The following is a 56,308-nucleotide window of genomic DNA, read 5'->3' on the forward strand; positions in this document are numbered from 1 at the left end:
TTCCCAGCGCAGGATGTTGGCGATCGAAGCCTTCGGCCGCACCACGCGCAGCATCGGCACGATCACGGTCGGCCCGGTGACCAGGGTCAGGCTGCCGAACAGGATGGCGAGCAGCCAGTCGAAGCCCAGCAGCCAGTGGGTCGCGACTGCAATCACAACCCAGGTCGAGAGTGCGCCGACTGTGACCAGCCGATGCACAACGCTGCCGATCTCGCGCCATTCCGACAGGTGCAGGGTCAGGCTGCCTTCAAACAGAATCAGTGCCACCGCCAGCGACACCAATGGCATCAACAGCGGGCCGAACATTTCCTGCGGATCGAGCCAGCCCAGCACAGGGCCGGCCAGAATGCCGGTCAGCAGCAGAAACAGAATCGCCGGCAGCTTCAGGCGCCAGGCGAGCCATTGGCAGCCCAGCGCAGCAGCGCCGATACCGCCGAAAGCCAACAGAATTTGCTGCTCGTTCATTGAGGCTCCCTGTTCCTTGAAATAGCGGGCTATGAAAGACTAGCGGCCTTTTCAACCGTTCACTCTTTATTTGCGCGCAGTGCCAAACCTGCGTGTCTTGAGCGCCCATGCCTGCCATCGACCACCCACTGATCGACCAGTTTCTCGACGCCCTCTGGCTGGAAAAAGGTCTCTCCGACAACACTCGCAACGCCTACCGCAGTGATCTCGCGCTGTTCAACGGCTGGTTGCAGGAGCAAGGTCTCGAACTGATCAATGCCGGTCGCGAACTGATCCTCGATCACCTGGCCTGGCGTCTGGAACAGAACTACAAACCGCGCTCTACCGCGCGATTTCTCTCCGGCGTACGTGGCTTTTATCGCTACCTGCTGCGGGAAAAACTGATTTCGGTTGATCCGACTTTGCGTGTTGATATGCCCCAGCTCGGTCGGCCGTTGCCCAAATCCCTGTCGGAAGCCGACGTTGAAGCGCTGCTCAAGGCGCCGGATCTGAGCGAAGCCATCGGCCAGCGCGACCGCGCCATGCTCGAAGTGCTTTATGCCTGTGGTCTTCGCGTCACCGAGCTGATCAGCCTGACCCTGGAACAGGTCAACCTGCGTCAGGGCGTATTGCGGGTGATGGGCAAGGGCAGCAAGGAGCGGCTGGTACCGATGGGGGAGGAAGCGATTGTCTGGGTCGAGCGCTACCTGCGCGACGGTCGCAGCGAGTTGCTGGGCGGGCGTCCCAGCGATGTGTTGTTCCCCAGCCAGCGCGGCGAGCAGATGACTCGCCAGACCTTCTGGCACCGTATCAAACATCAGGCCAAGGTCGCCGGGATCGGCAAGTCGCTGTCGCCGCACACCTTGCGTCACGCGTTTGCCACACACCTGCTCAACCATGGCGCCGACTTGCGGGTAGTGCAGATGCTGTTGGGCCACAGCGACCTGTCGACCACGCAGATCTACACTCACGTCGCCCGGGCGCGTTTGCAGGATCTGCATGCCAAGCATCACCCGCGCGGCTGAGCGCATTCTGTCTTGCGACAGGCGCATTCGGCCACGCCAGCCTTATGTGGTAGGCTTTGCCGGTTTGCACGATGGGCGGTTATGACCCGGTGTTCCGGCACGGGCGTTCTGATCGTTCCATTTGTCCGCCTTCAGGAGTTCTCATGCGTCTGACCCAGATTTTCGCCGCCGCAGCCATTGCGTTGGTCAGCACCTTTGCCGTCGCCGATGACGCGGCCGACAAAGCGATTCGCCAAAGCCTGGAAAACCTCCAGCTCGATGTGCCGGTGGACACCATCACCGCCAGCCCGCTGCCGGGCCTGTACGAAGTCAAGCTCAAGGGCAGCCGCGTGCTCTACGCCAGCGCCGACGGCCAGTACATCGTTCAGGGCTACATGTTCCAGCTCAAGGATGGCAAACCGGTCAACCTGACCGAGAAGACCGAGCGCCTGGGTATTTCCAAACTGATCAATGCGATCCCGGTGGCCGAGACCGTGGTTTACCCGGCCGTGGGCGAAACCAAGTCGCACATCACCGTGTTCACCGACACCACTTGCCCGTACTGCCACAAGCTGCACGCCGAAGTGCCCGAGCTGAACAAGCGCGGCATCGAAGTGCGCTACGTGGCGTTCCCGCGCCAAGGCCTCGGCTCGCCGGGTGACGAACAGCTGCAAGCCGTGTGGTGCTCGAAAGACAAGAAAGCCGCCATGGACAAAATGGTCGATGGCAAGGAAATCAAGGCCGCCAAGTGCGATAACCCGGTTTCCAAACAGTTCGCCCTCGGTCAGTCGATCGGCGTGAACGGCACACCGGCCATCGTTTTGGCCGATGGACAAGTCATTCCGGGCTACCAGCCTGCGCCACAAGTCGCCAAACTGGCGCTGGGCGCGAAGTAATTCGCATCGTCACGTTCAGGCGTTGACGAGCGTGGTCCGGCGGCTGGATTGCCGGGCCATCAACAGAGAGCCGCGAACCTGCGGTTGTTTTCACGGCCGGCCTCGTGTCGGCCGTTTTATGGGGAGTTCACAGTGAAACCGGTCAAAGTAGGCATCTGTGGGTTAGGGACCGTCGGTGGCGGAACCTTCAACGTACTTCAGCGCAACGCCGAGGAAATTGCTCGTCGTGCCGGGCGTGGAATCGAAGTGGCACAAATTGCCATGCGCACGCCAAAGCCTCAGTTCCAGACGACCGGTATTGCGATTACCAACGATGTCTTCGAAGTGGCCACGAACCCTGAGATCGACATCGTCATAGAGCTGATGGGCGGCTACACCGTTGCCCGCGAGCTGGTACTCAAGGCCATCGAGAATGGCAAGCATGTGGTCACCGCGAACAAGGCTCTGATTGCCGTTCACGGTAATGAAATCTTCGCCAAGGCACGCGAGAAAGGCGTGATCGTGGCATTCGAAGCGGCGGTAGCCGGCGGCATTCCGGTGATCAAGGCGATCCGTGAAGGCCTGTCCGCCAACCGTATCAACTGGGTCGCCGGGATCATCAACGGCACCGGCAACTTCATCCTCACCGAAATGCGCGAGAAGGGTCGCACCTTCGAAGACGTGCTGGCCGAGGCCCAAGCACTGGGCTATGCCGAAGCCGATCCGACCTTCGACGTCGAAGGCATCGATGCCGCGCACAAGCTGACCATCCTGGCATCGATCGCATTCGGTATTCCGCTGCAGTTCGACAAGGCTTACACCGAAGGCATCACCCAGCTGACCACCGCCGACGTGAACTACGCCGAAGCGCTGGGCTACCGCATCAAGCACCTGGGCGTGGCACGCAGCACCGCCGCCGGTATCGAGCTGCGCGTACATCCGACGCTGATCCCGGCCGATCGTCTGATCGCCAACGTCAACGGCGTGATGAACGCGGTGATGGTCAACGGCGACGCGGCTGGTTCGACTCTGTTCTACGGTGCCGGCGCCGGCATGGAGCCAACCGCTTCGTCGGTCATCGCGGATCTGGTGGATGTGGTTCGCGCCATGACCTCCGATCCGGAAAATCGCGTGCCGCACCTGGCCTTCCAGCCGGACTCGCTGTCGGCCCACCCGATCCTGCCGATCGAAGCCTGCGAAAGCGCCTACTACCTGCGCATTCAGGCCAAGGATCATCCGGGCGTACTCGCTCAGGTGGCGAGCATCCTCTCGGAGCGCGGCATCAACATCGAGTCGATCATGCAGAAGGAAGTCGAGGAGCACGACGGCCTGGTGCCGATGATCCTGCTGACCCACCGTGTGCTGGAACAGCACATCAACGATGCGATCGCCGCCCTTGAAGCGCTGGCGGGCGTGGTCGGTCCGGTTGTGCGGATCCGCGTCGAGCACTTGAACTAAGCCGATCTCCTTCACCGGTCCCGCCAGTGGGGCCGGTGTCGTGAACACTGTCCATTGGAGTCAGTCATGCGTTACATCAGTACCCGCGGCCAGGCACCGGCCCTGAATTTCGAAGACGTCCTGCTGGCCGGTCTCGCGACCGACGGCGGTCTGTATGTCCCGGAAAACCTGCCACGCTTCACCCAGGAAGAGATCGCTTCCTGGGCCGGCCTGCCGTATCACGAGCTGGCCTTCCGCGTCATGCGCCCGTTCGTCACCGGCAGCATTCCGGATGCCGATTTCAAAAAGATTCTTGAAGAAACCTACGGTGTGTTCGCCCACAACGCCGTTGCGCCGCTGCGTCAGCTGAACGGCAACGAATGGGTGCTGGAGCTGTTTCACGGCCCGACCCTGGCGTTCAAGGACTTCGCCCTGCAACTGCTCGGCCGTTTGCTCGACTACGTGCTGGAAAAGCGCGGCGAGCGCGTGGTGATCGTCGGCGCCACCTCCGGTGACACCGGTTCGGCGGCCATCGAAGGCTGCAAGCACTGTGAAAACGTCGACATCTTCATCCTGCACCCGCACAACCGTGTGTCAGAGGTTCAGCGTCGGCAGATGACCACCATCCTCGGTGAGAACATCCACAACATCGCCATCGAAGGCAACTTCGATGACTGCCAGGAAATGGTCAAGGCCAGCTTCGCCGACCAGAGTTTCCTCAAGGGCACCCGTCTGGTTGCAGTGAACTCGATCAACTGGGCGCGGATCATGGCCCAGATCGTTTACTACTTCCACGCGGCCCTGCAATTGGGTGGTCCGGCGCGTTCAGTGTCGTTCTCGGTGCCGACCGGCAACTTCGGCGACATCTTCGCCGGCTACCTGGCGCGCAACATGGGCCTGCCGATCAACCAGTTGATCGTCGCCACCAACCGCAACGACATCCTGCACCGCTTCATGAGCGGCAACCAGTACGTCAAGGAAACCCTGCACGCCACGCTGTCGCCGTCGATGGACATCATGGTGTCTTCGAACTTCGAACGCCTGCTGTTCGACCTGCACGGTCGCAATGGCGCGGCAATTGCCGGGCTGATGGACTCGTTCAAACAGGGCGGCGGCTTCAGCGTCGAACAGGAACGCTGGACCGAAGCGCGCAAACTGTTCGACTCGCTGGCCGTGGACGATGCGCAAACCTGCGAAACCATCGCCGAGGTCTTTGAACAGACCGGTGAAGTGCTGGATCCGCACACCGCCATCGGCGTCAAAGCTGCACGCGAATGCCGTCGCAGCCTGGATATCCCGATGGTGATTCTCGGTACGGCGCATCCGGTCAAGTTCCCGGACGCGGTGGAGAAAGCCGGCGTAGGAAAAGCTCTCGAACTACCTGCACATCTTTCTGATTTGTTTGAGAGAGAAGAGCGCTGCACCGTTCTGCCAAACGAGCTGAAAGCCGTGCAGGCCTTTGTCAGTCAGCATGGCAACCGCGGCAAGCCTCTTTAAGCCCGCAAAGCTGTCACATTTTGAAGCCCGTCTCCTGACGGGCTTTCTTGTTTTTGCATGCCACACTGCGCGCGTTTCGCCCACGAAGGACGGGCGAGTCGATGACGAAGGATGTGGCAATGCGGTTTTTTTCAGGATTGAGAGCAGCTCTGTGCTGGTTGTTTTTATTGGGGGGCTTCGAAGTGTCGCCGTTGACCGAAGCCGCCCATCTGGCGAAGCATTCCGAAGAGGGGAGGAGCGTTCAGCCCATCGAGCTGGATGAAAATGAGCGTCAGTGGATTCGGGACAATCCCCGGGTGACGGTCGCATCGGTGCAATACCCGTTGTATCTGTTTCAGGACGAACATGGTCAGTGGAGCGGCTTGAACAACGATGTGCTCACGCACATCAGCGCCATGACCGGCTTGCAGTTCGTCCATCAGGAGTCGTTTTCCACCGATCACATGCTGGAGCGGCTCCAGAGTGGCGTGGCCGACATCAGCACGACGTTGGCAATGAATGACGAGCGCAAGGCATTCCTGGACTTCAGTCACGCGTTCGGCGGTGCCGGCTGGGTATTCGTCGGGCATTCGGGCGAGCCGGCGATACAGTCGCTCGAAACGCTGGCCAGCCGGGTGTTGGTTCTGCCGGCCAGGCATGCGCTGGAGGACAGTATTCGACGCGACTACCCCTCGATCCAGATCCGCTCGGTCAAGACCTATGCCGAGGCTCGGGCGCTGGTCGAAAGTGGGGAGGCCTACGCCACTATCGAAAACGAGATCGGCGCTCAGCTGTTTCCCTCCGGCCTGCTCAAGGTCGGTGGTCTCGTGGAGGGCAAGTGGGAGGCCGATCATCTGGCGGTACGCAAAGGCCTGCCCGAGCTTGTGAGCATCCTCAACAAGGCGCTGGGCGCTTTCTCGGCGGCCGAACTGCGTGCCATGCGCCTGAAATGGCTGGATGGCATTTCTCCTGCTCCGGAACCCTCGATCAGCTCGCTCCTGATCAAGTGGGGGTGCTGGGCGATGGGCGGGCTCGGCGTGTTCGGGCTATTGCCCTTGCTGTGGAACCGTCGATTGGCGGCCGAAGTCAAACAGCGGCGTGCGGCCGAAAAGGATCTGGGTGATCAACTGGCCTTTCAACATGCTCTGATCGATGCGATGCCCGACCCCGTATTCGTTCGCGATCTGCAGGGGCGGTTGATCATGTGCAACCGCAGTTATGAAGATGCACTGTCGGTTCGGCTGGAGCAGGTCCAGGGCCGGATGCTGTTCGAGATCGATGCGCTTCCACAGGCCACGGCATTGATGCTGCATGAGGAATTCATGGCGCAGCTGGGCACTCGTAAAACACGTTTCAGCAAACGGCAGTTGGTGTTCAAGAGCGGTCCCCGTCAGATCTATCAGTGGACAGTGCCGTTTTACAGTGCCGATGGAAAACTGCGTGGCCTGCTTGGAGGGTGGACGGACATCACCGAGCGGCGGAAGGAGAGTGGGTGTCAATGTCTGCATTGAAGATGGGAAAAGTCCTATAAACCGCGATTCCTTTTCTGATGGGAGGCTTAGGACGACTGCCCTAGAGTGACAGACCACTGCGGCGTGAATCCGCGATTGTCGCTCCAGAGGTCGTCCCATGCGCTCGCTCAAGATTCTGATTCTAGAACCCAATCCGTTCCAGCTGATGGCGTTGCACCAGATGCTCAACGCCATCGGTATCTACGATGTTCTGACCGCACCGTCGCTGGGCTCGGCAAAGCGCTCACTGGAACGTCGCGGAGCCGTCGACATTACCCTGTGCAATCCACAATTGCAGAACGGTGACGGGTTGGCGCTGATCCGGCATCTGGCCGACCGACAGCAAGCGCGGGCGATGATTCTGTTGGGGGCCGTGGCACCCAGCCTGCTGGACGATCTGGAAACCTTGCTGGGCGCTCACCGGATCACCTTGCTGGGCCGGCTGCACACGCCGGTCTCGGCGGTGTTGATGAGGGCGCTGCTGGATGCCTACATGGCCCTCCCCAGGCATTCCGTCGACGCCTGAGCCGCCACGGTTGTTTTTCTGTCATCTTCCCCATGCATGCTCCGATAGCCGGTGACGCTCCGGGAGAGGCCGGCGACAAGCAGAACTTTCCTCTCGGGCCGGTGGTCATTTACTGTGAACACGCCCCAGACACTGTGTTTTCGGACTATTGAGTGGAGATCGAGATGGAAAGTATCAGTCTATTGCTCGGTGAGGCTCTGAGCCCGTATCAGGTGACGTTGACCCCTCGTGGTCGCCACGGCGAATGCCTAGTGACCTTGAAGAACGGCAGCGGCGCGATCGTGGTGGAGCGCGAATTCAATCAGGCGCAATTGAGCGACAAGCGCCAGCTGACGGATGTGGTTGACGGCCTGCACCGTGACATCCTGATTGCCGAAGGCCGGCTGGAACCCTGTGTGATCGCCGCGTTGCGAAACGCAGCGCTCGATAAGCACCCGGCCCTTTGAAACTGATTTTTCATTTGTGGGAACCTTCCTGCACCTGGATCAGTCAGACCCCGTAACAGCAGGATCAAGCATTGTGCTCCGGTGCTTGTCGCTTGCTGCTACGGGTCTTTGATACAGACCACGTTTAACCCTGAGTCGTCTCCCCACTTCTCGGGGTTTCTTTTTGCCCGGATTTCACTGCGTGGCTTGTTGCTGAAAGAAAATTCGCGCCTGTTCCAGATAATCCGGACGCCTCTCGGGGTCGAGCCAGTCGGCATAGAGCTGGTTCAGATGGTCGTGGGGCAGGGTGCGCAACAGCTGATTGATCTCAGTGATCGCCTGTCGACCCGCCGTGGTATCGGTGCAGCCGACATGGCCCGACAGGTACCTGCCCGTGCCGCGAATCGGGAAGAACAGCAACTCCTCCTCGGCGATCTCGGCCTGCTGCGCCTGATAACGGATTTCCGGCCAGTAACCCAGCACCACCTGTAAACGCCCCAGGCGCTGCATCGACAGCAGGCTGCTGAGCGCATCGTTGCCGTAATGCGGCGTCAGCGCGCCGCTCGGTGCCTGATGCAGCAATGTATCGATGTACTCGCCGTAACTGCGTTCTGCGACCACGCCGACTTTTCGCTCGCCGTTGGCCAGATAGGCCGACAGGTCGACTTCGCCCTCGATCAGAAACGGCTCCAGCACCTCGCGATCTCTCCGACGTACCACCAGACCATTGCTGACCGCACGAAACGCGGGGATGGAGAACGCGATCCATTGCGCCCGTTCCTTGTTCCGGATCAGCGACGGATCGCAGGCGAAGGGATGTTCATGCAACATTTGATTGCCGCGGGCGCGATTGACCCGCATCAGGGTGTGTTCGTATTGCGGCATGCCGGCAATCAGCATCGGCATCAATTGATCGATTACGCCCTGGCCCTTTTTCGGGCCTTCGAAGATCGTCAGCGGCGGCAGGTCGCGCAGCAGCCAGATCAACGTCGGTTTGGCCTGTACCCACGCTGGCACTACCAGCAGGAATAACAGGCCAAACAACCGCCAGGTCCACCAATGGTGGGCGCGGTTCGAGGCCGAGGGCGGCAGGCGCTTCAGCTCAGATGGCTCCGTCTTCGCGCAACCGGGCGATCTGCTTCTCGTCGTAGCCAAGATCGTGGAGTACCTGCGCATTGTGTTCACCGAGCTGCGGTCCGACCCATTCGGACGTGCCGGGTGTCTCAGAGAGTTTCGGCACAATGCCCGGCATCTTGAAGGGCTTGCCGTCCGGCAGCTTGGCGTGGAGGAACATTTCCCGGGCCAGATACTGCGGATCGTTGAACATGTCTTCGGCGCTGAAGATCCGGCTGGCCGGCACTTCGGCCTGATTCAGCAGATCCAGCACGGTTTGCAGCGGCAGCGAATTGACCCAGCGGTCGATCACGCCGTACAGCTCGTCGCGGCGGCTGTCGCGCCCGTCATTGCTGGCCAGTGTCGGATCGTTCGCCAGATCTTCGCGGCCGATGATCAGCATGAAGCGCTTGAAGATCGCATCGCCATTGGCGCCGATCTGCACATGTTTGCCGTCGGCGCTGGTATGGATCGACGACGGTGTGATGCCCGGCATGATGTTGCCGGTGCGCTCACGAATGAAGCCGAACACATCGAACTCCGGCACCATGCTTTCCATCATGGCGAAGATCGCTTCGTAGAGCGCCACATCAACCACTTGACCGACGCCACCGTTGACCTCGCGATGACGCAGGGCCATCAATGCGCCAATCACGCCCCACAGGGCGGCAATCGAATCGCCGATGGAAATTCCGGTGCGCACCGGCGGGCGGTCTTCGAAACCGGTGATATAGCGCAGGCCGCCCATGGATTCGCCGACCGCACCGAAACCTGGTTGATCCTTCATCGGCCCGGTCTGGCCGAAGCCGGACAGGCGCACCATTACCAGTTTCGGGTTCAGTGCGTGCAGGGTTTCCCAGCTCAGGCCGAGTTTTTCCAGGACGCCGGGGCGAAAGTTCTCGATCAGGATGTCGGCTTCACCCAGCAGTTTTTTCAGGATCGCCAGGCCATCGGGGTGTTTCAGGTTCAGCGTCAGGGACTTTTTGTTGCGTGCCTGGACGAACCACCACAGTGATGTGCCTTCGTACAACTTGCGCCATTTGCGCAACGGATCACCGCCGTCCGGCGACTCGATCTTGATCACTTCGGCGCCGAACTCGCCGCAAATGCGCGAGGCAAACGGCCCGGCAATCAAAGTACCCAATTCAATGACTTTCAGACCGCTGAGCGGTTTGTTGGCGAACGGCATGCGAGATCCTGTAGGACAAGGCTGAGCAGATACAGCGTTTTAACATAGCCGGCTGTCAGTCGCGCAAGGTTGATCGCCATCAATTCGTGGATTGCCTACAGCATCGGTTAGACTTGCCGACTTTCCTCGTATCAAGAAGCCCGTTCATGGCCCAGCCGTCCACTACCTACAAATTCGAACTGAACCTCACCGACCTCGACCGCAGCGTCTACGAGAACGTGAAGCAGACCATCGCCCGCCACCCTTCGGAAACCGAAGAACGCATGACCGTGCGTCTGCTGGCCTACGCGCTCTGGTACAACGAGCAACTGTCGTTCGGTCGTGGTCTGTCGGACGTGGATGAACCTGCTTTGTGGGAAAAGAGCCTGGATGATCGTGTCCTGCACTGGATTGAAGTCGGCCAGCCGGACGCCGATCGCCTGACCTGGTGCTCGCGCCGCACCGAACGCACCAGCCTGCTGGCCTACGGCAGCCTGCGCGTCTGGGAAGGCAAAGTGATTCCGGCGATCAAAAACCTGAAGAACGTCAACATTGCCGCTGTCCCGCAGGAAGTGCTGGAAACCCTGGCCAAGGACATGCCTCGCGTTATCAAGTGGGACGTGATGATCAGCGAAGGCACGATCTTCGTCACCGACGACCGTGGCCAGCACGAAGTCCAGCTCAGCTGGCTGCAAGGCGAGCGCGGTTAAGTCCGCGTTACTCCCGAAAAATCCCACGTATTCAAGAGAAGCTCCTGTCACCCCATGCGTATCGATCCTCGCCCGTTGCCCGCCACTCTGCCGTTTCTCGGTGACCTGCCACCCCTGCTGACCCGCCTGTACGCGGCGCGGGGCGTGCAGTCCGAGGCGGAGCTGGACAAGAGCCTGGCGCGGCTGATTCCGTTCCAGCAGCTCAAAGGGATCGATGCGGCGGTTGACCTGCTGGTGACAGCGCTGGAGCAGCGTCAGCGGATCCTGATCGTTGGTGACTTCGATGCCGACGGCGCGACGGCCAGCACCGTGGGCGTGCTCGGTTTGCGCCTGCTGGGCGCGGCGCACGTCGATTATCTGGTGCCCAACCGCTTCGAATACGGCTACGGCCTGACCCCGGAGATCGTCGAAGTCGCGATGACCCGCGAGCCGCAACTGTTGATCACCGTCGACAACGGTATTTCCAGCGTTGAAGGCGTTGCGGCCGCGAAGCGTCACGGTTTGAAGGTCTTGATCACCGATCACCACTTGCCCGGCGATGAACTGCCGCAGGCCGATGCGCTGGTCAATCCGAACCAGCCTGGTTGCGCGTTTCCGAGCAAGGCGCTGGCCGGGGTCGGGGTGATCTTCTATGTGTTGATGGCCTTGCGCGCACGCCTGCGCAGCCTCGGCTGGTACGAGAGCAAGCCGCAGCCGAACATCGGCGAACTGCTGGATCTGGTGGCGCTGGGCAGCGTTGCCGACGTAGTGCCGCTGGATGCCAACAACCGGATTCTGGTGCACCAGGGCCTGGAGCGGATTCGCGCCGGGCGCGCGCGGCCGGGGATCAAGGCGATCCTGGAGGTGGCCAAGCGTGAAGCCTCGCGTATTACCTCAACCGACCTCGGTTTCATCGTCGGCCCGCGCCTGAACGCGGCGGGGCGTCTGGATGACATGAGCCTGGGCATCGAGTGCCTGCTGACCCACGACGCTGCGCTGTCCCGGGAAATGGCCGCGCAACTGGACGGCATGAACCAGGATCGCAAATCCATCGAGCAGGGCATGCAGCGTGAGGCGCTGGCCCAGCTCAAGGACTTGCCGGTCGATTCGATGCCGTTCGGTCTTTGCCTGTTCGACCCGGAATGGCACCAGGGTGTCATCGGTATTCTGGCGTCGCGAATGAAGGAGCGTTATTTCCGCCCGACCATCGCCTTCGCCGATGCCGGTGACGGTTTGCTCAAGGGCTCAGGGCGTTCGGTGCAGGGTTTTCATATTCGCGATGCATTGAGCGTGGTGGCAGCGCAGCATCCGGACCTGATCACGAAGTACGGCGGCCACGCGATGGCGGCAGGGCTGACCTTGCCGCAGGAGCATTTTCCGTTGTTCGCCGAGGCCTTCGACGCCGAAGTGCGCAGGCAGCTTCGCGAAGAGGATCTGACCGGGCGCCTGCTGTCGGATGGCACGCTGGCGGTCGAGGAGTTTCATCTGGAACTGGCTCGGGCCCTGCGTCACGCCGGGCCGTGGGGCCAGCATTTCCCCGAGCCGCTGTTTCACGGTGTGTTCCAGTTGGTCGAGCAGCGGGTGGTCGGGGAGCGGCACCTGAAAGTGGTGCTGAAGACTGAATGCGGCTCGGTGAAGCTGGATGGCATTGCCTTCGGCATCGATCGCGATATCTGGCCGAATCCGACGATCAAATGGGTCGAACTGGCGTACAAACTCGACCTCAACGAGTTTCGCGGCAATGAAACCGTGCAACTGATGATCGCCCACATCGAACCGCGTTGACCCCTTCGCGAGCTTGCTCGCGAACGCGGACTCACACACACACACAGAATCACTCTGAACCCTCCCTCATCCCCGGATGTCGACTAGGCTCTAAGCACTGCTTGATTGGCCTTGTGACGTCTTGTCGATTTTTTTGCCCGCGGGGGCGGGTGCTGTACCTTTTTCCTGTCACTCGTCGACTTTTCAAACAGAACCCTGGAGCCTGCCCACTGATTTGAGAGGTGCCCCATGAGTCTGCTGCTGGAACCCTTTACCGTTCGCCAACTGACCCTGCCCAACCGCATCGCCGTGTCGCCCATGTGCCAGTACTCCAGCGTCGATGGCCTGGCCAACGACTGGCATCTGGTGCACCTCGGCAGCCGTGCCGTGGGGGGCGCCGGTCTGGTATTCACTGAAGCCACGGCGATCACGGCCGACGGGCGGATCACCGCCGAAGACCTGGGCCTGTGGAACGACGAACAGATCGCACCGCTGCAACGCATCACCCGTTTCATCAATGCGCAGGGCGCAGTGGCCGGCATTCAACTGGCCCACGCCGGGCGCAAGGCCAGCACCCATCGGCCGTGGATCGGCAAACATGGCAGCGTCAAACCGGAGGACGGTGGCTGGACGCCGGTCGGGCCGTCACCGATTGCCTTTGACCCGCAACACACCCAACCCAAACAACTGGATGAAGGGCAGATCGCCCAGGTCATTCAGGATTTCGTAGCCGCCGCCAAACGTGCGCTGACCGCCGGTTTCAGTGTGGTCGAGGTGCACGCGGCACACGGTTATCTGCTGCACCAGTTTCTTTCGCCGCTGAGCAATCAGCGCCGCGACCAGTACGGTGGTTCGTTCGAAAACCGTATTCGTCTGGTGCTGCAAGTGACCGAGGCGGTACGCGCCGTATGGCCGGAAGAGTTGCCGGTGTTCGTGCGCCTGTCGGCCACCGATTGGGTTGAGGACGGCTGGAACCCGGATGAAACCGTGGAACTGGCGCGCCGCCTGAAAGCCTTGGGGGCTGACCTGATCGATGTGTCCTCGGGCGGCACGGCAGCCAACGCCGAAATCCCCGTGGGGCCGGGTTATCAGACGCGCTTTGCCGAGCGGGTGCGCAAGGAGTCAGGCATCGCCACCGGCACCGTGGGAATGATTACCGAGCCTGCGCAAGCCGAGCACATCCTGCGAACCTGCCAGGCCGACATCATCTTCCTCGCCCGCGAGCTGTTGCGTGATCCGTACTGGCCGCTGCATGCCGACGATGACCTGGGCGGCCGCAAAGCGGTGTGGCCGGCGCAGTATCAACGTGCGACCCATCGGGATCAGCCGATTCACGAGTCTGATCTGCGGGATTGATTCCGACCGGTCGCAACGCCTATAAAACCCGCCGTTGAACTGGCGGGTTTTTTCTTGCCTGTCGTTTGGAATTGCAAAGGAATGGATCGCATGTTGATCGAACGAGAACTGACGGAATCCGACTTGCCGCTGCTGGCGCTGATCGACCGCAGCGAGTTGGTCGAGGAGTGCTATCGCGTGGAAGACGGTGAGTTGATTCTGTATCCGGCGCGTTTCGACATGCGCGGCTGGCCCGAAGGGGAGGCGGAGGAGAATGCGCGGGTATTGGAAAAGTGCTGGCGCAGCGGCGCGTGGCTACACGGGATTTTCGATGGCGAGACACTGGTGGCGGCAGTGGTTGTGGATAACCGGGTTATGCACCATCAGGGCCTGAACATGCGGCAGTTGAAGTTTCTGCACATCAGCCGTGCCTGGCGTGGCCAGGGGCTGGGCGGGCGGTTGTTTGCTTTGGCTAGCAAGCATGGCCGGGAGGTCGGCGCCGAGGCGTTGTACATCTCGGCGACCGAGTCGCGCAATACCGTGGAGTTCTATCAGCGCCAGGGTTGCCGGTTGCTGGAGCAACCGGACCCCGAGCTGTTTGATCTGGAACCCCATGATATTCACCTGTACTGCCCGTTGGCCTGACGGCTCAAGGCATCAAGGATACTTGCGTTTGTCCGGCGCTGGCGGGAAGTACTGGTACAACCAGGTCTCGCTCAGCGTGCGATCGTTGGTGCGGATGAACAGTCGCAGCTCAACTGGCTCGACGCTGTCATTGGTTGGGTACCAGTCGAACAGGATCCGGTAGCCCTTGATGTCATCCAGCACCAGTACGCTGAAGTCCTGCACCTTGCCGTTGGAGCAGGTCACCACCGGTTCGATTCCGGTGCCCTGCGGCAGGCGATCCAGACCGCCACCGGTGAAATCCACAGCGAAACGGCGGGCCCAGACCGGCGGATAGTGCTCACCCGGTGCCCAGCCTTCAACGAATCCACCCATGCCCGAACGGGTCGCGTGCACTCGCGCCAGCGGCGTGCCGACCGGTGGCAGGGCGCTCCAGTAGAGCTTGTAGCCGTAGTTCAGCGAGTCGCCGGCGGCCACGGGTTTTTTCGGTGTCCAGAACGCGACGATGTTATCGAGGGTTTCGCCGGTTGTAGGAATTTCCAGCAGATCGATGGAGCCTTCGCCCCACGCGGTTGTAGGTTCTACCCACAGGCTCGGACGCTTGCTGTACCAGTCGACGGTGTCCTGGTAGTTGGCGAATTCGTGGTCGGTCTGCACCAGACCGAAACCTTTCGGATCGGTGTCGGCGAAGGCGTTGAATTGCAGGGTCGCCGGGTTGTTCAGCGGGCGGCAGATCCACTCGCCGTTGCCGCGCCACATGGCCAGACGATCCGAGTCATGGATTTGCGGGTGAATGGTGTCGCACATCCGGCGCTCGTGAGTACCGCAGCTGAACATGCTGGTCATCGGGGCGATGCCCAGTTGTTCGATGGCGGTACGGGCGTTGATGTGGGCATCGACCTCCATCACCACGCGCTCGGCCTGGCAATCGATGTCGAAGCGATAGGCACCGGTCGCGCTTGGCGAGTCGAGCAGGGCGTAGACCACGAAGCGGGTCGCGTTCTGATCCGGGGTCTCGAACCAGAACTTGGTGAAGTCAGGAAATTCTTCGCGCTTCTTGGCGTAGGTGTCCACGGCCAGGCCACGGGCGGAGAGGCCATATTGGCCAGTGGCATCCACCGCGCGGAAGTAGCTGGCGCCGAGGAACGACACCACGTCATGCCGATCCAGTTCCGGCGCCTTGAACAGCTTGAAGCCGGCAAAACCCAGGTCGCCCTTGAGCTGCTGGGTGTCGACCGAGGTGTTTTCATAGTTGAACAGCTGAGGGCGGAAATGCACCTCGCGGGCCGTGCGAGTCTTGGGATCGACGCTGTACATGCGCACCGGCTGACGGAAACCCATGCCGACGTGGAAAAACTGCACATCGAGCTGACCCTTGTTTTCCTTCCACAACGAATGCTCGCCGTCGTAGCGGATCGCGTTGAAGTTCTGCGGGGTCATGGTCGCCAGGGTCGGCGGCAGCACCTGTTTGGTGTCCTGATAGACGCTGCCGGCCAGTTGTTTGGCCTGACGTTTCAGCGTTTCGAAGTCGAAGGCCTGGGCTTCACCGTCGGCGGCACCGCCAGAGGCGGCCCAGGCGCGTGCGGCGAGCAGGCCGGAGGCGGAAAGGCCGGTATAAGCCGCAATGGCCATGGACGCTTTGAGCAAATTCCTGCGGTGCATAAATACAACCTGTCGTGGACAATCCCGCGCCGTTCCTGGCACGTACTGGATCAGAAATTACGGTTCGGACAAGCCTTCGGCCAAACGCTACGGACGAGTAACAGATGCCCGCTAGCTTAATCGGTTCGCCGATTTTGCAAAATTCATTGATAGCACGGCGACAGCGTCTCAATGAAACAAGACGTTACGGTTACTTATCCCACAGCCTTTTCTGATTTATAGGGCATATCTGCTTTTTTCGACTAATTACTCTAAAAACCACTTTTCAGCACCGATTTAATTTCTATTCTATGGGCATCGCCGGTCACGACCCACTCGACCGGCAGGGCTCAAATCGCTGCTTAAAGGAGCAGGGCGATGCGGTTTTCGAGAAATTTCTGACGTACTGGAAAAGGACATCGTCCATGACAAAAGGACAAGGCATCACCGAAATGTTGGGCATCTTTCCCTGCCTCACCAACGTCCGGCGAAGACGCCGGCTCAGTCCTGATGAGCTGAAGCTGGTGGAGCGTTACCGCGAGTTGTCGGAGAGCGACCGGATTGCGATGCGGTATCTGGTGGATGCGATGAGGAGTGTTTCGCGGTTCTAGTGAGGTGAACAGCCAGCCGTACTTGCTACGGCTGGTTTACCAATTTTCTGGTTGTTCTGCGCGCTGGTGCAGAATTCTCAAGACCTGGATCTGGCCATCCTCCAGGCGATATGGCGCAATGAATGGATAACGGGTCAGCACCAGTTCGCGTGTATCCGGCACGACTGAAGGCCGGCCTGAGCCCGGAAATTGCTTCAATTGATCAAACGCTCCAAGAATGGAGTTCACGACACCAAACGCTGGATCGGCACCCAAGATGCCTTGGTAATACTCAAAAATTGTTTCTAGATCGTTTTCAGCTCGTTCAGTTAGTACTACGTTCGGCACGTTTTGCCCACTTAGCCTTCACGGCATCCAGATCAGTAAGATTTCCAGCATCGGCATCAGCAATCCCCTCGCTGATGGCTTGCAGATGCCAAGACTCCGCTTCCACATATCTAACCAACGCACGCTTGAGATGGTACTGGCGGTCTCGGTCAGTGGCCGCGGCCAATTGATCCAACTGTTGAGCGAGCAATTCTTCGACGCGGAAGGATAAAACGGGCGAGGCCATGGAAGATCTCCTGCGTGTGTATACGCTGTAAACGACGTAGACACCCTAGGCCGCAATAACATCGGCGTCAACCAGTCAGAGTGCGAGGTTGAGGAAAACTCTAGTGGACTTGAACGCGTCTGGAAGACGGGATGTGTTGCGAAATGCTTGGTTGATGCCCCGGCGACCTAATCGCCGCCGGGGCAAACCCACTGACTTTCAGAGTCAGCCGCAAGAACGCGGCGCTGGATACGGCTGCTGTGCCTGCATCAACTCAGGCATGTCCCGCCATTTCACCCAGGCCTGTTGTTGCCAGTGCAGCAGCGGCACGGTGACGCCGGCCCAATGCACCGAGCTCAGACTCGGGCAATTTTCCGCTGTTGTTGAGCCGGTTTCCCGCAGGATGGGAATCACCTCATTGCTCAGCCATTGGCGCAGATTGCGGTTTTCCGGGATGAAATGATGAACCAGCAGCGCATACATTCCGGATTCGCTGACCATCGGTGTCTCGACAACTTTGCCGTACTTGCGCAGCCGGACGGTGCGGCGTTGGTCGGGGTCGAGTTTAAGCGTGACGCGTAGGTTCAAGGGATGGCCCATCATGCGGCCCAGATCCTGAGCGCAGAACCAGGCTTGATGATCGAGCAGGAGGGCGTGGAGGAAGCGGTTGTGGCGGGTGAAAACCGTAGGGATGAAGTACGTCTGGGTTTCAGGTGAATTTGGCGCGTGCATAGTCAATTTCTACTCCATGTTGAAATGAGAGCCGCCACTAATCCTTCGACAGATTTGGGTGGCGAACCGTGCGGCGTTCGAAGTCGGAACATTCTCGATCAACATGGAAGCCGAGAGGCCCGCGCCACACGGTCCGCCATAACGCGAATCCGAAAGGCAAAAAAGCCTCGGTTTCTATGGAGGACGCAGTTGCGCCATGTTGATGATGTACCGGCTTCGACCCCGGGCCGCTGATGGGGCAGCGACGGGATAAAGCCTATCGGTCAGGCGCTAGCGGCGCCCAGTCTACGCTGTGGACGCGTAGCGTAGGAAATGTGGCTTCTTCTTGAAGTCTGTATCTGTAGGAAATGCCTGTTTTTGTATGGCCGTCAGCCAGACTACACCTGAAGCGTGATTTTTCCTTTATGAATCTCCGGCATCCCCCAGGGTGGGCGGCAGCTCAAAGGATTCTTCCGAAGGTGGGGAAGATCTACGTAGCGGCGCTAACCTGGAAGTGAACTCAATGACGACTGTATTTATTGCTGGCTCTATCAATATCAAGAACCTTGATCCGAAGGTTAAGGAGCGTATCAGTAATATCGTTGCGTCTGAATTTGAGGTGGTCGTTGGTGATGCGGGTGGCGCCGATACCTCCATTCAGGAATATCTGCTGAGTCTTGAACGATCCAGAACCACTGTGTTCTGTAGCGGTCCAGCGCCGCGGAACAACCTCGGACAGTGGCCCGCCAGAACAGTGGACTCCAAACACTCCAAAGGATCGAGGGCCTTCTTCACCGAGAAAGACGTGGTGATGGCCGAAGCCGCTGACTACGGCTTGATGATATGGGATGCGAAGAGCACCGGAACGCTCAGCAACGTCATAGAACTGCTGTCGAGAAAGAAGAAGTCCCTTGTCTTCGTCAACAAGGAGAAGGAATTCAAAGTGGTGGGAGACGTCAATCAGCTCGAAGAGTTGATTGCATTCATGTCTGACCACGCCAAGCAAAAAGCCAACGAAAAAATCAAATTGTTCGATCGTATTTCCTCGCTGAAATACGATCAGTCCGAGCTTTTCTTTTGATGTTTTGCGTCGGCTTTCTTGAACCCCGGCACTCTATCGGTGCCGGGGCCAAACGCTTTTAGCGACCCACCTTCCAAGCATCCCCAGCCGGCGCCTTCCCATGGTCATACGGCTTGCCAATCCACATGTAAATCAACCCCAGCCCAATCACGATCGCCGTGCTCAGCACCATCGCGTAGTTGATGTACCACGCTGCATCCGGCGTACGTGGCCAGGCCATGTTGATGATTGCGCCGACGCCGTACACCAGCGCGCCGATGTTCACCGGCCAGCCCCAGGCGCCGAGGGTGAATTTGCCGCTCGGTTTCCAGCCTTTGCTGCGGGCGTACAGGGCGGCGAGGACGATCATCTGGAACGCTAGGTAAATGCCGATGGCGGCGAAGCTGACGATGGTGGCCACGGCGTCTTGCAGGAAGAAGCCGAGGGCGATGATCAGGCCGGGCAGGACGCCGGACACGAACAGTGCAGCAACCGGCACCTGGGTCGTGGGAGAAATCTTTTTCAGCAGTCGGCTGCCGATGACCATTTCATCGCGAGCGTAGGAGTACAGCAGACGACTCGCCGCCGCTTGCAGGCTGATGACGCAGGAGATGAAGGAAATCATCACCACGCCCATCACCACTTTCGAACCGACCGGGCCGAAGGCGTTGTTGAGGATGGTGGTGACCGGGTCCTTATCGGTGCCGTTGATCACCGCTTGCATGTCCGGCACGGCGAGGATCAGCGCCAGGCAAGCGAACATCGCCGCGATGCCGCCGATGTAGATGGTCATGCGCATGGCCACCGGGATTTTTGCGCTCGGGTTCGGGGTTTCTTCGGCCACGTCGCCGCAGGCTTCGAAGCCGTAGTAGAGGAACATCCCCGCCAACGACGCGGTGAGGAACGCCGGCAGGTAAGAGCCGTCGACGCTGATATCGAAGGTGTTGAACAGCACGCTGATCGGCTGGTGACGCTCGAAGATCAGCAGGTACACGCCGACGATCACCGCGCCCACCAGTTCGCAGAGGAAGCCGAACATGGCGATCCGCGCCAGCACTTGGGTGCCGCTGAGATTCACCAGGGTGGCGAACAGCGTCAGCACCAGGGCAATGACGATGTTGGTGTTGTTGCTCGGCTCAAAACCGAGCATGGCCGCGAGGTACGGGCCCGCGCCGACCGCCACGGCAGCGATGGTCACGCACAGGGCGATGGAATAGATCCAGCCGACCATCCACGCCCATTTCTTGCCGACCAACCGCCGCGCCCACGGATAAACACCCCCGGAAATCGGGAACTGCGACACCACTTCGCCGAAAATCAGGCACACCAGCAATTGCCCGCAACCGACCAGCAAATAGGCCCAGAACATCGGTGGTCCGCCGGCGGCCAGGCACAGGCCGAACAGGGTATAAACCCCTACGACCGGTGACAGATAAGTGAAGCCCAATGCGAAGTTTTCCCACAGGCTCATGCTGCGGTTGAAGTTGGAGGTGTAGCCCAGTTGGCGCAGTTGTTCGGCATCGCTGTCGGCAACGGCGGCTGAGAGATCGGGTGATGCACTCATGTGTGTTTGCTCCGTGAAATCGGCAGATTTCGGATGGCCGAAGCCGTGGCGGTGCCGTGAAGGCGCCGCCCGGATCGGTAGTTATTGTTTTGAATGCCTGGTGGTGCGTAATGCCGGTTTCCTTCCTGAAACCGAGGTGACGCCATCGCCAGCCTGCTGGCGATGCTTTTAGTGCTTGAACATCACATGCCGAACCGTGGTGTAGTCCTCCAGCCCGTACATGGACATGTCCTTGCCGTAACCGGACAGTTTCTGACCGCCGTGGGGCATTTCGCTGACAAGCATGAAGTGCGTGTTCACCCAGGTGCAGCCGTACTGCAAACGGGCGGACAGGCGATGGGCGCGCCCGACATCCGTCGTCCACACCGAGGACGCCAGGCCGTAGTCCGAATCGTTGGCCCACTCCAGCGCCTGAGCCTCATCGGTGAATTTGGTCACCGACACCACCGGCCCGAACACTTCGCGACGGACGATTTCGTCATCCTGCTGCGCGTCGGCCAGCACCGTCGGTTCGAAGAAGAAACCATTGCCTTCGACAGCTTTACCGCCAGTGATCAAGCGAATGTGCGGTTGCGCCACGGCGCGTTCGACAAACCCGGCCACGCGGTCGCGATGCTGGGCGGTGATCAGCGGCCCGAGTTCGGTCGACGGATCATCCTGCAAGCCGTACTTGATGCTGCTGACCGCTGCGCCGAGCTTCTCGACGAACTGGTCGTAGATGCCTTGCTGGGCATAGATCCGGCACGCGGCGGTGCAGTCCTGACCGGCGTTGTAGAAGCCGAAGGTGCGAATGCCTTCGACCGCCGCGTCGATGTCGGCGTCGTCGAAGATGATCACCGGAGCCTTGCCGCCCAGTTCCATGTGCATGCGTTTGACGCTGTCAGCGGTGCTGGAAATGATGTTCGAACCGGTGGCGATAGAGCCGGTCAGCGAGACCATGCGCACTTTCGGATGGGTCACCAGCGGACTGCCCACGCTCGGCCCACGCCCGAACACCAGATTGAGTACACCGGCCGGGAAAATATCCGACGCCAGTTCGGCCAGACGCAACGCGGTCAGCGGGGTTTGTTCCGACGGCTTGAGCACCACGGTATTACCGGCGGCGAGGGCCGGGGCGATTTTCCAGGCGACCATCATCAGCGGGTAGTTCCACGGCGCAATGGAGGCGATCACGCCCACCGGGTCGCGGCGGATCATCGAGGTGTGGCCGGGCAGGTATTCGCCGCCGGCCGAACCGCTCATGCAACGGCTGGCGCCAGCGAAGAAACGGAACACGTCGGCGATCGCCGGAATCTCGTCGTTCAGCGCGGCGCTGTAGGGTTTGCCGCAGTTGTCCGATTCCAGTTTCGCCAGCTCTTCGCCGTGGGCTTCGATGGCGTCGGCGAGTTTGAGCAGCAACAGCGAACGATCCTTCGGCGTGGTCTGCGACCATTCGGCGAAGGCACTGTCGGCGGCGCGCACGGCGGCATCGACCTGGGCCTCGGTGGCTTCGTTGATTTCCACCAGCACTTCGCCCCGCGCCGGGTTGAGCACCGGTTGCGCCGGGCCTTCGCCGTTGACCAGTTGGCCGTTGATCAAGAGTTTGGTTTGCATGTTGTTGTCCTCTTTCTACTGCAAATTCAGGGTGGGAAAGATCAGGGAAATCATTTGCCGCCGCTGCCCGCGACGCTCTCGCCACCCCGGGTCAGGTAGTAGGCGCCAAGGATCGGCAGCATGGTCACGAACATCACCAGCATCGCCACGACGTTGGTCACTGGCACATCCCGTGGGCGGCTCAGTTGATTGAGCAACCACAGCGGCAAGGTGCGCTCATGGCCGGCGGTGAAAGTGGTGACGATGATTTCGTCGAACGACAGCGCAAACGCGAGCATGCCGCCGGCAAGCAAAGCCGAGCCAAGGTTGGGCAGGATGATGTAGCGGAAGGTCTGCCAGCCGTCGGCGCCGAGATCCATCGACGCCTCGATCAGGCTGTGCGAGGTACGGCGCAGACGGGCGATGACGTTGTTGTAGACGATCACCACACAGAAGGTCGCGTGGCCGACGATGATGGTGAACATTCCCGGCTCGATCCCCAGCGTCTTGAAGGTCGCCAGCAGCGCGATCCCGGTGATGATCCCCGGCAGTGCAATGGGCAGGATCAGCATCAGCGAAATGCCCTGTTTGCCGAAGAAGTCCCGACGGTACAGCGCCGCCGAAGCGAGGGTGCCGAGCACCATGGCAATCAGCGTGGCGATGGCCGCGATCTGCAACGACAGCTTGATCGCTTCCAGCACGTCCGGCCGCGAAAACGCCACGCTGAACCAGTGCAGCGTGAAGCCTTTCGGTGGAAAGCTGAACGCCGCGTCTTCGGTGTTGAAGGCGTAAAGGAAGATGATCAGGATCGGGAAGTGCAGAAACACCAACCCGCCCCAGGCTGCGATTTTCAGCCCTATGGATGCTTTGTCAGAGTGCATCGAAAGCCCCCAGTCGTTTGACGATGGACAGGTAGATGGCGATCAGCACGATCGGCACCAGCGTGAACGCCGCGGCCATTGGCATGTTGCCGATTGCGCCTTGCTGCGCGTAGACCATGCTGCCGACGAAGTAGCCCGGCGGGCCCACCAGTTGCGGCACGATGAAGTCGCCCAGGGTCAGCGAGAACGTGAAAATGGAACCGGCGGCAATCCCCGGCACCGACAGCGGCAGAATGACCTGCATGAAAGTCTGGCGCGGCTTGGCCCCGAGGTCGGCGGAGGCTTGCAGCAACGATGGCGGCAGGCGTTCCAGTGAGGCCTGGATCGGCAGGATCATGAACGGCAGCCAGATGTAGACGAACACCATGAACCGGCCCAGGTGCGAGGTCGACAAGGTGCTGCCGCCGACCCCGGGAATCCCCAGAATGAACTGCAGAACCGGCTCCAGCCCCAGGTGCTGAACGAACCACTGCGCCACGCCGCCCTTGGCCAGCAGCAGCGTCCAGGCGTAGGCCTTGACGATGTAGCTGGCCCACATCGGCATCATCACCGCGATGTAGAAAAACGCCTTGGTCTTGCCGGTGGTGTAGCGCGCCATGTAGTAGGCAATCGGGAACGCGACGATGGCGCTGGCAATCGACACCACGACGGCCATGCTCAGGGTGCGCAGAATGATGTCGAAGTTCGACGGCTGAAACAGCGCGGCGAAGTTGGCCAGGGTCAGGTCGGGCGTGACGGCCATGGTGAAGTCGTCGAAGGTGTAGAAACCTTGCCACAACAACATCAGCAGCGAGCCCAGATAGATCGCGCCAAACCACAAAAGCGGCGGCACCAGCAGCATCGACAGGTACAGGTTCGGCTTGCGATAGAGCAGGTTGGAAAACCTGCGCAACGGCGCCGAATGCGGGAGGGCGAGGGCGGTCATGTCACACCTCGCTCGCAACGGTGTCGTGCAACGCAATCATCGCTTCCCGCGCCCAGCGTGCGCTGATGCGCTGGCCGGTCTGGTGCTGTGCGCTGCTGTCGATCCACTGATTGTTGGCCTGGCTGATGCTCAGGGTCTGGCCGTTTTCCAGGGTCAGTTCATAGCGCGTGGCGCTGCCCTGATACTGGATGTCGTGGAGCAGGCCGCTGACTTCGATTTCATGGCTGGCCAGCGGGCCTTCGGCGAAACGCACGTGTTCCGGACGGATTGAAAACGGCTGCGGATGGCCGCTGAGCTGACGCGCCAGATCGCCACGAATCACGTTCGAGGTGCCGACGAATTCGGCGACGAAGGTGGTTGTCGGTTTCATGTACAGGTTGCGCGGCGTGTCGACCTGTTCGATGCGGCCCTTGTTGAACACGGCTACGCGGTCGGACATCGACAGCGCTTCAGTCTGGTCGTGGGTGACGAAGATGAAGGTGATGCCGAGCTGGCGTTGCAGCTTCTTCAGTTCGCTCTGCATCTGTTCGCGCAGCTTCAGGTCAAGGGCGCCCAAAGGCTCATCGAGCAACAGCACGCGCGGACGATTGACCAGCGCGCGGGCGAGGGCGACACGTTGGCGCTGACCGCCGGACAATTGCACCGGTTTGCGCGTGCCGTAGCCACCGAGTGCGACCATGTCCAAGGCTTCTTCGGCGCGCTTGTGGCGTTCGGTTTTGCTCACACCTTTGACTTTCAAACCGTAGGCGACGTTGTCCAGCACGTTCATGTGCGGGAACAGCGCGTAATCCTGAAACACCGTGTTGACGTCACGTTGATAGGGCGGCAGGCCGGCGGCTTCGGCGCCGTGAATGCGGATCGAGCCCGCACTCGGTTGTTCGAACCCGGCGATCAGGCGCAGGCACGTGGTCTTGCCGGAACCTGAGGGGCCGAGCATGGAAAAGAACTCGCCGTCCTGGATATCGATGGAAACCCGGTCAACGGCCTTCACCTCGCCGAACTGCCGGGAAACGTTGGTGAACTGGACTGCAAGGGTCATGGTGCGGTGCTCCAAAAAGGCGAAGGCCGTCGCAGCGGCCCTGCCTGGACTTCTGAAAAACTGGATCGTTTGGCGGTGTGTTGATCGTTCCCACGCTCTGCGTGGGCATGCATCACCGGACGCTCCGCGTCCATTGGCATGAGATGACGCAGAGCGTCACGGGCTACATTCCCACGCAGAGCGGGGGAACGATCGGTGTGTGGGGATTACCTACCGCCCATAATCGCTATGTAATCCTGCGTCCAGCGGCTATACGGCACAAACTTCCCGCCCTCAGCCTGCGGTGTTTTCCAGAAGGCGATCTTGTCGAACTGATCGAACCCGTTGGTCTTGCAACCTTCAGCGCCGAGCAACTCACTGCCCTGGCAAGCCGCCGGAACCGCCGGCAACGAACCGAACCAGGCCGCCACATCACCCTGCACTTTCGGCTGCAGCGACCAGTCCATCCACTTGTAGGCGCAGTTCGGGTGCTTGGCCTCGGTGTGCAGCATGGTGGTGTCCGCCCAACCGGTGGCGCCTTCTTTCGGCACGGTCGAGGCAATGGGCTGTTTCTCGTTGATCAGGCCGTTGACCTGATACGGCCAGGCGCTGGACGCAACCACGCCTTCGTTCTTGAAGTCGCTCATCTGCACGGTGGTGTCGTGCCAGTAGCGGTGGATCAGCTTCTGCTGGGCGCGCAACAGTTCCAGCACGGCCTTGTACTGATCTTCAGTGAGTTGGTACGGATCCTTGATCCCCAGCTCAGGCTTGGTGGATTTCAGGTACAGCGCCGCGTCGGCGATGTAGATCGGGCCGTCGTAGGCCTGCACGCGACCCTTGTTCGGCTTGCCGTCGGGCAGGTTCTGTTCGGTGAACACCACGTTCCAGCTGGTTGGCGCGGTCTTGAACACGTTGGTGTTGTACATCAGCACGTTCGGCCCCCACTGGTACGGGGTGCCATAGGTCTGGTTGTTGACCACGTACCACGGCGCGTCTTTCAGGCGCGGGTCGAGGGATTTCCAGTTCGGGATCAACGCGGTGTTGATCGGTTGCACACGCTTGCCGACGATTAACCGCAGCGAGGCATCGCCCGACGCCGTCACCAGGTCGTAACCGCCCTTGGCCATCAGGCTGACCATTTCGTCAGAGGTGGCGGCGGTTTTCACATTGACCTTGCAGCCGGTCTCCTTCTCGAAACCGGTCACCCAGTCGTAGGCCTTGTCGCTTTCACCGCGTTCGATGTAGCCGGGCCAGGCGACGATATCCAGCTGGCCCTCGCCAGCGCCGACGGCTTTGAGCGGCTCGGCGGCCTGCAGGCTGGCGCTGGCCAGCAGGGCCGTGGTGATTGCACTGAGCAGTGCGGTCTTGTGCACGAACATGGTGAACCCTCTTCTTTAAATTATGGTCGGGGCAGTTGTGAACGCGGTGAAGCATGCCGTCAGCGGCTTGTTATTAGCGTAGTCAGAGATGCTGGCCGTGGCGGGCCATGATGTGCCGCACCACGCTGTAGTCCTGTAGCGAATCGCTGGATAAGTCTTTGCCGTAACCGGAGCGTTTCAGCCCGCCGTGAGGCATTTCGCTGACCAGCATGAAATGGCTGTTGATCCAGGTGCAGCCGTATTGCAGGCGTGCGGCGACCTGCATTGCTTTATCGAGATTCTGGGTCCAGACCGACGAAGCCAGGCCATATTCCGAGTCGTTGGCCCAGTCCACCGCTTGCGCCAGCTCATCGAAACGGGTCACGGTCACCACCGGGCCGAACACTTCGCGCTGGACGATTTCATCGCTCTGCTTGCAACCGGCCAGCAACGTTGGCTGATAGAAGAACCCGGCGCCGGAATGCACCGCCGCGCCGGTCACCCGCTCGATGTGCGGCTGACCGAGGGCGCGTTCGACGAAACTGGCTACACGGTCGCGCTGGCGGGTGCTGATCAGCGGGCCGATCTCGTTGTCGGCGTCACGCTTACCGGCGAAGCGCAGGCTGCTGACCGCCGCACCGAGTTCAGCCACCAATTTGTCGTGAATCCCGGCCTGGGCGTAGATCCGGCAAGCCGCCGTGCAATCCTGCCCGGCGTTGTAATAGCCATAAGTGCGCACGCCTTCGACCACGGCTTTGAGATCCGCATCGTTGCAGACGATCACCGGGGCCTTGCCGCCGAGCTCGAGGTGGGTGCGCTTCAGGGTTTTGGCGGCGGCCTGGAGGATTTTCTGGCCGGTGACGATATCGCCGGTCAGCGACACCATGCGCACTTTCGGATGGCCAACCAGGTGGCTGCCGACGCCTTCGCCGCCACCGCAGACAATGTTGATCACCCCGCGCGGCAGGATTTCGGCCAACGCCGGAGCCAGTGCCAGAATCGACAGCGGCGTGTGCTCGGACGGCTTGAACACCAGCGTATTGCCGGCGGCGAGGGCCGGGGCGATTTTCCACGCGGCCATCATGATCGGGTAGTTCCATGGCGCAATCGAGGCGACGACACCAATCGGATCGCGGCGCACCATGCTGGTGTAGCCCGGCACGTATTCGCCGCTGAGCTGGCCGGTCTGGCAGCGTACGGCACCGGCGAAGAAGCGAAACACATCGACGGTCGCGGTCAAGTCGTCCTGCCGCGCCAGATGCAGCGGCTTGCCGCAGTTCAGGGCTTCGAGGCGAGCGAGGTGGTCGGCGTGCTTTTCGACGGCGCTGGCGATTTCCAGCAACAGGTTCGAGCGTTGTTGCGGGGTGGTGCGCGACCACTCGGCAAAGGCGCGGTGGGCGGCGAGGATCGCGGCTTCGACTTGTTCGGTGCTGGCTTCGGCGATCTGGGTCAGGACTTCGCCGGTGGCCGGGTTGAGGATCGGCTCGACAAAACCCAGGCCGGCGACCAGTTCGCCGTCGATCAGCAACGCGGTGTGCATGGGGGTCTGCGCGCCAGCCATTTTCCGGGGTCTCTTTTCTTGTGTGGTCATATGGCTCCCTGTTCCGGGCGCCGACCGTCTTATTGATGCAGCAAGACTAGTGCGCGGCTCCGGGGTCGACAAATTCTAAATACTGAAGGTGGCATTCGATTAAATAGATGGCTTGCGTCCGCCGTGTGGCTGTTCGCGGGCCACGGTCAGGAACGGATCGACCAGCGCGGGGCGCGCAGTGCCACGGCGCCAGGCCAGACCGACGTCGAGGGTCTGGTTGAGGTCGGCAATCGGCCGCGCCTCGATGATGTCGCCTTCCAGCGACCATGGGCGGTAGGTCATGTCCGGCTGGATCGACACGCCCAATCCCGCCGCCACCAGACTTCGTACTGCTTCGGTGGAGGCGGTTCTGAGGGTGATCTTCGGTTGCAGTCCGGCACCACGCCAAAGACGTTGGGCGTTGCGATCCATCTCGTCGACGTTCAACTGAATCAACGGCTCCCGGGCGACATCGGCAAGGTTGATGCTGTCGTGTTCCAGCAGCGGATGCTGGGCCGGCAGCCACAAACGGTGCGGCGAGTGGGTCAGCACTTCGGTTTGCAAGGCGTGGCGGTCTTCGAGGTTGGAGAGGATCAACACCCCGACATCGATCTCGCCGCTGACCAGCAGATGCTCGATGTACGGGCGCTCGTCCTCCATCACCCGGATCTCGACATTGGGGTAGGCGCGCTGGAAACGAGTGAGCAAGTCTGCCAGGTAATAACCGGCTACCAGACTGGTCACGCCGACGATCAATTGTCCGGCGACCTGATCGGTACTCTGTTGCAGGCTGCGCTTGGCGTTGTCCACGGTCGCCAGAATCAGATGCGCCTGGCGCAGGAATTGGTGTCCCTGATGGGTAAGCGTCATGCCCTTGGCGTGGCGGTTGAACAGGCTGACGCCGATTTCTTCCTCCAGTTGCTGGATGGCCAGGGTCAGTGTCGACTGGGAAATGAACGCGGTTTGCGCGGCGGCGGAGATCGAGCCGGTCTCGGCCACGGCGATGAAATGGCGGATCTGACGCAAGGTCATCATGGACGGTTTACCCGGTGGGCGGTTTTTTTAGATTGCCTCGAGTGTATATCTATTTTCGCGAAGGGCTGCTGCGGGCCAGGCAACATCTGGAAGCACACTCGCACCCAAGTGACGGGCACTTTCGAACTAGGCTGAGGGCCTTATTGATCCGGATAACCCCTGTTTGGAGACGGAACATGAACACCCGTGGATTGCTTGATCAACTCCTCAAGTCCGGCCAGGATCTGCTGCAGAACAAGGCGGGCGGGGCGCAGAACAAGTCGGCTGCCGGTGGACTCGGCGGTTTGCTGGGCGGCTCATCCGGCAACGGCGGCCTGGGCAGCCTGCTCTCCGGTGCCGGCGGAGGTGCCTTGGCAGCCGGGGCCATGGGCCTGCTGCTGGGCAGTAAAAAGGCCCGCAAGGTTGGCGGTAAAGTCGCCATTTACGGCGGCCTCGCCGCACTGGGCGTGATCGCCTACAAAGCCTACGGCAACTGGAACGCCCAAAAAGGCACCGCCCCACAGAACGAACCGCAAACCCTTGACCGTCTGCCACCGGCGCAAGTCGAACAACACAGCCAGGCCATCCTCAAGGCCCTGGTCGCCGCCGCCAAGGCCGACGGCCACATCGACGACCGCGAACGCCAACTGATCGAAGGCGAATTCACCAAACTCGACAACGATCAGGAACTCACGCACTGGCTCCACGCCGAACTCAACAAACCCCTCGACCCCACCGACGTCGCCCGCGCGGCAAGCACACCGGAGATGGCCGCCGAAATGTACGTGGCAAGTGTGATGATGGTGGATGAGGAGAACTTCATGGAGAAGAGCTATCTGGATGAACTGGCGCGGCAGTTGAAGCTGGAGCCGGGGTTGAAGGTGGAGCTTGAGAAGCAGGTACGTGTAGCTACCCAGTAAAACCGCTGTCAGCGATTTCAGAACCCGCGATCCCGCACAGGATGGCGGGTTCTTTCGTTGTGGCTGAAAAAAACGCCGGCGAGCGCGCGTTACGGTATCGCCAGATCGTCTGCACCGGGAATGGCCAATCCACCGCCCCTTTTTGCCATTGCGTCACTGGCACGCCACCCTCCGATTCCTTGAAAGTCCCTGTCCAGAGCCCACCCCGTTTACCATCGGCAGGCCTGAGCGCGGCAAACCGTCTTATAAATGAAACACCGCCCTCAGCTATACTCCCCCGCATTTCGACCCGCCCCGAGGACTGACTGTGAAGAACTGGACGTTGCGCCAACGCATTTTGGCGAGCTTTGCGGTGATTATCGCCATCATGCTGCTGATGGTGGTCGTCTCGTATTCGCGGCTGCTGAAGATCGAAGCCAGTGAAAACAGCGTCCGTGACGACGCGATTCCCGGCGTCTATTACAGCTCGATGATTCGTGGTGCGTGGGTCGACAGCTATCTGCAGACCCAGGAACTGCTGGGGCTCAAGGAAGGGCAGGGCATCAGCAGTGAAGATGCGGCCGATTACAAGGCTTTCGAATCCCGACTTCAGGAGCAGATGGCCAATTACCGTGGCACGGTGGTCACGGACGAGGACAAGCTCGAATTCGCGGCGTTCGAGAAGTATCACGACAACTACCTGAAAATTCAGGATGCGGTGCTCGACCTGCACAAGCGCAATCTCGAAGCCGATGCGGTCAAGCTGTTCAACGAACAACTGACACCGGCCTGGTACTCGGGCCGGATGAAACTCAACGACATCATCGGCGAGAACAAGAAAGTCGCCGACAAGGCCATGGCCAACATCGACGAGGCCGTGGCGGCGGCCAAGGTCAGCATGTTCGTCTCGCTGCTGGTGGCGGTGCTGGCCGCCGGTTTCTGCGGTCTGCTGCTGATGCGCGCGATCATGGCGCCGATGAGCCGCATCGTGCAGATCCTCGACATCATGCGTACCGGCGATCTGAGCAGCCGCTTGAACCTCGACCGCAAGGACGAGTTCGGGGCCGTGGAAACCGGCTTCAACGACATGATGACCGAGCTTACTGCTTTGGTGTCCCAGGCCCAGCGTTCGTCGGTGCAGGTCACCACTTCGGTGACCGAGATCGCCGCCACTTCCAAGCAACAGCAGGCTACCGCCACCGAAACCGCCGCGACCACCACTGAAATCGGCGCGACGTCCCGCGAGATTGCGGCGACCTCCCGCGACCTCGTTCGCACCATGACCGAAGTGTCCACCGCCGCCGATCAGGCTTCGGTGCTGGCCGGTTCCGGGCAGCAAGGTTTGGCGCGCATGGAAGACACCATGCACTCGGTGATGGGCGCGGCGGATCTGGTGAATGCCAAACTGGCGATCCTCAACGAGAAGGCCGGCAACATCAATCAGGTGGTGGTGACCATCGTCAAGGTCGCCGACCAGACCAACCTGCTGTCTCTGAACGCCGCGATCGAAGCGGAAAAGGCCGGTGAATACGGTCGCGGTTTCGCCGTGGTCGCCACCGAGGTGCGGCGTCTGGCGGATCAGACCGCCGTCGCCACGTATGACATCGAACAGATGGTCCGCGAGATTCAGTCGGCGGTGTCCGCCGGGGTGATGGGCATGGACAAGTTCTCCGAGGAAGTGCGGCGCGGCATGGCCGAAGTGCAGCAGGTCGGCGAGCAGCTGTCGCAGATCATCCATCAGGTGCAGGCGCTGGCGCCGCGGGTGTTGATGGTCAACGAAGGCATGCAGGCCCAGGCGACCGGTGCCGAGCAGATCAACCACGCGCTGGTGCAGCTGGGTGATGCCAGCAGCCAGACCGTCGAGTCGTTGCGTCAGGCCAGTTTCGCCATCGACGAACTGAGCCAGGTGGCCGTGGGCCTGCGCAGCGGCGTTTCGCGATTCAAAGTCTGATGAGCGAAATCACCGTCAAACGCAGCGCTGCACCGGTGGCGAAGCAGGCGTTGTTCCTGCTGTTTCGCATCGGCAGCGAACGTTACGCCCTGCGTGCCACGGAAGTGGCCGAAGTGCTGCCGCGTCTGCCGTTGAAGCCGATTGCCCGGGCGCCGCACTGGGTGGCGGGGGTGTTTGCCTATCGCGGCACGGTGGTGCCGGTGATCGACCTCAGTGCCCTGACCTTCGGCCATCCTGCCGAGGCGCGCACCAGCACGCGACTGGTGCTGGTGCATTACCGCGCGGATGACTCGCAACCCGCGCAATGGCTGGGCCTGATCCTCGAACAGGCCACCGATACCCTGCGCTGCAACCCGGAAGATTTTCAGCCGTACGGCCTCGACAATCGTCAGGCGCCGTACCTGGGGCCGGTGCGTGAAGACGCCCAGGGGCTGGTGCAATGGGTGCGGGTCAACGACTTGCTGGACGAGTCGGTGCGTACGCTGTTGTTCCCGTCGCCGCCGCTGGACCCGAAGCGGCTTGAGGAGCAGCCATGAGCAGTGACCAGCGCTTCTTCGACTTCCTCAAGGAACGCATCGGTCTCGACGTTGCGTCGGTGGGGCCGGCAATCATTGAACGGGCCGTGCGCCAGCGCATCACCCTGTCGCAAACGGTGAGTGCCAATGAGTACTGGCAGACGCTGCAAGGCTCGCGGGATGAACAGCAGGCGCTGATCGAAGCGGTGATCGTCCCCGAGACCTGGTTTTTTCGTTACCCGGAATCCTTCGCCACCCTGGGCAAGCTGGCGCGCAAACGTCTGGGTGAACTGAACAACATGCGCGCGCTGCGCATCCTCAGCCTGCCGTGTTCCACGGGCGAAGAACCCTATTCGATTGCCATGGCCTTGCTCGATGCCGGCCTCAAGCCCCATCAGTTCAAGGTCGATGGCATGGACGTCAGCCCGTTGTCGGTGGACAAGGCGCGGCGGGCGCTGTACGGCAAGAACTCGTTTCGCGGTCAGGAACTGGATTTTCGCGAGCGGCATTTTTCTGCCGAACACGAGGGTTACCGGGTGAATGAAATCGTCCGCGAGCAAGTGCGCCTGCAGGTCGGCAACGTGCTCGATCCGTCATTGCTGGTCAACGAGCCGCCGTTCGATTTCGTGTTCTGCCGCAACCTGCTGATCTATTTCGATCAACCGACCCAGCAGCAGGTGTTCGCCGTGCTCAAGCGCCTGACCCATGTCGATGGCGTGCTGTTTATCGGCCCGGCCGAGGGCAGTCTGCTTGGGCGGTTGGGCATGCGTTCGATCGGGATTGCGCAGTCCTTTGCCTTCAGTCGTCACAGCGAACCGCAGCCCGAACCGTTGCCGATGCCGACCGCGACTCCTGTGCCGTTGCCTGTGCGCCAACCGCTGCGCAGCACGCCACCGCCGCCGGTGCGCAACCGACCGTTTGCTGGCGTGACGCCGTTGACGGCGACGGCTAAAAGCACCAACACCGACGCCGCGACCTTGCTGGCCAGCATCGCCGCCCTGGCCAACGAAGGCAAAAGCGCCGAGGCCCGCGCGGCGTGCGAGCAGTATTTGCGCTGCCATGAGCCGGTGGCCCAAGTGTTCTACTGGCTCGGCCTGCTCAGCGATGTCGCCGGCAGCGCCCTCCAAGCCCAGGGCTTTTACCGCAAGGCGTTGTACCTCGAACCGCAACACCCCGAAGCCCTGATGCACCTTGCCGCCTTGCTGCAGGCCCAGGGCGACACGGCCGGTGCCAGACGATTGCAGGAGCGCGCCGCCCGCAGCGACCGCACCGCCGACAGTGAGCGTAAACGATGATCCCGTCCGACACTTTGAACGTCACCCACGAAGACGCCCGGGCCATCGATGATTGCTGGAACCGCATCGGCATCCACGGCGACAAGTCCTGTCCGCTGCTGGATGAACACATCCATTGCCGCAATTGCTCGGTGTATTCCGCCGCCGCCACGCGCCTGCTCGACCGCTATGCGTTGCAGCAGGACGAGCGCGATCCGGTGGCGACCCAGGTCGAAACCGAGCTGAAGACCCGTTCGCTGTTGATGTTCCGCCTCGGCGAAGAATGGCTCGGCCTGGCTACGCGCAGTCTGGTGGAGGTCGCGCCGTTGCAGACGATTCACTCGCTGCCGCACCAGCGCTCCCGAGCCTTGCTCGGCGTGGCCAACGTGCGTGGTGCGCTGGTGGCGTGTCTGTCGCTGGTCGAACTGCTCGACCTCGACAGCCATGCGGCCCCGGCGACCGGCGCGCGGATCATGCCGCGCATGCTGATCATCTCGGCCCAGGGCGGGCCGGTGGTGGTGCCGGTGGACGAAGTCGACGGGATTCACGCCATCGACGAGCGAATCCTCGACGCCGCCTCACGCTCCGGCGCACACGCCAGCGCCAAATACACCCGAGGCGTGCTGCCTTTCAAAGGTCGCAGCCTGCGTTGGCTGGATGAAGAACAGCTATTGTCCGCCGTGTCCCGGAGCCTCACATGACCCCCGAGCAAATGCGCGACGCCTCCCTGCTCGAGCTGTTCAGCCTCGAAGCCGAAGCCCAGACCCAGGTGCTCAGCGCCGGGCTGCTGGCGCTGGAGCGCAACCCGACCCAGGCCGATCAGCTCGAATCGTGCATGCGCGCGGCGCACTCGCTGAAAGGCGCGGCGCGGATTGTCGGCATCGACAGCGGCGTCAGCGTCGCCCATGTGATGGAGGATTGTCTGGTCAGCGCCCAGGAAGGGCGGTTGTTCCTGCGCCCGGAACATATCGATGCGCTGTTGCAAGGCACTGATTTGCTGATGCGCATCGCCACCCCGGCCAACGGCCCGCAACCGGCGGACATCGAGGCTTACGTGGCGTTGATGGGCGGATTGCTCGATCCGGCGGCGCCGCCAGTAGTGCTCGCCGCTGCGAGTGCGCCACCGATGGCCGAGTTGCAGCTTCAGCCACCGTCGGTGGTTGAGCCAGCGCCCGCCGAACCATCCGTCGAGATCGCCGAGCCGGAACCCGCACCACGTAAAAGCAAGCGCACCACCGAAGGCGGCGAGCGGGTGCTGCGGGTCACGGCCGAACGCCTGAACAGCCTGCTCGACCTGTCGAGCAAATCCCTGGTGGAAACCCAGCGCCTCAAGCCGCACCTGGCCACCATGCAGCGCCTCAAGCGCATGCAGAACAACGGTCTGCGGGCGCTGGAAAGTCTTAACGTGCATCTCAAGGAACACGCCTTGAGCCTTGAAGCTCAAGAGGCGCTGGAAGACGCGCGCCGTTTGCTCGCCGAATCCCAGCAACTGCTGGCCGAGAAAAACGCCGAACTCGACGAGTTCGCCTGGCAAGCGAGCCAGCGCGCACAAGTGCTCTACGACACCGCGCTGGCCTGCCGCATGCGGCCTTTTGCCGATGTGCTGTCCGGGCAGGTGCGGATGGTGCGCGACCTCGGTCGCAGCCTCGGCAAACAGGTGCGGCTGGAGATCGAGGGCGAGAAGACCCAGGTCGACCGCGATGTTTTGGAAAAACTCGAAGCACCGCTCACGCACCTGCTGCGCAACGCCGTCGATCATGGCATCGAAATGCCGCAGGAACGCCTGCTCAAAGGCAAGCCCGAGGAAGGCCTGATTCGCCTGCGGGCCTCGCATCAGGCCGGTCTGCTGGTGCTGGAACTGAGCGATGACGGTAACGGCGTGGATCTGGAAAAGGTCCGGCGCAGCATCGTCGAACGTCAGTTGTCGCCCGCCGAAACCGCCGCCCAGTTGAGCGAAGAAGAACTGCTGACCTTCCTGTTTCTGCCGGGTTTCAGCCTGCGGGACAAGGTGACCGAGGTCTCCGGTCGCGGCGTAGGCCTCGACGCGGTGCAGCACATGGTCCGCCAGTTGCGCGGTGCGGTGGTGCTGGAGCAGACGGCGGGCGAGGGCAGCCGTTTCCATCTGGAAGTGCCGCTGACCCTTTCCGTGGTGCGCAGTCTGGTGGTGGAAGTCGGCGACGAGGCCTACGCCTTCCCGCTGGCGCACATCGAGCGCATGTGCGACCTGGCGCCGGACGACATCGTGCAGGTCGAAGGGCGCCAGCATTTCTGGCACGAGGGCCGGCATGTCGGGCTGGTGGCGGCCAGTCAGTTGTTGCAGCGACCGGCCAGCCAGAACAGCGGCGAGACCTTGAAAGTCGTGGTGATCCGCGAGCGCGATGCAATCTACGGCGTGGCAGTCGAGCGTTTCATTGGCGAGCGCACGCTGGTGGTGCTGCCGCTGGACGAGCGGCTGGGCAAGGTGCAGGACATTTCTGCCGGGGCCCTGCTCGACGATGGTTCGGTGGTGCTGATTGTCGATGTCGAGGACATGCTGCGTTCAGTGGACAAACTGCTCAACACCGGGCGTCTGGAACGTATCGCGCGTCACGGCAATCAGGCCGCCGAGGCGGCGCGCAAACGGATTCTGGTGGTCGACGACTCGCTGACCGTGCGCGAGCTGCAACGCAAGCTGCTGCTCAATCGCGGCTACGACGTGGCCGTTGCAGTGGACGGCATGGACGGCTGGAACGCCTTGCGTTCGGAGGACTTCGATCTGCTGATCACCGATATCGACATGCCGCGCATGGACGGCATCGAACTGGTTTCGCTGCTGCGCCGCGACAATCGTCTGCAATCGCTGCCGGTGATGGTGGTGTCCTACAAGGATCGCGAGGAAGACCGCCGCCGTGGACTGGACGCCGGCGCCGACTATTATCTGGCCAAGGCCAGTTTTCATGACGACGCCTTGCTCGACGCGGTGGTTGAGCTCATCGGAGGAGCGCGGGCGTGAAGATCGCAATCGTCAACGACATGCCTTTGGCGGTGGAGGCCCTGCGCCGCGCGCTGGCCTTCGAGCCAGCGCATCAGGTGGTGTGGGTTGCCAAAAACGGCGCCGAAGCAGTGCGTCTGTGCGCGGAAAATACCCCGGACCTGATCCTGATGGACCTGATCATGCCGGTGATGGATGGCGTCGAGGCGACCCGCCGGATCATGGCCGAGAGCCCGTGCGCGATCGTCATTGTCACCGTGGACCGCCAGCAGAACGTGCACCGGGTGTTCGAAGCCATGGGCCATGGCGCGCTGGATGTGGTCGACACCCCGGCCATCGGCGCCGGCAATGCCCAGCAAGCAGCGGCGCCGCTGCTGCGCAAAATCCTCAACATCGGCTGGCTGATCGGCGAGAAAACCGCCCGCTCGCGTCCGGCGCCTGCGACACCGCGCAGTACCGCCTCGCGCCAGCGGCTGGTGGCGATCGGCTCTTCGGCCGGAGGGCCGGCGGCGCTGGAAGTCTTGCTAAAGGGGCTGCCGCGCCACTTTTCGGCGGCCATCGTGCTGGTGCAGCATGTTGACCAGGTGTTTGCCGCCGGCATGGCCGAATGGCTGGCCAGCGCCAGCGGCCTGGACGTGCGTCTGGCCCGCGAGGGCGAACCGCCGCAGGCCGGCGCGGTGTTGCTGGCCGGCACCAATCACCATATCCGTTTGCTCAAGAACGGTACGCTGGCCTACACCGCCGAGCCGGTCAACGAGATCTACCGCCCCTCGATCGACGTGTTTTTCGAAAGCGTCGCCAATTACTGGAACGGTGACGCAGTAGGGGTTTTATTGACAGGAATGGGACGCGACGGGGCTCAAGGGCTTAAGCTCATGCGCCAACAGGGTTACCTGACCATCGCGCAGGATCAGCAAAGCAGTGCGGTGTACGGCATGCCCAAGGCTGCCGCAGCCATCGACGCGGCCGTAGAGATCCGTCCACTGGAAAAGATAGCGCCACGATTGCTGGAGATTTTCCCCAAATGAATACGTCCATCCGCAATCCTGGCCCTCGCAGCACTCAGGTGACCGCCCATGAATGACTTACAGATCGATGACATCAAAACCGACGAGAACGCCGCCATGGTGTTGTTGGTGGACGATCAGGCGATGATCGGCGAGGCCGTGCGCCGTGGGCTGTCGAATGAAGAGAACATCGACTTCCACTTCTGCTCCGACCCGCATCAGGCCGTGGCCCACGCGGTGCGGATCAAGCCGACCGTGATCCTGCAGGATCTGGTGATGCCCGGCCTCGACGGCCTGAGCCTGGTGCGCGAGTACCGCAATCACCCGGCGACCAAGGACATTCCGATCATCGTCCTGTCGACCAAGGAGGATCCGCTGATCAAGAGCGCGGCGTTTTCCGCCGGGGCCAACGATTACCTGGTGAAACTGCCGGACAACATCGAGCTGGTGGCACGCATCCGCTATCACTCGCGCTCCTACATGACCTTGCTGCAACGGGACGCGGCCTACCGCGCGTTGCGGGTCAGCCAGCAGCAATTGCTCGACACCAACCTGGTGTTGCAACGGCTGATGAATTCCGACGGCCTGACCGGGCTGTCCAACCGCCGGCATTTCGACGAATACCTGGAACTGGAATGGCGCCGCTCGCTGCGTGACCAGAGCCAGTTGTCGCTGCTGATGATCGACGTCGATTACTTCAAGTCCTACAACGACACCTTCGGCCACGTCGAAGGCGACGAAGCGTTGCGCAAGGTCGCCACGGCAATCCGTGAGGCCAGTGCCCGGCCGTCCGACTTGCCGGCGCGCTATGGCGGCGAAGAGTTCGCGCTGGTGCTGCCCAACACCTCGCCGGGCGGGGCCCGACTGGTGGCGGAAAAGCTGCGCCAGACGGTCGCGGCGCTGAAGATTCCGCACAATACCCCGGCCGAAGGGGCGAGCCTGACCATCAGCATCGGCCTGGCGACCATGGTGCCGGAGTCGGGCAGCGACTGCCGGTTGCTGATCTCGGCGGCGGATCGCGGCCTGTACCTGGCCAAGAACAACGGGCGCAATCAGGTGGGGATCGAATGAACCACCAGTTTCATTCGCCTCAAGAGCCGCCAGACGGGCTGCCGTGACAGCTTGATTACGTTATACTCGCCGGCTTTCAAAAGTTCGCCAACGAGTGCTGCCCGTCATGGAAATCAACCCGATCCTGAACACCATCAAGGACCTGTCCGAGCGCTCCGAAACTATTCGGGGGTATCTTTGACTACGATCAAAAGCATGAGCGTCTGATCGAAGTCAATCGCGAGCTTGAAGATCCTGCTGTCTGGAACAAACCTGAATACGCCCAGGAACTGGGCCGCGAGCGCGCTGCGCTGGCGCAGATCGTCGACACCCTCGACGAACTGAACGGTGGCCTGGCCGATTGCCGCGAGCTGCTGGACATGGCCGTTGAAGAGAACGACGAGGGCGCGGTCAACGACGTCGTCGAAGTCCTTCAAGGTCTCGAAGAGTCCCTGTCCAAGCTCGAATTCCGCCGTATGTTCAGCCACGAGATGGACCCGAACAACGCCTACCTGGACATCCAGGCCGGTTCCGGCGGCACCGAAGCCCAGGACTGGGCCAACATCCTCCTGCGCATGTACCTGCGCTGGGCCGACAAACGCGGTTTCGACGCGACCATCATGGAGCTGTCGGCCGGTGAAGTCGCCGGGATCAAAGGTGCGACCGTGCACATCAAGGGCGAATACGCCTTTGGCTGGCTGCGTACCGAGATCGGCGTGCACCGTCTGGTGCGCAAGAGCCCGTTCGACTCCGGCAACCGTCGCCACACCTCGTTTTCCGCGGTTTTCGTCTCGCCCGAGATCGACGACAAGGTGGAAATCGAAATCAACCCGGCAGACCTGCGGATCGACACCTATCGTTCCTCCGGTGCCGGTGGTCAGCACGTCAACACCACCGACTCGGCCGTACGTATCACCCACGTACCGACCAACACCGTGGTGAGCTGCCAGAACGAACGTTCCCAGCACGCCAACAAGGACACCGCCATGAAAATGCTGCGGGCCAAGTTGTACGAGCAGGAAATGCAGAAGCGCAACGCGGCGTCCCAGGCGCTGGAAGACACCAAGTCGGACATCGGCTGGGGTCACCAGATCCGTTCGTACGTGCTCGATGCGTCGCGGATCAAGGATCTGCGCACCAACATCGAACGCAGTGACTGCGACAAGGTGCTCGACGGCGACATCGACGAATACCTGGAAGCCAGCCTGAAATCGGGCCTGTAAGAAACGCAATACAGGATCGGCTGATTCAACTCGATCCCTGTAGGAGCCAGCCTGCTGGCGATCCCCGGGCCGAAAGGCCCGGGGGCAACGAACCTGTGATGGAAAATTTAAAGACATGAGCGACCTACAACTCGATCCGCAAGCCCTGCAACAGGAAGAAAACTCCCTGATCGCCCTGCGCAAGGAAAAGCTTGCTGCCGAGCGCGCCAAGGGCAATGCCTTCCCGAACGACTTCCGCCGCGACAACTACTGCGATGCGTTGCAGAAACAGTACGCGGACAAGACCAAGGAAGAGCTGGCAGAGGCGGCGATCCCGGTCAAGGTTGCAGGTCGCATCATGCTCAACCGTGGCTCGTTCATGGTGATCCAGGACATGACCGGTCGCATCCAGGTCTATGTCAACCGCAAGACCCTGTCCGAAGAAACCCTGGCCGCGGTGAAAACCTGGGACATGGGCGACATCATCGCCGCCGAAGGCACCCTGGCCCGCTCCGGCAAGGGCGACCTGTACGTCGAGATGACCAGCGTGCGCCTGCTGACCAAGTCCCTGCGCCCACTGCCGGACAAGCACCACGGCCTGACCGACACCGAGCAGCGCTACCGTCAGCGCTACGTTGACCTGATCGTCAACGAAGACGTGCGCCAGACTTTCCGCGTCCGTTCGCAAGTGATCGCGCACATCCGCAGCTTCCTGATGAAGCGCGACTTCCTCGAAGTCGAAACGCCGATGCTGCAGACCATTCCTGGCGGCGCTGCGGCCAAACCGTTCGAAACCCACCACAACGCGCTGGACATGGAAATGTTCCTGCGCATCGCGCCAGAGCTGTACCTCAAGCGCCTGGTGGTTGGCGGTTTCGAAAAAGTATTCGAGATCAACCGCAACTTCCGTAACGAAGGTGTTTCGACGCGTCACAACCCTGAGTTCACCATGTTGGAGTTCTACCAGGCTTACGCCGACTACGAAGACAACATGGACCTGACCGAAGAACTGTTCCGCGAGCTGGCGCAGTTGGTGCTGGGCAGCACCGACGTGCCGTACGGCGACAAGGTGTTCCACTTCGGCGAGCCGTTCGTGCGCCTGTCGGTGTTCGACTCGATCCTCAAGTACAACCCGGAGCTGACCGCCGATGACCTGAACGACATCGACAAGGCTCGCGACATCGCCAAGAAGGCCGGCGCCAAGGTGCTGGGCTTCGAAGGTCTGGGCAAGCTGCAGGTGATGATTTTCGAAGAACTGGTCGAGCACAAGCTGGAACAGCCGCACTTCATTACCCAGTACCCGTTCGAAGTGTCGCCGCTGGCCCGTCGCAACGACGACAACCCGAACGTCACCGACCGCTTCGAGCTGTTCATCGGCGGCCGTGAAATCGCCAACGCCTATTCCGAGCTGAACGACGCGGAAGACCAGGCCGAGCGCTTCATGGCGCAGGTGGCCGACAAGGACGCCGGCGACGACGAAGCCATGCACTACGACGCCGACTTCGTTCGCGCGCTGGAGTACGGCATGCCGCCGACGGCCGGTGAAGGTATCGGCATCGACCGTCTGGTGATGCTGCTGACCAACTCCCCGTCGATCCGCGACGTGATCCTGTTCCCGCACATGCGGCCACAAGCGTAAGTGTTTCAATAAAAAAGCCGCCTGAAATGGGCGGCTTTTTATTGCCTGTCTGGTACAAACGTATCAAATGGTTAATTTTGAAAAAAACAACAGAGGTATGCCTGTCGTGATCGGTGCAATGGCTCAAGAGGGTGCAGCGGGAATCGCCACTGCGGTCGCTGAAAGTGTTCAGTACCAGGGCCGCAAGGCCAGCCGGCAGGGCAGTGAACAGCGTCGACAGGACATTCTCGATGCGGCGATGCGCATTGTCGTGCGCGACGGCGTGCGGGCCGTGCGTCACCGGGCGGTGGCGGCCGAGGCCGGTGTGCCGCTGTCGGCCACCACGTATTACTTCAAGGACATCGATGACCTGCTCACCGATACCTTCGCCCAGTACGTCGAACGCAGCGCGGCCTACATGGCCAAGCTGTGGATCAACAACGAAGGCCTGCTGCGTGAGATGGTGGTCAGCGGTGACGGCAGCCCGGAATCGCGTTCGCAGCTGGCTGACGATATCGCCCGGTTGATGGCCGACTACGTGCACCGGCAACTGGTCAACCGCCGCGAGCACTTGATGGCCGAGCAGGCGTTTCGCCAGGAAGCGCTGCTCAACCCGCGTCTGGCGGAGCTGGTGCGTTCCCATCAGCAGATTCTGTTGCAAGGCACCTGCCAGTTGTTCCAGGTATTGGGCTCACGCGAGCCGCAGCAGGATGCCAAGGTGTTGACGGCGATTATCGGACGGATGGAATATCAGGGCCTGCTCAACGACGCCGAGCCTTTGGCCGAAGAGGACATGCTCGGCATTCTGACGCGCTATATGCACCTGGTACTCGCGTCGGTGTAATTCTCGACCCTGATCGTTCCCACGCGGAGCGTCGAAACGATCAGCAGGGGAAGGTGTTTCAGGTTCTAGGGAGTGTCGAATGAAAGCCTGGCGTGGCGTGCTGATCGCCTTGTCGTTCCTGCTGCTCAGCGGTTGTCTGGTGACCTTCCGCGAGCCGCTGCCCGCCAGTGAACCGGCGCCCAAGGGCCTGCTCGGTCATTGGGCGAGCACCAACGCCTGGGGCGAAGCGATGAACCTGGAACTGACCCGGATCGGCAACGACCGATATCAGGCCGTCGCCTGGTTCAGGGCCAAGCCCCGGGAGCGCGAGGCGTTTCCGTTCACGGTGGCGCGCCATGGCAACCGCTGGTACCTGTCGGCGAAGGTGCCGGCGCAATACGGCGGGCACTTCACCATCGTCGGTTTCGAGATCACCGACAAGCGCGAACTGGTGATCTACAACCTCGACCTCGAGCAGATCAACCAAGCCATCGCCCAGAAAACCCTCGACGGCCAGGGTTTCCAGACCGATGACGGCGACGGCGTGCAGGTCGACAGCCCGCTTGAAAAGGTCTTTGCTTACCTCGACGACCCGGCCAATTCCGACGTTTTCGTCGAAGCGGCGCGCTATCAGCAGCAGGCCAAGGCCAAATAATTCAGTTCGTCACGTTTTCTACAGGAGTTTCGGGTGGACGATTACCAGCAGACGATACGCATTCTGTCCGATCGCATAGTGCTGGCGCAGACGCCGATCCGCGTGCTCGACGCGGTCAAGTGGGACGAGAACATCCGCAAGGGCTTCCTCAAGGCCAAGGGCAAGGAATTGCCGGCGGTGGATCGCGATTATTACCTCAACCGGCCGCTGTCCTTCGATTCGAGCAAGGTCAAACTGGAATTCCAGAACATCGAACGGGACATCACCCGTCAGCTCGGCCAGTTCAACCCGGTCGGCCAGATCATGCGCCGCATGTGCAAGGAATACCGGATGGTGGTGCGCATGCTCGAAGCGCGCGGCACCGAGGATTTCGGCCTGATTTCCCAGGAGCTGTACGGCGCCGCGTCCGATGCGTTTCACGCCGGCGACCCGACCCTGGCCGACCTTGGCCTGATGATGTCCGACTACCTGAACAACATCGACGGTCGTGGCGACCTGAAGGATGAGCCGAAGACCCTGACCGCCAAGGACGCCGTTCACCTGCTGCAAACCCGCCTGAACAAGGTGTTCGGCGAGGCCGAGGAAACCATTCGTGTGTTCGAGTCCGACGGGATCGTCGCTGACGCTGCGGCGGGCGCCGACTACATCAAGATTCGCACCGACGCGATGTTTAACGACCGCGACGTGCGGGCGCTGGAGGTTCACGAAGGCCTGGTGCATGTCGGTACCACGCTAAACGGCTTGAACCAGCCGATCTGTACTTTCCTGTCCAAGGGGCCGCCCTCATCGACGGTGACTCAGGAAGGCCTGGCGATTCTGATGGAAATCATCACCTTCGCTTCCTACCCGAGTCGTTTGCGCAAGCTGACCAACCGCACCCGCGCCATTCACATGGTCGAGGAGGGTGCGGACTTTTTGCAGATCTTCGAGTTCTTCCGCGAGCAGGGCTTCGAAATGGCGGAAAGCTACGGCAACGCCAGTCGGGTTTTCCGTGGTTCGACGCCGACCGGTCTGCCATTCACCAAAGACTTGTCCTACCTCAAGGGCTTCATCATGGTTTACAACTACATTCAGTTGGCCGTGCGCAAGGGCAAGCTTGAGCAGATCCCGTTGCTGTTCTGCGGCAAGACCACGCTGGAAGACATGCGAACCCTGCGTCAGCTGGTGGACGAAGGCCTGGTGGTGCCGCCCAAGTACCTGCCGGACCAGTTCCGCGACATGAACGCGTTGTCGGCGTGGATGTGTTTCTCCAACTTCCTCAACCACTTGAGCCTGGACCGGATCGAGGCGGATTACTCCAACATCCTGTGACCACACCGATCACCGTTGATCGTTCCCACGCTCTGCGTGGGAATGCCGCCATGGACGCTCCGCGTCCACTGTGACGCGGAGTGTGGGAACGATCTAAACCCGAAATTTTGCGAGGTTTCACCGGATGAGAATCCTCGGCATCCTTTGCCTGCTCCTGACCCTCGGCGGTTGCAGCTCGTTGCTGTTCTACCCCGAGCCCGGCCAGATCTTCACCCCGGAAAAGGCCAAACTCGAATACCGCACCGTTACCCTCAACACCGCCGACGGCCTCAAGCTGAACGCCTGGTGGCTGCCGGCCAACCCCGGGGTCGAGGTCAAGGGCACGGTGCTGCACCTGCACGGTAACGGGGGCAACCTGCCGATGCACCTGGGCGGGAGCTGGTGGCTGCCGAAAAACGGCTATCAAGTGCTGCTGGTGGACTATCGCGGTTACGGCTTGTCCGAGGGCGAACCGAGCCTGCCGGCGATCTATCAGGACATCGATGCGGCATTCGCCTGGCTGGACAAGGCGCCGGAGGTCAAAGGCAAGCCGCTGGTGCTGCTCGGTCAGAGCCTGGGCGGGGCAATGGCCGTGCACTGGCTGGTGCAACATCCGCAAAGACAAAAACAGCTCAAGGCCCTGGTGCTCGACGGTGTGCCCGCCAGTTACCGCAGCGTCGGCCAATACGCCCTCAGCACCTCGTGGCTGACCTGGCCATTTCAGGTGCCGCTGTCGTGGCTGGTGCCGGACGGCGACAGTGCGATCAACGCCATGCCGCAACTCAACGGCGTGCCGAAACTGATCTTCCATAGCCTCGACGATCCGCTGGTGCCCCTTTCCAACGGCATCCGTCTGTATCAAGCTGCGCCGCCACCGCGCGTACTGCAGTTGACCCGGGGCGGGCATGTGCAGACCTTCGGCGACCCGGTCTGGCGTCAGGTGATGCTGCGCTACCTCGACGATCCCGAACACTTCAACGGCCTGCGCCGCCTCGGTGAGATCCCGAACTATCCAACACCCCCGAATTCTGAAGACGAACCACCAGAGAGCCCGCAATGAGTGAAGAACGTAACGCCATCCCTCTGATCATCACCGGCATCTGCAGCATCCTCGGCACCGTCGGCGCCCTGTGGTACTACGGCTACCTGCACTTCGCCAAACCCGAGGATGCATTGCTGCTCAACGAATTCACCATGCTCAAGACCGTTCCTGGCGAAGACTACAAGGTCTCCCTGACCCCGGCGCCGCAAGTGGCGCAATGCATCGATGGCGTGCTGGTGCTGTTCGATACCGAGCAGAAAGGCCTGACCGGGGTGCTGGTCAACAGCCAGAAAAAGGCCGTGCGCTGCATGGGCCAGGAGACGCCGCAGAAGCTCGAAGAGTAAGCCTGCGACAGACAAAAAAGCCCCGCCTGATCAACTCAGGCGGGGCTTTTTCGTTATCGCGTAACGCTTAGTTCGAGCTGACAGCCGAACGCGGCATCACCGGCTGATTGTCGTTGGAAATGGTCACTTCCACCCGACGGTTCATTGCACGGCCCGATACGCTGCCGTTATCCGCAACCGGGTATTCCTTGCCATAACCCTGTGCGACGATGCGCGACGGGTCTACACCCATCTTGATCAGTGCAACCTGCACCGAAGTCGCGCGACGCTCGGACAGCGACTGGTTGTAGCTCGCGGTACCGGTGCTGTCGGTGTAGCCCTCGACGATCACTTTGCGATCAGGGTTTTCCTGGAGGAACTGCGCCAGTTTGTTGATGTTCACCAGACCGCTGGATTTCAGATCGGCCTTGTTGGTGGCGAACAGCACGTCACCGAAAGTCACCAGCGTGCCGCGATCGGTCTGCTTGGCGTTGAGGCTGTCCTGCAGCTGCTTGATCTGCTGATCGCGGGCATCCAGACGGGCCTGGGCACGTTGGGCGGCGGCGTTCTTCAGGTTGTTTTCAGCGGTGCGCAGAGCGATGGTCTGCTTGGCCACTTCTACGCGCTGGTTAGTCAGATAAGCCAGTTGATCGACCTTGGCGGCGTCTTCTTTATCCAGATAAGCCTTGTCGGCCTTGTCCAGATAGTCGCTGGCGTCCTTGGTTTCCAGCGCTGCGACCTTGCTTGCCTGCGGGTTGGCCTGCAGGCCGGCGTAGTTGGTGCGTGCCTGTTCCAGGTTCGGGTTGGGCGGCGTGGAGCAGGCAGCCAGGGCAACGCTTGCGGCCAGGAGAGCGGGGATCATCAGTTGTTTACGCATAATCGTTCGTCCTTTCTATCGATAAGAGTTTCAGCCTTGCGGTCGGGATGCGCGCTTACTGCACAGTGCGCTGACTTTCCTGACGCAGTTCCTGAACACCTTTCTGGGAATCCTTCACCGCTTGCTCGGCTTTCATCGCCTGAGCCTTGCGTTCGGCGACGCGCGCGTCCCACTCGGCCTGTTCGGCGAGGATGCGGGCCTCGTCATACTTTTTGTCGTGCATGGCGATTTCGGCTTGCTTGAGCTTGTCCTGGGCCTGCTTCATTTCCACGGCGGCGAATTCGGTACCACCGGCGCTGACTGCGCTGTTGACTGCCGATTGAGTCACGGCGTACTGCTCGGTCGGAGGATTGCCGGCGCAACCGGCCAGCACGAAGCTGGTGCCGATGGCCAGAGCGGCCAGTTTCAGACCGCGCAGGTGGGAGAACGAGGTTTGGGTCTTCATGGTCTTCAACTCCATTGGTTAACTCCTTGGAAGCTTCGAAATCCATCCTGGTCGAGGAGTGACAACCGTCATGTGTCAGCGCGTTTTGAAACGCTCGTTCCAGGCGTGGTTACCTGTTCCGACCGAAGGCATTTTTCAAAAGTTCAGAAAAGATGGCTCATCGCCAAAAAATATTCTGACCAGACAGACAAGGCTCTAAAGCGGGAACTTTGGCGGGGTAGAGAGGTACGCGCGGGCGAATAATGGCGCAAAAGCGGAGGGGGAATACAGTCCCTGTGGGACCTGGCTTGCCAGCGATGAGGCCATTAAATTCAACCCGTTTGCGGCTGAATTGACGCCATCGAGGGCAAACCATCTCCCACCGTTTTGAAGTCTCAGGGATCAGTGTTTCTGCTTGCCGGCAGCCGTCGAGAGGTCGTGCAAATGACGCCGCGACAACGCGAGAAAACGCGGGGTCGGGCCGACGTCTTCATACAGCGGATCGCCTTCTTCGTCGGTGGCGACCACGGTCGAACCTTTCACATACGGCAGGCTCGCTTCGAACTCTTCGAGGGCGGCGCCGATCAGCTCGCCGAGCAGTTCTTCGGCGTGGCGTTTGGGGTACATCTCGGCGATTGCCGCCAGGCGTGCGGCAGCTTCCACGTCCAGATGAATCGTGTAGCCGGTGTCGGTCAGGCGACCCTTGGCGGTTTCTTCCCAATGCTGGGCGAGTTCACGGATTTTCATAAAAACCTCATGTCGCACCTGCTCTTGGCAGGTCTTGGTGAGTGTCCGGCGTCTGCCGGCGGCAAGCCGTTGTGGGGCTTACTGTTGAGACTAGCTTCAAGCCTCAAGGTTTAAAGTCCCTTCGTCGTCTGCTTGTAAGAAGCGTCCCGGAGCGGCACTCTCTGTTCATCCACTCACTTGCGATCCGTCACCGATTACTGCTGGAGAGATGCTGATGACCGATATTGATGCACGCTTGCGCGAAGACGTTCACCTGCTCGGTGAGCTGTTGGGCAACACCATTCGTGACCAGTACGGCGAGGCGTTTCTCGACAAGATCGAGCAGATCCGCAAGGGCGCCAAGGCCGACCGGCGTGGCTCGATGGACGCCGAACTCAGCGCCAGTCTCAATCAATTGAGCGAAGACGAACTGCTGCCGGTGGCGCGAGCCTTCAACCAGTTTCTCAACCTGGCGAACATCGCCGAGCAGTACCAGCTCATCCATCGCCGCGAAGAGGCCCAGGCCGCGCCGTTCGAGTCTCGCGTGCTGCCGGAATTGCTCGCCCGCTTGCGCAACGAAGGGCACAGCGCCGAATCCCTGGCGCGGCAACTGGCGCGGCTGGAAATCGAACTGGTGCTCACCGCGCACCCGACCGAAGTGGCCCGCCGCACGCTGATCCAGAAGTACGACGCGATCGCCGCACAACTGGCAGCTCAGGATCACCGCGACCTGACCACCGCCGAACGCGAGCAGATCCACAACACCCTGCAACGTCTGATCGCCGAAGCCTGGCACACCGAAGAAATCCGCCGCACCCGGCCGACCCCGGTGGACGAGGCCAAGTGGGGTTTTGCGGTGATCGAACACTCGCTGTGGCAGGCGATTCCCCACCATATGCGCAAGGCCGATCAGGCGCTGTACGCCGCCACCGGTTTGCGTTTGCCACTGGAAGCTGCGCCGATCCGCTTCGCTTCGTGGATGGGTGGCGACCGTGACGGCAACCCGAACGTGACCGCTGCCGTAACCCGCGAAGTGCTGTTGCTGGCGCGCTGGATGGCGGCGGATCTGTACTTGCGTGATGTCGATCACCTGGCCGCCGAACTGTCGATGCAGCAGGCCAGCGACGCGCTCAAGGCCCGGGCCGGCGACAGTGCCGAGCCGTATCGGGCGGTGCTTAAGCAATTGCGTGAACGCCTGCGCGCCACGCGCAACTGGGCCCATGCATCGCTGACCGCGACCACGCCGGCCCCGGCCGATGTGCTGCACAACAATCGTGATCTGCTCGATCCGCTGGAGCTGTGTTTCAACTCACTGCACGAATGCGGCATGGGCGTAATCGCCGACGGGCCGTTGCTCGATTGCCTGCGCCGGGCCGTGACCTTCGGCCTGTTCCTGGTGCGCCTCGATGTGCGTCAGGACTCGTCGCGCCATAGCGCGGCCATGACTGAAATCACCGATTACCTCGGCCTCGGCAAATACGAGGAGTGGGATGAAGAGCAGCGCATCAGCTTCCTGACCCGCGAACTGCAAAACCGTCGGCCGCTGCTGCCGGCGCATTTCAAACCCTCGGCCGACACCGCCGAAGTGCTCGCCACCTGCAAGGAGATCGCCGCTGCGCCGGGTGCTTCGCTGGGCTCCTACGTGATTTCCATGGCCGGTGCCGCTTCCGATGTGCTCGCGGTGCAATTGCTGCTCAAGGAGTCCGGCGTCCTGCGGCCGATGCGCGTGGTGCCGCTGTTCGAAACCCTGGCCGACCTCGACAACGCCGGCCCGGTGATCGAGCGTCTGTTGTTGCTGCCGGGTTATCGCGCGCGCCTGCAAGGCCCGCAGGAGGTGATGATCGGCTATTCCGACTCGGCCAAGGATGCCGGCACCACGGCGGCGGCGTGGGCGCAGTACCGGGCGCAGGAGCGGCTGGTGGAAATCTGCCGCGAGCAGCAAGTCGAACTGCTGTTGTTCCACGGTCGTGGTGGCACCGTGGGTCGTGGCGGCGGCCCGGCGCACGCGGCGATTCTGTCGCAGCCGCCGGGATCGGTGGCGGGGCGTTTCCGCACCACCGAGCAGGGGGAAATGATTCGATTCAAATTCGGCCTGCCGGACATCGCCGAGCAAAACCTCAATCTGTATCTGGCGGCGGTGCTCGAAGCGACCCTGTTGCCACCGCCGCCACCGACCCCCGAATGGCGGCATCTGATGGACGAACTGGCCGCTGACGGTGTCGCCGCTTACCGCGCGGTGGTGCGGGAAAATCCTCAGTTCGTCGAGTATTTCCTCCAGTCCACACCGGAGCAGGAGCTGGGCCGCTTGCCATTGGGCAGCCGTCCGGCCAAACGTCGCGCTGGCGGCATCGAAAGCCTGCGGGCGATTCCGTGGATCTTCGGCTGGACCCAGACGCGTCTGATGCTGCCGGCCTGGCTCGGCTGGGAAACCGCGTTGAACAACGCGCTGGAGCGTGGCGAAGGCGAGTTGTTGGGGCAGATGCGCGAGCAGTGGCCGTTCTTCCGCACCCGCATTGACATGCTGGAGATGGTGCTGGCCAAGGCCGACGCCGATATCGCGCTGTCCTACGATGAGCGTCTGGTCGAGCCGGACTTGCTGCCGTTGGGTGCGCATTTACGCGACCTATTGTCGCAGGCCTGTTCCGTTGTCCTCGGCCTGACCGGTCAGTCGCAGCTACTGGCACATAGCCCGGACACCCTGGAATTCATCCGTCTGCGCAACACCTACCTCGACCCGCTGCATCTATTGCAGGCCGAGTTGCTGGCGCGTTCGCGGCAGCAGAATGTCGAGCAGGGCAGCCCGGTGGAACAGGCGTTGCTGGTGTCTGTGGCGGGGATTGCCGCCGGTTTGCGAAATACCGGCTAAGGTTTTCTGCGTGGGGCGGGGCACCCGGGACTGACGTCGGGTGCCGTTTATTGACCGTGGGAAAAATGCGGTCAGGCGACAGTTAATGATGGGGTTGCGACTTGGGGAACCGCGTCGCAAGGTCGCGGCAGGCGCCGGTTTCTCCGACTTTTGGCGTCTTGTGTGGGCGCAGCCTGCTGTGTATCTTGATCAGCCTTTGGCCGTTTGGGCGGCCACGACCCGTTTTATTGAGATTGGCCCCACGAGGCGAATCCGTTGTTTTTTATATAAAAAATTGAGGAGCACATCGATGCGCGTCATTCTGCTGGGAGCTCCCGGGGCCGGTAAAGGTACTCAGGCTAAGTTCATCACCGAGAAATTCGGCATTCCGCAAATCTCCACCGGCGACATGCTGCGTGCTGCAGTCAAGGCCGGCACCGAGCTGGGCATCAAGGCCAAGAGCATCATGGATGCCGGTGGCCTGGTGTCGGATGACCTGATCATCGCGCTGGTCAAGGACCGTATCGCTCAAGCCGATTGCGCCAAGGGTTTCCTGTTCGATGGCTTCCCGCGCACCATTCCTCAGGCTGAAGCGCTGGTGACTGCCGGTGTCGAGCTGGACGCCGTGGTCGAAATCGCCGTTGAAGACGAAGAAATCGTTCAACGTATCGCCGGTCGTCGTGTTCACGAGGCCAGCGGCCGCGTTTACCACATCGTCTACAACCCGCCGAAACTTGCCGGCAAAGACGACATCACCGGCGAAGAGCTGGTGCAGCGCAAGGACGACACCGAAGAAACCGTGCGTCATCGCCTGTCGGTCTACCACTCGCAGACCAAGCCGCTGGTGGAGTTCTACCAGAACCTGTCCGCCAATAACGGTGGCAAGCCGAAGTACAGCCATATCCCTGGCGTCGGTTCGGTTGAAGCGATCACTGCCAAGGTGCTTGAAGCCCTGAGCTGAAAAACCTGATCCGCTGCATCATCCACGGCCCGCTTGCGGGCCGTAGTTGTTTATACTGGCGCACTTTTCCCCACCTGATTTACGGACACATCGATGAGCACCTTGCTGGCCCTGGACACCGCGACTGAAGCTTGCTCCGTTGCCTTGCTGCATGACGGCAAGGTCACGAGCCATTACGAGGTGATCCCGCGCCTGCACGCGCAGAAACTGCTGCCGATGATCCAGCAACTGCTGGCCGACGCCGGTACCACCCTGCAAGCGGTGGACGCCATCGCTTTCGGTCGCGGCCCGGGCGCTTTCACTGGCGTGCGGATTGCCATCGGCGTGGTGCAAGGCCTGGCGTTTGCGCTGGATCGCCCGGTGTTGCCGGTGTCGAACCTGGCCGTGCTGGCGCAACGGGCTTATCGCGAGCACGGCGTGAGCCAGGTCGCGGCCGCCATCGATGCGCGGATGGATGAGGTGTATTGGGGCTGCTACCGCGAGACGGCCGGGGAGATGCGTCTGGTCGGCGCCGAGGCGGTGCTGCCGCCGGAAGTCGCCGCCCTGCCGGACGATGCCCCGGGTGACTGGTTCGGTGCTGGCACTGGCTGGGGTTATGGCGAACGCATCGCTGTAAACCTGACCGGATCCGACGCTGGCATGCTGCCACACGCCGAAGACTTGCTGACCCTGGCGCGATTTGCCTGGGCGCGCGGTGAAGCGATTCCGGCGGACGACGCCCAGCCGGTTTATCTGCGTGACAAAGTGGCCACCCCGAAAGCCCGCTGAGGCCATTCACCCTGTGGCATTCGCCGCAGGGGCCCGTTCGTTCCTGCCAATCGTCCGTTTCTAACCCCGCGCTTTAAACCTTTTGTCTTTTATGTGTTCTAGTTATCACTCGGCGATTTGCTAAGTCGGTCAGGTGCCGCTAAATTGCCATCATCGATACCGAGCATGACTTTATGCGTATAGACGGCGTTTCCACTCATTCCTACCCCATCAAGCGCAAGCCTCGCAAAGGCAATCCGGCGCTGGATGAGTCCGTCGACGATATCGACGGCGAGCTGGAATTCCCGACCGAAGAGCAACTGGCGGCCCGTGCCGCCAAAGCCACCGCCCAACGCCTGAGCAATCTGCCCGCCCGTCAACAAGACATGATTTATCACCGCGCGATGAAGAAAAGCGTGGCCATGGCCCTGGCCAGCTACCTGAGCACCGCCGGTTTTGTCGATTGGGATGCAGACGTGCTGGGCCTCGATCTGTACATCTGATGGATCTGCCTTACTACCTCGGTTGCCCGTCCTGGAGCGAAAACGCCTGGCGCGAGTACCTGTATCCGGTAGACGCCAAGACCTCCGATTTCCTCGGGCTCTATTCACAAGTGTTCAACGCCGTGGAAGGCAACACGACCTTCTACGCCAGCCCGTCGCCGGCCACCGTGCAGCGCTGGGCCGAGGTGATGCCGGAACACTTTCGCTTCACCGCCAAGTTCCCCGGTGACATCAGCCACAGCGGCGACCTTCGCGATCAACTGACCGCCGCCGAAACCTTCCTCCAGCTACTCAAGCCGCTCGGTGAGCGTGTCTCGCCAATGTGGCTGCAACTGTCGAAAAGCTTCACCCCGCACCGTTTGCCGGAGCTTGCTGCGTTCATCGATGCGCTGGATTGTCCACTGGCGGTGGAAGTGCGCCACGAACAGTTCTTCGCCAAGGGGGAGAGTGAGCGGTTGCTCAATCGGCTGTTGCTGGATCGCGGCGTTGAGCGCATCTGTCTTGATCCGCGCGCCTTGTTCAGTTGCCTGTCGACCGAGTCGTCGGTGATCCACGCCCAATCGAAAAAGCCCCGCGTGCCCACGCGTCCGGCGGCTTTCACTCAATTCCCGCAGGTGCGCTTCATCGGCCATCCGGCGCTTGAGGCCAACGACCCGTTCCTGGTGCCGTGGGTGGCGAAAATCGCCGAGTGGATCGAAGAGGGCCGCACGCCGTACATCTTCCTGCACACCGCCGATAACATTCTGGCGGCGAAGCTGGCGCAACGTTTTCACGCACAACTGATGCAACGTTTGCCTGGCCTGCGACCTTTGCCTGAGCTATACAGAGAACCCGCCGCCGAGCAACTTGGTCTGCTCTGAGGCGGATTTCTTCCTGCCCAGGAGCCTGCCGATGGATGCCCAAGCCCGTCAAGAACAAGTTCGTAAAGCCGAAACCTTCAAAGCCCTGCACGAACGCCCCGGGATTTTCGTGATTCCCAATCCGTGGGATGCCGGTTCCGCGAAGATGCTCGCCAGTCTCGGCTATCAGGCGCTGGCGACCACCAGCGCCGGTTATGCGTTTTCCCAGGGCAAGCCCGATGGCGGCCTGAGCCTCGACGATACGCTGGCCAATGTCCGGGCGATTGTCGCGGCCACGGATTTGCCGGTGGCGGTGGATCTGGAAAACGGCTTCGCCGATGCCCCGGCCGAATCAGCACAAAGTCTGATCCGCGCTGCCGAGGCGGGCGCCGTGGGTGGCTCGATCGAAGATGCCACCGGCCGGGAAGACTCGCCGATCTACTGCTTCGAACACGCGGTGGCGCGGATCGAAGCCGCCGTCGCTGCCGTGCGCACCTTGCCGTTTCCCTTCACCTTGACGGCCCGTGCGGAGAACTACCTGCACGGCAATCCCGATCTCAACGACACCATTCGCCGCTTGCAGGCCTTTGCCGAAGCCGGCGCCGACGTGCTGTACGCGCCGGGCCTGCGCACCGCCGAAGAAGTCCTGGCGGTGGTGCGCGCAGTGGCGCCGAAACCGGTCAATGTGTTGATGTCCGGTGGATTGACGCTGACCGTGCAGCAGCTCGAAGAAATGGGCGTGAAGCGAATCAGCACCGGCTCGGCGCTGGCACTGGCGGCATTGGGTGAGTTTTTCCGCGCGGCTGAAGAAATCCAGCAGTCCGGCACCTTCACTTTCACGTCTCGTTCGATGCCGTACGCCAAGGCCAATCAATTCTTCAAGGGATGAGCATGGGCCGCTGGCTGCTGTTGGCAGGGCTGTTAATTATCGGTGGCAGCCTGATCGGCGTCTGGCGCGGTTGGCTCGATGTGCCGCCGCAGTGGAACCCGTGGGCGCCGCTGGATGTGCAGGCGACGCCCAACTGGCTCACGGGCTACAAGTTGATGCGCCTGCGCAGCGATCCGCTGTTGTGCGAGCAGGCATTGGGCAGCTCGGGCCTGCGGGTTTCGTCACAGGCCGACAGTCCCGATGCCAAATGTCCGTTGATCGGCGCTTTGCGCGTGCAGGGTGGCGGGGTGGGGCTCAGCAGCAGTTTTCTTGCCAGTTGCCCATTGGCCGTGGCGTTTGCGATGTTCGAGCGCCATACGCTGCAACCGGCGGCGCAGCAGGTCTACGGTCAATCGGTGGCTCGGGTCGACCATCTTGGCAGCTTTGCCTGCCGCAACGTCTACAACCGCGAGAACGGCGCACTCAGCCGCCATGCCAGCGCCGATGCGCTGGACATCGCCGGCTTCCGCCTGGCGGATGGTCGCGCGATCAGTGTGCTCAAGGACTGGCCGAAGCAAAATCAGGACGCGCAGTTTCTACGTCAGCTGCGCGACGGTGCCTGCGAGGCGTTCAGTGTGGTGTTGAGTCCGGATTACAACGCCGCCCATCGCAATCACTTTCATGTCGATGTCGGGCGCTGGAGCGTGTGTCGCTGAGGGATCAGGCGGCGATGCGCAGGTTCTGCTGAACGATTGGGCGCACCCAGCCGTTATCGAAGTCCAGGGCTTTCTGCTGTTCGACGATTTCTTCCGGCGGGAACGGCGGGTAAGGCTGCAGCAGATCCAGGTCGAACTCGGCAATCGGCAGGTACAGCGGTTTTTTCTGCGGCGCAGGACCCGGTTCCGGAATCGGCTGGCCGTTGTTGATCACGATCGGGCGAACCCAGCTGCTGTCGAAGGCCTGCTGCTTTTGCTGAACCTCGATGGCTTCCGGCGGGAACGGAGGGTAGGGCTCGGCCAGATCCAGTTCGAGCTCGGCGATTGGCAGGAACAGCGGCTCCGGCGGACGCACCTGGGTTTCCACCACATCGCATTCGCGCTGGCTGATGATGTGCGCGTGCAGTTCGCTGCCGACGGTCGGTTCTTCAGGGCTTTGCAGATCAACCGGTGGGAACGTGCCGCAGGCTGGCACCACATCACTCGACTGTTCGGCCAGTGCCTGGGCAAAGAAATCCTGCCACAGGTGGCTGACGCCGCCCAATGCTTGAGTGTTATGACGGCTGAAATCGCCTGTGGGCGAAAGGTAGCCAATCGATGTGGGAAGAATGCCTGACATTTTTTTCGGTTGACGCTCAGCTCTGGCAAAATGCGCGTTGATTGGGTTATCGGCGGTTTTTGCCGATCCTTAACTTTTTTGAGCGTGTTTTCCATGATTGAGCAACCCGCGGCCTGCCGCATCCATGTCGAGGCCCTCGGCCCGACGTTCGAAGCGCAGGCCGAGCAGTGGGCGCAGCGCCTGAACCTGCCGTTGCAGGTGGCCGACGGCGAGTTTGCCTTGCAGGTCGGCGAGCAGGGGTTGCAGCTGCAACAACTGGGACCGGATGCACCGGGGCCGGTGCGGGTCGACTTCGTCGAGGGTGGCGCGGCCCACCGCCGGTTGTATGGCGGGGGGAGCGGGCAGATGATCGCCAAGGCGGTCGGCATCGCCCAAGGTGTACGTCCACGGGTGCTGGATGCCACGGCAGGGCTGGGCAAGGATGCGTTCGTGCTGGCCAGTCTTGGTTGCGAGATGAGCCTGATCGAGCGTCAGCCGCTGATCGGCGCCTTGCTGGAGGATGGTCTGGCCCGGGCGGCGGAAGACTTCGACGTGGCGCCGATCGTGGCGCGGATGAAGCTGATCAAGGGCAATTCCATCGAGGTGATGCGCAATTGGGAGGGCGAGCCGCCGCAGGTGATCTACCTCGACCCGATGTTCCCGCATCGTGAGAAAACTGCGCTGGTGAAGAAGGAAATGCGCCTGTTCCGTCCGTTGGTGGGCGATGATCCGGATG

The 56,308-nt window shown here is 61.4% G+C and carries 55 protein-coding genes (2 of these 55 cut by a window edge); 36 read left to right on the forward strand and 19 right to left on the reverse strand.

What is annotated here, in order from left to right; genetic code table 11:
* Positions 1-465: the start of a cation:proton antiporter gene (locus L6D81_RS05920; RefSeq protein ID WP_236178270.1), read on the reverse strand. 1,347 nt of this gene lie to the left of the window's left edge; only the first 465 of its 1,812 coding nucleotides appear in the window; it begins with the start codon at positions 463-465; its stop codon lies beyond the left edge, outside the window.
* Positions 466-572: 107 nt separating this feature from the next.
* On the opposite strand from L6D81_RS05920, the gene xerD reads away from it, so the two are divergent.
* From xerD to L6D81_RS05955, 7 genes are all read left to right on the forward strand, one after another.
* Complete coding sequence (gene xerD, locus L6D81_RS05925) at positions 573-1,469, forward strand: site-specific tyrosine recombinase XerD (protein ID WP_236178271.1); 897 nt, start codon at positions 573-575, stop codon at positions 1,467-1,469.
* A 143-nt stretch (positions 1,470-1,612) separates the two neighbouring features.
* Complete coding sequence (dsbC, locus tag L6D81_RS05930) at positions 1,613-2,344, forward strand: bifunctional protein-disulfide isomerase/oxidoreductase DsbC (RefSeq protein WP_236178272.1); 732 nt, start codon at positions 1,613-1,615, stop codon at positions 2,342-2,344.
* 132 nt (positions 2,345-2,476) lie between these two features.
* Complete coding sequence (locus tag L6D81_RS05935) at positions 2,477-3,781, forward strand: homoserine dehydrogenase (protein WP_236178273.1); 1,305 nt, start codon at positions 2,477-2,479, stop codon at positions 3,779-3,781.
* 66 nt (positions 3,782-3,847) lie between these two features.
* Positions 3,848-5,257, forward strand: a complete 1,410-nt coding sequence (gene thrC / locus L6D81_RS05940; protein ID WP_236178274.1) for a threonine synthase — start codon at positions 3,848-3,850, stop codon at positions 5,255-5,257.
* Between the two features lie 119 nt (positions 5,258-5,376).
* Positions 5,377-6,747 (forward strand): transporter substrate-binding domain-containing protein, encoded by a 1,371-nt coding sequence (locus tag L6D81_RS05945; protein ID WP_236178420.1) that lies wholly within the window; start codon positions 5,377-5,379, stop codon positions 6,745-6,747.
* A gap of 118 nt (positions 6,748-6,865) precedes the next feature.
* The gene (locus L6D81_RS05950; RefSeq protein ID WP_236178275.1) at positions 6,866-7,273 is read left to right on the forward strand and encodes a response regulator; all 408 of its coding nucleotides are present in this window, start codon (positions 6,866-6,868) and stop codon (positions 7,271-7,273) included.
* A 164-nt stretch (positions 7,274-7,437) separates the two neighbouring features.
* Positions 7,438-7,719, forward strand: a complete 282-nt coding sequence (locus tag L6D81_RS05955) for a DUF3509 domain-containing protein (protein ID WP_064382409.1) — start codon at positions 7,438-7,440, stop codon at positions 7,717-7,719.
* A gap of 174 nt (positions 7,720-7,893) precedes the next feature.
* On the opposite strand, the gene L6D81_RS05960 is transcribed toward L6D81_RS05955, so the two are convergent.
* Together L6D81_RS05960 and L6D81_RS05965 are read right to left on the reverse strand one after the other, a co-directional pair.
* Positions 7,894-8,874: a TIGR02285 family protein gene (locus L6D81_RS05960; protein ID WP_236178276.1), complete on the reverse strand. Its 981-nt coding sequence runs from the start codon at positions 8,872-8,874 to the stop codon at positions 7,894-7,896.
* On the reverse strand, positions 8,801-10,000 hold the full coding sequence (locus L6D81_RS05965; RefSeq protein ID WP_236178277.1) for a CaiB/BaiF CoA transferase family protein: 1,200 nt from the start codon (positions 9,998-10,000) through the stop codon (positions 8,801-8,803). Before L6D81_RS05965 ends, L6D81_RS05960 begins: the two co-directional genes overlap by 74 nt.
* A gap of 146 nt (positions 10,001-10,146) precedes the next feature.
* Between L6D81_RS05965 and L6D81_RS05970 the strand changes: the two genes are divergently transcribed.
* The 4 genes from L6D81_RS05970 (at position 10,147) to L6D81_RS05985 (ending at position 14,412) form a co-directional block, all read left to right on the forward strand.
* Entirely contained in the window at positions 10,147-10,689 is a 543-nt protein-coding gene (locus L6D81_RS05970; RefSeq protein ID WP_064593644.1) for a YaeQ family protein, read from the forward strand.
* A 54-nt stretch (positions 10,690-10,743) separates the two neighbouring features.
* A complete protein-coding gene (recJ, locus tag L6D81_RS05975) occupies positions 10,744-12,453 on the forward strand; it encodes a single-stranded-DNA-specific exonuclease RecJ (RefSeq protein WP_236178278.1) in 1,710 nt (569 codons plus the stop codon).
* A gap of 228 nt (positions 12,454-12,681) precedes the next feature.
* Positions 12,682-13,788: an NADH:flavin oxidoreductase/NADH oxidase gene (locus tag L6D81_RS05980; RefSeq protein WP_236178279.1), complete on the forward strand. Its 1,107-nt coding sequence runs from the start codon at positions 12,682-12,684 to the stop codon at positions 13,786-13,788.
* Positions 13,789-13,878: 90 nt separating this feature from the next.
* Positions 13,879-14,412, forward strand: a complete 534-nt coding sequence (locus tag L6D81_RS05985; protein WP_236178280.1) for a GNAT family N-acetyltransferase — start codon at positions 13,879-13,881, stop codon at positions 14,410-14,412.
* A 12-nt stretch (positions 14,413-14,424) separates the two neighbouring features.
* On the opposite strand, the gene L6D81_RS05990 is transcribed toward L6D81_RS05985, so the two are convergent.
* Positions 14,425-16,053: a glucan biosynthesis protein D gene (locus tag L6D81_RS05990; protein WP_236178281.1), complete on the reverse strand. Its 1,629-nt coding sequence runs from the start codon at positions 16,051-16,053 to the stop codon at positions 14,425-14,427.
* A 404-nt stretch (positions 16,054-16,457) separates the two neighbouring features.
* On the opposite strand from L6D81_RS05990, the gene L6D81_RS05995 reads away from it, so the two are divergent.
* A complete protein-coding gene (locus tag L6D81_RS05995; protein WP_007954656.1) occupies positions 16,458-16,643 on the forward strand; it encodes a hypothetical protein in 186 nt (61 codons plus the stop codon).
* Positions 16,644-16,679: 36 nt separating this feature from the next.
* Here the strand turns inward: L6D81_RS05995 and L6D81_RS06000 are convergent, their stop codons facing one another.
* The 3 genes from L6D81_RS06000 to L6D81_RS06010 all read right to left on the reverse strand — a co-directional run bounded on the left by L6D81_RS06000 (position 16,680) and on the right by L6D81_RS06010 (position 17,907).
* Positions 16,680-16,970: a type II toxin-antitoxin system RelE/ParE family toxin gene (locus L6D81_RS06000; RefSeq protein WP_236178282.1), complete on the reverse strand. Its 291-nt coding sequence runs from the start codon at positions 16,968-16,970 to the stop codon at positions 16,680-16,682.
* Complete coding sequence (locus tag L6D81_RS06005; RefSeq protein ID WP_236178283.1) at positions 16,948-17,196, reverse strand: CopG family ribbon-helix-helix protein; 249 nt, start codon at positions 17,194-17,196, stop codon at positions 16,948-16,950. The genes L6D81_RS06000 and L6D81_RS06005 overlap by 23 nt, the downstream gene beginning before the upstream one ends.
* A 204-nt stretch (positions 17,197-17,400) precedes the next feature.
* Positions 17,401-17,907 carry a BRO-N domain-containing protein gene (locus tag L6D81_RS06010; RefSeq protein WP_236178284.1) on the reverse strand — a complete coding sequence of 169 codons (507 nt, stop codon included), beginning with the start codon at positions 17,905-17,907 and terminating at the stop codon, positions 17,401-17,403.
* A 502-nt stretch (positions 17,908-18,409) separates the two neighbouring features.
* Between L6D81_RS06010 and L6D81_RS06015 the strand changes: the two genes are divergently transcribed.
* The gene (locus L6D81_RS06015) at positions 18,410-18,967 is read left to right on the forward strand and encodes a hypothetical protein (protein WP_085609157.1); all 558 of its coding nucleotides are present in this window, start codon (positions 18,410-18,412) and stop codon (positions 18,965-18,967) included.
* A gap of 58 nt (positions 18,968-19,025) precedes the next feature.
* Here L6D81_RS06015 and L6D81_RS06020 read toward each other — a convergent pair whose 3' ends face one another.
* The 8 genes from L6D81_RS06020 to L6D81_RS06055 form a co-directional block, all read right to left on the reverse strand.
* Positions 19,026-20,510, reverse strand: a complete 1,485-nt coding sequence (locus L6D81_RS06020; protein WP_236178285.1) for an APC family permease — start codon at positions 20,508-20,510, stop codon at positions 19,026-19,028.
* 168 nt (positions 20,511-20,678) lie between these two features.
* On the reverse strand, positions 20,679-22,103 hold the full coding sequence (locus tag L6D81_RS06025) for a gamma-aminobutyraldehyde dehydrogenase (protein ID WP_236178286.1): 1,425 nt from the start codon (positions 22,101-22,103) through the stop codon (positions 20,679-20,681).
* Positions 22,104-22,153: 50 nt separating this feature from the next.
* Complete coding sequence (locus tag L6D81_RS06030; protein WP_236178287.1) at positions 22,154-22,963, reverse strand: ABC transporter permease; 810 nt, start codon at positions 22,961-22,963, stop codon at positions 22,154-22,156.
* Entirely contained in the window at positions 22,953-23,888 is a 936-nt protein-coding gene (locus L6D81_RS06035; protein WP_236178288.1) for an ABC transporter permease, read from the reverse strand. The genes L6D81_RS06030 and L6D81_RS06035 overlap by 11 nt, the downstream gene beginning before the upstream one ends.
* Before the next feature lies 1 nt (position 23,889).
* On the reverse strand, positions 23,890-24,927 hold the full coding sequence (locus L6D81_RS06040) for an ABC transporter ATP-binding protein (RefSeq protein WP_236178289.1): 1,038 nt from the start codon (positions 24,925-24,927) through the stop codon (positions 23,890-23,892).
* A 206-nt stretch (positions 24,928-25,133) separates the two neighbouring features.
* Positions 25,134-26,285: a putative ABC transporter substrate-binding protein YdcS gene (ydcS, locus tag L6D81_RS06045; RefSeq protein ID WP_236178290.1), complete on the reverse strand. Its 1,152-nt coding sequence runs from the start codon at positions 26,283-26,285 to the stop codon at positions 25,134-25,136.
* Between the two features lie 82 nt (positions 26,286-26,367).
* Positions 26,368-27,855, reverse strand: a complete 1,488-nt coding sequence (locus L6D81_RS06050; RefSeq protein WP_236178291.1) for a gamma-aminobutyraldehyde dehydrogenase — start codon at positions 27,853-27,855, stop codon at positions 26,368-26,370.
* A 99-nt stretch (positions 27,856-27,954) separates the two neighbouring features.
* A complete protein-coding gene (locus L6D81_RS06055; protein WP_007954670.1) occupies positions 27,955-28,869 on the reverse strand; it encodes a LysR family transcriptional regulator in 915 nt (304 codons plus the stop codon).
* Positions 28,870-29,045: 176 nt separating this feature from the next.
* Between L6D81_RS06055 and L6D81_RS06060 the strand changes: the two genes are divergently transcribed.
* From L6D81_RS06060 to L6D81_RS06130, 15 genes are all read left to right on the forward strand, one after another.
* Positions 29,046-29,768: a tellurite resistance TerB family protein gene (locus tag L6D81_RS06060; RefSeq protein WP_236178292.1), complete on the forward strand. Its 723-nt coding sequence runs from the start codon at positions 29,046-29,048 to the stop codon at positions 29,766-29,768.
* A gap of 307 nt (positions 29,769-30,075) precedes the next feature.
* Positions 30,076-31,698 (forward strand): methyl-accepting chemotaxis protein, encoded by a 1,623-nt coding sequence (locus L6D81_RS06065; protein WP_236178293.1) that lies wholly within the window; start codon positions 30,076-30,078, stop codon positions 31,696-31,698.
* Positions 31,698-32,234, forward strand: a complete 537-nt coding sequence (locus tag L6D81_RS06070) for a chemotaxis protein CheW (RefSeq protein WP_236178294.1) — start codon at positions 31,698-31,700, stop codon at positions 32,232-32,234. The genes L6D81_RS06065 and L6D81_RS06070 overlap by 1 nt, the downstream gene beginning before the upstream one ends.
* Positions 32,231-33,508 carry a CheR family methyltransferase gene (locus tag L6D81_RS06075; RefSeq protein WP_236178295.1) on the forward strand — a complete coding sequence of 426 codons (1,278 nt, stop codon included), beginning with the start codon at positions 32,231-32,233 and terminating at the stop codon, positions 33,506-33,508. The genes L6D81_RS06070 and L6D81_RS06075 overlap by 4 nt, the downstream gene beginning before the upstream one ends.
* Positions 33,505-34,188 carry a chemotaxis protein CheW gene (locus L6D81_RS06080; protein WP_236178296.1) on the forward strand — a complete coding sequence of 228 codons (684 nt, stop codon included), beginning with the start codon at positions 33,505-33,507 and terminating at the stop codon, positions 34,186-34,188. Before L6D81_RS06075 ends, L6D81_RS06080 begins: the two co-directional genes overlap by 4 nt.
* On the forward strand, positions 34,185-36,479 hold the full coding sequence (locus L6D81_RS06085) for a hybrid sensor histidine kinase/response regulator (protein WP_236178297.1): 2,295 nt from the start codon (positions 34,185-34,187) through the stop codon (positions 36,477-36,479). The genes L6D81_RS06080 and L6D81_RS06085 overlap by 4 nt, the downstream gene beginning before the upstream one ends.
* Positions 36,476-37,486 carry a chemotaxis response regulator protein-glutamate methylesterase gene (cheB, locus tag L6D81_RS06090; protein WP_236178298.1) on the forward strand — a complete coding sequence of 337 codons (1,011 nt, stop codon included), beginning with the start codon at positions 36,476-36,478 and terminating at the stop codon, positions 37,484-37,486. The genes L6D81_RS06085 and cheB overlap by 4 nt, the downstream gene beginning before the upstream one ends.
* A gap of 48 nt (positions 37,487-37,534) precedes the next feature.
* On the forward strand, positions 37,535-38,536 hold the full coding sequence (locus L6D81_RS06095) for a response regulator (RefSeq protein ID WP_236178299.1): 1,002 nt from the start codon (positions 37,535-37,537) through the stop codon (positions 38,534-38,536).
* 106 nt (positions 38,537-38,642) lie between these two features.
* Positions 38,643-39,738, forward strand: a protein-coding gene (gene prfB, locus L6D81_RS06100; RefSeq protein WP_102621447.1) for a peptide chain release factor 2 whose coding sequence is annotated in 2 segments (ribosomal slippage) — positions 38,643-38,714 and positions 38,716-39,738 — 1,095 coding nt in all. Because the reading frame shifts where the segments join, the coding sequence is not laid out codon by codon here.
* A 115-nt stretch (positions 39,739-39,853) separates the two neighbouring features.
* The gene (gene lysS, locus L6D81_RS06105) at positions 39,854-41,356 is read left to right on the forward strand and encodes a lysine--tRNA ligase (protein WP_236178300.1); all 1,503 of its coding nucleotides are present in this window, start codon (positions 39,854-39,856) and stop codon (positions 41,354-41,356) included.
* 118 nt (positions 41,357-41,474) lie between these two features.
* Complete coding sequence (locus L6D81_RS06110; protein ID WP_011332647.1) at positions 41,475-42,179, forward strand: TetR/AcrR family transcriptional regulator; 705 nt, start codon at positions 41,475-41,477, stop codon at positions 42,177-42,179.
* A gap of 79 nt (positions 42,180-42,258) precedes the next feature.
* The gene (locus tag L6D81_RS06115; protein WP_236178301.1) at positions 42,259-42,813 is read left to right on the forward strand and encodes a hypothetical protein; all 555 of its coding nucleotides are present in this window, start codon (positions 42,259-42,261) and stop codon (positions 42,811-42,813) included.
* A 33-nt stretch (positions 42,814-42,846) separates the two neighbouring features.
* Entirely contained in the window at positions 42,847-44,124 is a 1,278-nt protein-coding gene (locus L6D81_RS06120) for a flavohemoglobin expression-modulating QEGLA motif protein (protein ID WP_011332649.1), read from the forward strand.
* 124 nt (positions 44,125-44,248) lie between these two features.
* On the forward strand, positions 44,249-45,163 hold the full coding sequence (locus tag L6D81_RS06125; protein ID WP_236178302.1) for an alpha/beta hydrolase: 915 nt from the start codon (positions 44,249-44,251) through the stop codon (positions 45,161-45,163).
* Positions 45,160-45,489, forward strand: coding sequence for a PA3694 family proteiin (locus tag L6D81_RS06130; protein WP_085748084.1), 330 nt, complete (start codon positions 45,160-45,162; stop codon positions 45,487-45,489). The genes L6D81_RS06125 and L6D81_RS06130 overlap by 4 nt, the downstream gene beginning before the upstream one ends.
* A 67-nt stretch (positions 45,490-45,556) precedes the next feature.
* Here L6D81_RS06130 and lptF read toward each other — a convergent pair whose 3' ends face one another.
* The 3 genes from lptF to L6D81_RS06145 all read right to left on the reverse strand — a co-directional run bounded on the left by lptF (position 45,557) and on the right by L6D81_RS06145 (position 47,516).
* Positions 45,557-46,345 (reverse strand): lipotoxin F family OmpA-related lipoprotein LptF, encoded by a 789-nt coding sequence (gene lptF, locus L6D81_RS06135; RefSeq protein WP_236178303.1) that lies wholly within the window; start codon positions 46,343-46,345, stop codon positions 45,557-45,559.
* A 55-nt stretch (positions 46,346-46,400) separates the two neighbouring features.
* A complete protein-coding gene (locus tag L6D81_RS06140; RefSeq protein ID WP_064378962.1) occupies positions 46,401-46,805 on the reverse strand; it encodes a DUF4398 domain-containing protein in 405 nt (134 codons plus the stop codon).
* Positions 46,806-47,171: 366 nt separating this feature from the next.
* Positions 47,172-47,516 carry a pilin assembly protein gene (locus tag L6D81_RS06145; protein WP_085688799.1) on the reverse strand — a complete coding sequence of 115 codons (345 nt, stop codon included), beginning with the start codon at positions 47,514-47,516 and terminating at the stop codon, positions 47,172-47,174.
* Positions 47,517-47,730: 214 nt separating this feature from the next.
* On the opposite strand from L6D81_RS06145, the gene ppc reads away from it, so the two are divergent.
* The 7 genes from ppc to L6D81_RS06180 all read left to right on the forward strand — a co-directional run bounded on the left by ppc (position 47,731) and on the right by L6D81_RS06180 (position 54,974).
* Complete coding sequence (gene ppc, locus L6D81_RS06150) at positions 47,731-50,361, forward strand: phosphoenolpyruvate carboxylase (RefSeq protein WP_236178304.1); 2,631 nt, start codon at positions 47,731-47,733, stop codon at positions 50,359-50,361.
* A gap of 289 nt (positions 50,362-50,650) precedes the next feature.
* On the forward strand, positions 50,651-51,301 hold the full coding sequence (gene adk / locus L6D81_RS06155) for an adenylate kinase (protein ID WP_236178305.1): 651 nt from the start codon (positions 50,651-50,653) through the stop codon (positions 51,299-51,301).
* Between the two features lie 93 nt (positions 51,302-51,394).
* Positions 51,395-52,069, forward strand: coding sequence for a tRNA (adenosine(37)-N6)-threonylcarbamoyltransferase complex dimerization subunit type 1 TsaB (gene tsaB / locus L6D81_RS06160; RefSeq protein WP_236178306.1), 675 nt, complete (start codon positions 51,395-51,397; stop codon positions 52,067-52,069).
* Between the two features lie 173 nt (positions 52,070-52,242).
* Positions 52,243-52,551 carry a hypothetical protein gene (locus L6D81_RS06165; protein WP_007954720.1) on the forward strand — a complete coding sequence of 103 codons (309 nt, stop codon included), beginning with the start codon at positions 52,243-52,245 and terminating at the stop codon, positions 52,549-52,551.
* A complete protein-coding gene (locus L6D81_RS06170; RefSeq protein WP_236178307.1) occupies positions 52,551-53,411 on the forward strand; it encodes a DUF72 domain-containing protein in 861 nt (286 codons plus the stop codon). The genes L6D81_RS06165 and L6D81_RS06170 overlap by 1 nt, the downstream gene beginning before the upstream one ends.
* A gap of 31 nt (positions 53,412-53,442) precedes the next feature.
* Positions 53,443-54,279 carry an isocitrate lyase/PEP mutase family protein gene (locus L6D81_RS06175; protein ID WP_236178308.1) on the forward strand — a complete coding sequence of 279 codons (837 nt, stop codon included), beginning with the start codon at positions 53,443-53,445 and terminating at the stop codon, positions 54,277-54,279.
* A 2-nt stretch (positions 54,280-54,281) separates the two neighbouring features.
* Complete coding sequence (locus tag L6D81_RS06180; RefSeq protein ID WP_236178309.1) at positions 54,282-54,974, forward strand: extensin-like domain-containing protein; 693 nt, start codon at positions 54,282-54,284, stop codon at positions 54,972-54,974.
* A gap of 4 nt (positions 54,975-54,978) precedes the next feature.
* On the opposite strand, the gene L6D81_RS06185 is transcribed toward L6D81_RS06180, so the two are convergent.
* On the reverse strand, positions 54,979-55,593 hold the full coding sequence (locus L6D81_RS06185; RefSeq protein ID WP_236178310.1) for an energy transducer TonB: 615 nt from the start codon (positions 55,591-55,593) through the stop codon (positions 54,979-54,981).
* 93 nt (positions 55,594-55,686) lie between these two features.
* Between L6D81_RS06185 and L6D81_RS06190 the strand changes: the two genes are divergently transcribed.
* Positions 55,687-56,308, forward strand: partial view of a class I SAM-dependent methyltransferase gene (locus L6D81_RS06190; protein WP_236178311.1) — the 5' portion only. It continues 161 nt past the right edge of the window; the window shows 622 of its 783 coding nt (coding positions 1-622); the start codon lies at positions 55,687-55,689; its stop codon lies beyond the right edge, outside the window.

Source organism: Pseudomonas sputi (genome assembly GCF_021603585.1).
Lineage (GTDB): Bacteria > Pseudomonadota > Gammaproteobacteria > Pseudomonadales > Pseudomonadaceae > Aquipseudomonas > Aquipseudomonas sputi.

Coding starts and splice junctions, on each gene's coding strand:
- tsaB (WP_236178306.1), top strand. CDS start 51,395: ATGAGCACCTTGCTGGCCCTGGACACCGCGACTGAAGCTTGCTCCGTT.
- ppc (WP_236178304.1), top strand. CDS start 47,731: ATGACCGATATTGATGCACGCTTGCGCGAAGACGTTCACCTGCTCGGT.
- L6D81_RS05995 (WP_007954656.1), top strand. CDS start 16,458: ATGACAAAAGGACAAGGCATCACCGAAATGTTGGGCATCTTTCCCTGC.
- L6D81_RS06005 (WP_236178283.1), bottom strand. CDS start 17,196: ATGGCCTCGCCCGTTTTATCCTTCCGCGTCGAAGAATTGCTCGCTCAA.
- L6D81_RS06095 (WP_236178299.1), top strand. CDS start 37,535: ATGAATGACTTACAGATCGATGACATCAAAACCGACGAGAACGCCGCC.
- L6D81_RS05945 (WP_236178420.1), top strand. CDS start 5,377: ATGCGGTTTTTTTCAGGATTGAGAGCAGCTCTGTGCTGGTTGTTTTTA.
- L6D81_RS06110 (WP_011332647.1), top strand. CDS start 41,475: ATGGCTCAAGAGGGTGCAGCGGGAATCGCCACTGCGGTCGCTGAAAGT.
- recJ (WP_236178278.1), top strand. CDS start 10,744: ATGCGTATCGATCCTCGCCCGTTGCCCGCCACTCTGCCGTTTCTCGGT.
- L6D81_RS06185 (WP_236178310.1), bottom strand. CDS start 55,593: ATGTCAGGCATTCTTCCCACATCGATTGGCTACCTTTCGCCCACAGGC.
- adk (WP_236178305.1), top strand. CDS start 50,651: ATGCGCGTCATTCTGCTGGGAGCTCCCGGGGCCGGTAAAGGTACTCAG.
- L6D81_RS05985 (WP_236178280.1), top strand. CDS start 13,879: ATGTTGATCGAACGAGAACTGACGGAATCCGACTTGCCGCTGCTGGCG.
- L6D81_RS06030 (WP_236178287.1), bottom strand. CDS start 22,963: ATGCACTCTGACAAAGCATCCATAGGGCTGAAAATCGCAGCCTGGGGC.
- L6D81_RS06170 (WP_236178307.1), top strand. CDS start 52,551: ATGGATCTGCCTTACTACCTCGGTTGCCCGTCCTGGAGCGAAAACGCC.
- L6D81_RS06130 (WP_085748084.1), top strand. CDS start 45,160: ATGAGTGAAGAACGTAACGCCATCCCTCTGATCATCACCGGCATCTGC.
- L6D81_RS06040 (WP_236178289.1), bottom strand. CDS start 24,927: ATGACCCTTGCAGTCCAGTTCACCAACGTTTCCCGGCAGTTCGGCGAG.
- thrC (WP_236178274.1), top strand. CDS start 3,848: ATGCGTTACATCAGTACCCGCGGCCAGGCACCGGCCCTGAATTTCGAA.
- L6D81_RS05950 (WP_236178275.1), top strand. CDS start 6,866: ATGCGCTCGCTCAAGATTCTGATTCTAGAACCCAATCCGTTCCAGCTG.
- L6D81_RS06140 (WP_064378962.1), bottom strand. CDS start 46,805: ATGGAGTTGAAGACCATGAAGACCCAAACCTCGTTCTCCCACCTGCGC.
- lysS (WP_236178300.1), top strand. CDS start 39,854: ATGAGCGACCTACAACTCGATCCGCAAGCCCTGCAACAGGAAGAAAAC.
- L6D81_RS06125 (WP_236178302.1), top strand. CDS start 44,249: ATGAGAATCCTCGGCATCCTTTGCCTGCTCCTGACCCTCGGCGGTTGC.
- L6D81_RS06055 (WP_007954670.1), bottom strand. CDS start 28,869: ATGATGACCTTGCGTCAGATCCGCCATTTCATCGCCGTGGCCGAGACC.
- L6D81_RS06145 (WP_085688799.1), bottom strand. CDS start 47,516: ATGAAAATCCGTGAACTCGCCCAGCATTGGGAAGAAACCGCCAAGGGT.
- L6D81_RS06115 (WP_236178301.1), top strand. CDS start 42,259: ATGAAAGCCTGGCGTGGCGTGCTGATCGCCTTGTCGTTCCTGCTGCTC.
- L6D81_RS05955 (WP_064382409.1), top strand. CDS start 7,438: ATGGAAAGTATCAGTCTATTGCTCGGTGAGGCTCTGAGCCCGTATCAG.
- lptF (WP_236178303.1), bottom strand. CDS start 46,345: ATGCGTAAACAACTGATGATCCCCGCTCTCCTGGCCGCAAGCGTTGCC.
- L6D81_RS06060 (WP_236178292.1), top strand. CDS start 29,046: ATGAACACCCGTGGATTGCTTGATCAACTCCTCAAGTCCGGCCAGGAT.
- xerD (WP_236178271.1), top strand. CDS start 573: ATGCCTGCCATCGACCACCCACTGATCGACCAGTTTCTCGACGCCCTC.
- L6D81_RS05960 (WP_236178276.1), bottom strand. CDS start 8,874: ATGCGCAGGTACTCCACGATCTTGGCTACGACGAGAAGCAGATCGCCC.
- L6D81_RS05990 (WP_236178281.1), bottom strand. CDS start 16,053: ATGCACCGCAGGAATTTGCTCAAAGCGTCCATGGCCATTGCGGCTTAT.
- L6D81_RS06010 (WP_236178284.1), bottom strand. CDS start 17,907: ATGCACGCGCCAAATTCACCTGAAACCCAGACGTACTTCATCCCTACG.
- ydcS (WP_236178290.1), bottom strand. CDS start 26,285: ATGTTCGTGCACAAGACCGCACTGCTCAGTGCAATCACCACGGCCCTG.
- L6D81_RS05970 (WP_064593644.1), top strand. CDS start 10,147: ATGGCCCAGCCGTCCACTACCTACAAATTCGAACTGAACCTCACCGAC.
- L6D81_RS06180 (WP_236178309.1), top strand. CDS start 54,282: ATGGGCCGCTGGCTGCTGTTGGCAGGGCTGTTAATTATCGGTGGCAGC.
- L6D81_RS06020 (WP_236178285.1), bottom strand. CDS start 20,510: ATGAGTGCATCACCCGATCTCTCAGCCGCCGTTGCCGACAGCGATGCC.
- L6D81_RS06070 (WP_236178294.1), top strand. CDS start 31,698: ATGAGCGAAATCACCGTCAAACGCAGCGCTGCACCGGTGGCGAAGCAG.
- L6D81_RS06035 (WP_236178288.1), bottom strand. CDS start 23,888: ATGACCGCCCTCGCCCTCCCGCATTCGGCGCCGTTGCGCAGGTTTTCC.
- L6D81_RS06075 (WP_236178295.1), top strand. CDS start 32,231: ATGAGCAGTGACCAGCGCTTCTTCGACTTCCTCAAGGAACGCATCGGT.
- L6D81_RS05965 (WP_236178277.1), bottom strand. CDS start 10,000: ATGCCGTTCGCCAACAAACCGCTCAGCGGTCTGAAAGTCATTGAATTG.
- L6D81_RS06025 (WP_236178286.1), bottom strand. CDS start 22,103: ATGCAAACCAAACTCTTGATCAACGGCCAACTGGTCAACGGCGAAGGC.
- L6D81_RS06015 (WP_085609157.1), top strand. CDS start 18,410: ATGACGACTGTATTTATTGCTGGCTCTATCAATATCAAGAACCTTGAT.
- L6D81_RS06175 (WP_236178308.1), top strand. CDS start 53,443: ATGGATGCCCAAGCCCGTCAAGAACAAGTTCGTAAAGCCGAAACCTTC.
- L6D81_RS06085 (WP_236178297.1), top strand. CDS start 34,185: ATGACCCCCGAGCAAATGCGCGACGCCTCCCTGCTCGAGCTGTTCAGC.
- L6D81_RS06050 (WP_236178291.1), bottom strand. CDS start 27,855: ATGACCACACAAGAAAAGAGACCCCGGAAAATGGCTGGCGCGCAGACC.
- L6D81_RS06080 (WP_236178296.1), top strand. CDS start 33,505: ATGATCCCGTCCGACACTTTGAACGTCACCCACGAAGACGCCCGGGCC.
- L6D81_RS06165 (WP_007954720.1), top strand. CDS start 52,243: ATGCGTATAGACGGCGTTTCCACTCATTCCTACCCCATCAAGCGCAAG.
- dsbC (WP_236178272.1), top strand. CDS start 1,613: ATGCGTCTGACCCAGATTTTCGCCGCCGCAGCCATTGCGTTGGTCAGC.
- L6D81_RS05980 (WP_236178279.1), top strand. CDS start 12,682: ATGAGTCTGCTGCTGGAACCCTTTACCGTTCGCCAACTGACCCTGCCC.